The organism is Cyclobacterium sp. 10D3-21 (assembly GCF_055809755.1).
This window is the reverse complement of sequence record NZ_CM147924.1, coordinates 5,363,444-5,421,114: the sequence shown is the minus strand read 5'-3', so window position 1 is coordinate 5,421,114 and position 57,671 is coordinate 5,363,444. Positions and strand designations below refer to the sequence as shown.

Annotated in this window: 40 protein-coding genes, 2 pseudogenes and 1 riboswitch (2 of these 43 running past the window's edge); all 42 genes and pseudogenes read left to right on the top strand. The window is 37.4% G+C overall.

All coding sequences use genetic code 11. From position 1 onward, the window contains the following. Window positions 1-631, top strand: the 3' portion of a protein-coding gene (locus AC0L7T_RS20890; protein ID WP_473338130.1) for a hypothetical protein. Its footprint begins 677 nt before the window's first position; 631 of the gene's 1,308 nt are visible here — the last part of the coding sequence; the start codon falls outside the window, past its left edge; it ends in the stop codon at window positions 629-631. Between the two features lie 274 nt (window positions 632-905). Next, window positions 906-1,007: riboswitch (SAM riboswitch) on the top strand. A 76-nt stretch (window positions 1,008-1,083) separates the two neighbouring features. Beyond that, a complete protein-coding gene (locus AC0L7T_RS20885) occupies window positions 1,084-2,127 on the top strand; it encodes a homocysteine S-methyltransferase family protein (RefSeq protein ID WP_473338128.1) in 1,044 nt (347 codons plus the stop codon). A 4-nt stretch (window positions 2,128-2,131) separates the two neighbouring features. After that, a complete protein-coding gene (metH, locus tag AC0L7T_RS20880; protein WP_473338127.1) occupies window positions 2,132-4,846 on the top strand; it encodes a methionine synthase in 2,715 nt (904 codons plus the stop codon). Between the two features lie 167 nt (window positions 4,847-5,013). Then, complete coding sequence (metF, locus tag AC0L7T_RS20875; RefSeq protein ID WP_473338125.1) at window positions 5,014-5,967, top strand: methylenetetrahydrofolate reductase [NAD(P)H]; 954 nt, start codon at window positions 5,014-5,016, stop codon at window positions 5,965-5,967. 748 nt (window positions 5,968-6,715) lie between these two features. Continuing rightward, window positions 6,716-7,180, top strand: a complete 465-nt coding sequence (locus AC0L7T_RS20870) for a hypothetical protein (protein ID WP_473338123.1) — start codon at window positions 6,716-6,718, stop codon at window positions 7,178-7,180. Continuing rightward, window positions 7,177-8,595, top strand: a complete 1,419-nt coding sequence (locus AC0L7T_RS20865) for a CCA tRNA nucleotidyltransferase (RefSeq protein WP_473338121.1) — start codon at window positions 7,177-7,179, stop codon at window positions 8,593-8,595. Before AC0L7T_RS20870 ends, AC0L7T_RS20865 begins: the two co-directional genes overlap by 4 nt. Before the next feature lie 5 nt (window positions 8,596-8,600). Further along, window positions 8,601-9,329 (top strand): tetratricopeptide repeat protein, encoded by a 729-nt coding sequence (locus AC0L7T_RS20860; RefSeq protein WP_473338119.1) that lies wholly within the window; start codon window positions 8,601-8,603, stop codon window positions 9,327-9,329. A 1,825-nt stretch (window positions 9,330-11,154) separates the two neighbouring features. After that, a complete protein-coding gene (locus AC0L7T_RS20855; RefSeq protein ID WP_473338118.1) occupies window positions 11,155-12,423 on the top strand; it encodes a dihydroorotase in 1,269 nt (422 codons plus the stop codon). Continuing rightward, window positions 12,416-12,931 carry a DUF4199 domain-containing protein gene (locus AC0L7T_RS20850; RefSeq protein WP_473338116.1) on the top strand — a complete coding sequence of 172 codons (516 nt, stop codon included), beginning with the start codon at window positions 12,416-12,418 and terminating at the stop codon, window positions 12,929-12,931. Before AC0L7T_RS20855 ends, AC0L7T_RS20850 begins: the two co-directional genes overlap by 8 nt. 11 nt (window positions 12,932-12,942) lie before the next feature. Beyond that, entirely contained in the window at window positions 12,943-13,491 is a 549-nt protein-coding gene (locus AC0L7T_RS20845) for a DUF4199 domain-containing protein (RefSeq protein WP_473338114.1), read from the top strand. Between the two features lie 7 nt (window positions 13,492-13,498). After that, the gene (locus tag AC0L7T_RS20840) at window positions 13,499-14,461 is read left to right on the top strand and encodes a glycosyltransferase family 2 protein (protein ID WP_473338112.1); all 963 of its coding nucleotides are present in this window, start codon (window positions 13,499-13,501) and stop codon (window positions 14,459-14,461) included. Then, on the top strand, window positions 14,461-15,405 hold the full coding sequence (locus AC0L7T_RS20835; protein WP_473338111.1) for a glycosyltransferase family 2 protein: 945 nt from the start codon (window positions 14,461-14,463) through the stop codon (window positions 15,403-15,405). The genes AC0L7T_RS20840 and AC0L7T_RS20835 overlap by 1 nt, the downstream gene beginning before the upstream one ends. Window positions 15,406-17,807: 2,402 nt before the next feature. Next, window positions 17,808-18,542, top strand: a complete 735-nt coding sequence (locus tag AC0L7T_RS20830; protein ID WP_473343388.1) for a polysaccharide biosynthesis/export family protein — start codon at window positions 17,808-17,810, stop codon at window positions 18,540-18,542. Between the two features lie 7 nt (window positions 18,543-18,549). Further along, complete coding sequence (locus tag AC0L7T_RS20825) at window positions 18,550-20,985, top strand: GumC family protein (protein ID WP_473338109.1); 2,436 nt, start codon at window positions 18,550-18,552, stop codon at window positions 20,983-20,985. Window positions 20,986-21,899: 914 nt separating this feature from the next. Continuing rightward, window positions 21,900-23,198, top strand: a complete 1,299-nt coding sequence (locus tag AC0L7T_RS20820; protein ID WP_473338107.1) for a nucleotide sugar dehydrogenase — start codon at window positions 21,900-21,902, stop codon at window positions 23,196-23,198. 350 nt (window positions 23,199-23,548) lie between these two features. After that, entirely contained in the window at window positions 23,549-24,988 is a 1,440-nt protein-coding gene (locus AC0L7T_RS20815) for a lipopolysaccharide biosynthesis protein (protein ID WP_473338105.1), read from the top strand. Between the two features lie 482 nt (window positions 24,989-25,470). Then, complete coding sequence (locus tag AC0L7T_RS20810; RefSeq protein WP_473338104.1) at window positions 25,471-26,547, top strand: nitroreductase family protein; 1,077 nt, start codon at window positions 25,471-25,473, stop codon at window positions 26,545-26,547. 14 nt (window positions 26,548-26,561) lie between these two features. After that, window positions 26,562-27,683 (top strand): polysaccharide pyruvyl transferase family protein, encoded by a 1,122-nt coding sequence (locus AC0L7T_RS20805; RefSeq protein WP_473338103.1) that lies wholly within the window; start codon window positions 26,562-26,564, stop codon window positions 27,681-27,683. A 56-nt stretch (window positions 27,684-27,739) separates the two neighbouring features. Then, window positions 27,740-28,792 carry an SDR family oxidoreductase gene (locus AC0L7T_RS20800; RefSeq protein WP_473338102.1) on the top strand — a complete coding sequence of 351 codons (1,053 nt, stop codon included), beginning with the start codon at window positions 27,740-27,742 and terminating at the stop codon, window positions 28,790-28,792. A 544-nt stretch (window positions 28,793-29,336) separates the two neighbouring features. After that, a complete protein-coding gene (locus AC0L7T_RS20795; RefSeq protein ID WP_473338100.1) occupies window positions 29,337-30,539 on the top strand; it encodes a UDP-N-acetylglucosamine 4,6-dehydratase in 1,203 nt (400 codons plus the stop codon). An 11-nt stretch (window positions 30,540-30,550) separates the two neighbouring features. Next, the gene (locus AC0L7T_RS20790) at window positions 30,551-31,708 is read left to right on the top strand and encodes a LegC family aminotransferase (protein ID WP_473338098.1); all 1,158 of its coding nucleotides are present in this window, start codon (window positions 30,551-30,553) and stop codon (window positions 31,706-31,708) included. Next, the gene (locus tag AC0L7T_RS20785) at window positions 31,708-32,436 is read left to right on the top strand and encodes a sulfotransferase domain-containing protein (RefSeq protein WP_473338097.1); all 729 of its coding nucleotides are present in this window, start codon (window positions 31,708-31,710) and stop codon (window positions 32,434-32,436) included. The genes AC0L7T_RS20790 and AC0L7T_RS20785 overlap by 1 nt, the downstream gene beginning before the upstream one ends. A gap of 4 nt (window positions 32,437-32,440) precedes the next feature. After that, window positions 32,441-33,526: a nucleotidyltransferase family protein gene (locus AC0L7T_RS20780; protein WP_473338096.1), complete on the top strand. Its 1,086-nt coding sequence runs from the start codon at window positions 32,441-32,443 to the stop codon at window positions 33,524-33,526. A 243-nt stretch (window positions 33,527-33,769) separates the two neighbouring features. After that, window positions 33,770-34,081, top strand: a pseudogene (locus tag AC0L7T_RS20775) (DapH/DapD/GlmU-related protein); the annotation flags it as partial. Next, entirely contained in the window at window positions 34,078-35,352 is a 1,275-nt protein-coding gene (locus AC0L7T_RS20770) for an oligosaccharide flippase family protein (RefSeq protein WP_473338095.1), read from the top strand. The pseudogene AC0L7T_RS20775 and the gene AC0L7T_RS20770, both read left to right, overlap by 4 nt. Then, the gene (locus AC0L7T_RS20765) at window positions 35,349-36,515 is read left to right on the top strand and encodes a glycosyltransferase family protein (protein WP_473338094.1); all 1,167 of its coding nucleotides are present in this window, start codon (window positions 35,349-35,351) and stop codon (window positions 36,513-36,515) included. The genes AC0L7T_RS20770 and AC0L7T_RS20765 overlap by 4 nt, the downstream gene beginning before the upstream one ends. A gap of 39 nt (window positions 36,516-36,554) precedes the next feature. Further along, a complete protein-coding gene (locus AC0L7T_RS20760; RefSeq protein ID WP_473338093.1) occupies window positions 36,555-37,466 on the top strand; it encodes a sulfotransferase family protein in 912 nt (303 codons plus the stop codon). Between the two features lie 353 nt (window positions 37,467-37,819). Then, window positions 37,820-38,962 (top strand): hypothetical protein, encoded by a 1,143-nt coding sequence (locus AC0L7T_RS20755; protein ID WP_473338091.1) that lies wholly within the window; start codon window positions 37,820-37,822, stop codon window positions 38,960-38,962. Continuing rightward, on the top strand, window positions 38,963-40,192 hold the full coding sequence (locus AC0L7T_RS20750; RefSeq protein ID WP_473338090.1) for an O-antigen ligase family protein: 1,230 nt from the start codon (window positions 38,963-38,965) through the stop codon (window positions 40,190-40,192). Beyond that, window positions 40,189-41,076 carry a glycosyltransferase family 2 protein gene (locus tag AC0L7T_RS20745; protein ID WP_473338089.1) on the top strand — a complete coding sequence of 296 codons (888 nt, stop codon included), beginning with the start codon at window positions 40,189-40,191 and terminating at the stop codon, window positions 41,074-41,076. The genes AC0L7T_RS20750 and AC0L7T_RS20745 overlap by 4 nt, the downstream gene beginning before the upstream one ends. Further along, window positions 41,069-42,145 carry a glycosyltransferase gene (locus tag AC0L7T_RS20740; protein ID WP_473338088.1) on the top strand — a complete coding sequence of 359 codons (1,077 nt, stop codon included), beginning with the start codon at window positions 41,069-41,071 and terminating at the stop codon, window positions 42,143-42,145. Before AC0L7T_RS20745 ends, AC0L7T_RS20740 begins: the two co-directional genes overlap by 8 nt. Before the next feature lie 289 nt (window positions 42,146-42,434). Continuing rightward, a pseudogene (locus tag AC0L7T_RS20735) lies at window positions 42,435-42,650 on the top strand (DapH/DapD/GlmU-related protein); the annotation flags it as partial. Between the two features lie 398 nt (window positions 42,651-43,048). Next, window positions 43,049-45,172 carry a bi-domain-containing oxidoreductase gene (locus AC0L7T_RS20730; protein ID WP_473338087.1) on the top strand — a complete coding sequence of 708 codons (2,124 nt, stop codon included), beginning with the start codon at window positions 43,049-43,051 and terminating at the stop codon, window positions 45,170-45,172. Window positions 45,173-45,223: 51 nt separating this feature from the next. After that, window positions 45,224-46,795: a heparinase II/III domain-containing protein gene (locus tag AC0L7T_RS20725; protein ID WP_473338085.1), complete on the top strand. Its 1,572-nt coding sequence runs from the start codon at window positions 45,224-45,226 to the stop codon at window positions 46,793-46,795. Further along, window positions 46,795-47,985 (top strand): glycosyltransferase family 4 protein, encoded by a 1,191-nt coding sequence (locus tag AC0L7T_RS20720; RefSeq protein WP_473338084.1) that lies wholly within the window; start codon window positions 46,795-46,797, stop codon window positions 47,983-47,985. The genes AC0L7T_RS20725 and AC0L7T_RS20720 overlap by 1 nt, the downstream gene beginning before the upstream one ends. Next, a complete protein-coding gene (locus tag AC0L7T_RS20715) occupies window positions 47,985-48,914 on the top strand; it encodes an NAD-dependent epimerase/dehydratase family protein (protein WP_473338082.1) in 930 nt (309 codons plus the stop codon). The genes AC0L7T_RS20720 and AC0L7T_RS20715 overlap by 1 nt, the downstream gene beginning before the upstream one ends. Before the next feature lie 133 nt (window positions 48,915-49,047). Then, window positions 49,048-50,004: an MraY family glycosyltransferase gene (locus tag AC0L7T_RS20710; protein ID WP_473338080.1), complete on the top strand. Its 957-nt coding sequence runs from the start codon at window positions 49,048-49,050 to the stop codon at window positions 50,002-50,004. A gap of 206 nt (window positions 50,005-50,210) precedes the next feature. Continuing rightward, window positions 50,211-51,377 (top strand): aminotransferase class I/II-fold pyridoxal phosphate-dependent enzyme, encoded by a 1,167-nt coding sequence (locus AC0L7T_RS20705; protein ID WP_473338079.1) that lies wholly within the window; start codon window positions 50,211-50,213, stop codon window positions 51,375-51,377. 10 nt (window positions 51,378-51,387) lie between these two features. Continuing rightward, on the top strand, window positions 51,388-51,984 hold the full coding sequence (locus tag AC0L7T_RS20700) for a sugar transferase (RefSeq protein WP_473338077.1): 597 nt from the start codon (window positions 51,388-51,390) through the stop codon (window positions 51,982-51,984). Between the two features lie 18 nt (window positions 51,985-52,002). Continuing rightward, entirely contained in the window at window positions 52,003-52,581 is a 579-nt protein-coding gene (locus tag AC0L7T_RS20695) for an acetyltransferase (protein ID WP_473338075.1), read from the top strand. A 1,114-nt stretch (window positions 52,582-53,695) separates the two neighbouring features. Continuing rightward, complete coding sequence (locus tag AC0L7T_RS20690) at window positions 53,696-55,621, top strand: polysaccharide biosynthesis protein (RefSeq protein WP_473343387.1); 1,926 nt, start codon at window positions 53,696-53,698, stop codon at window positions 55,619-55,621. Between the two features lie 913 nt (window positions 55,622-56,534). After that, on the top strand, window positions 56,535-57,671 hold the 5' portion of the coding sequence (locus tag AC0L7T_RS20685; protein WP_473338073.1) for a polysaccharide biosynthesis protein. It continues 801 nt past the right edge of the window; only the first 1,137 of its 1,938 coding nucleotides appear in the window; the start codon lies at window positions 56,535-56,537; its stop codon lies beyond the right edge, outside the window.

The window sequence follows — 57,671 nt, the reverse complement described above, 5'->3', positions numbered from 1 at the left end:
AGGAGCAGGTATTGCTATGCCAGATGAAAATCTTTTCTTTCCTGATGCTGGTATTGGTGTACACTTTTTTTACGGTGTGAACTTCACCAACCCCGATAAGCTAAATGACTATTTAATTAACAATGATTTGGCACCTTTTAAAGACACCCCGAACAATATAGGGATGAAAATAATAGGGGAAAACCGAAGATGGATCTATTCTTTTGATGTCTTTAATATAGCCAATTCAGGTAGAGCTGATGAAGACCATGAACATACCTTGAACAGTGTGAGGTTATATGGAAACTATGGATACCAGCTTTACAAAATGAGAAACCTGGAATTAGGTGTGCTTGGTGGCCTGGGATATGGAAGTATTCGGTATACCTTATCAAACGATAAAAAACCAGAATTCCCTGCTTTATTTGAAGAACCTGATTATGATGGTTATTTAAAAAGTAAAGGGATCATGGGAAAATCAGAAGTGATGGTTGCCTATGCCATACCAGTATTCAATAAGATGTTTAGGTTTGTCACCTCCGCACACGCTGGCTATGAGCTACCCTTAAGCACTTATAAGTTAGGGGAATTAAATATGTCAAGTTATATGGCTGGACCTTACTTACAATTTGGTATTGGTTTAAGACCCTAATCGATTATTGTTTTTTCAAAACCTTTCTAAGTAAACTGTCATTGTGTACCAGAACCCTTGATAGGGTAAATTGATAGATGACTTTAAGGCTTCCAATGATTATTGGTGACCGCCTACTAACTAGCAATTTTTATTTTGAAAATGACTTTACTTATGATTGCGAATGACTTGTGCCTTTTGGTCAACAGTATTTTATAAATGAGATTTACCAGAGCGATTTCAAAGTTTTTCGCAAAAAGAGAATTTTTTTCCTGAATTCATGTTACTTTTGAATTGCTTATCGAGAAAGACGGAGGGTAGGGCCCTATGATGTCTTAGCAACCTGAGTTGACAAGGTGCTAATTCCCATTCCGGAAATGCCGGATAAAGATGAGCCGCAAAAGTTAGAAAATACCCTCTAGTTTTACATCGGTTCATGCTCGTATAAGTTTTTTAATAAATATACGATTCACATGGCAAGAAGAACTAACTTATTACTCCAACAATTACAAAAACGAATTTTGATATTGGATGGTGCTATGGGTACCATGATACAAAGATATGGCTTAAAGGAAGAAGATTTTAGAAATCAGGACCTTGCAGCTGTCAAGAAATCGTTAAAAGGAAACAACGATTTACTTTCTTTGACCCGACCGGGTATAATCAAAGACATACATAAAGCCTATTTTGAAGCGGGTGCCGATATTATCGAAACCAATACTTTTAGCAGTACCTCTATAGCCCAGGAAGATTATGGGCTGTCTGAGATAGCTTATCAACTTAATTTTGAGTCCGCAAAAATTGCGCGTGAGGTAGCGGATGATTTCTCTTCCCGAGAACCGGATAAACCCAGGTTTGTAGCTGGAGCAATTGGACCTACAAATAGAACTGCTTCACTTTCACCGGATGTCAATGACCCTGGATTTAGAGCGGTTAGTTTTGATCAACTGGTGGCTGCCTATTCTGAGCAGATAGAAGGTTTGTTGGATGGTGGAGTAGACCTGCTTTTGGTCGAAACGGTGTTTGATACTTTAAACGCAAAAGCAGCTATTTTTGCTATTCAGGAAGTGTATGAAAAGCGAGATATCCCATTAGAACCATCGGAAGGTGGTATTCCTATTATGGTCTCAGGCACCATTACTGATGCTTCTGGTAGGACACTTTCCGGCCAGACAACTGAGGCATTCCTGATCTCGATTTCACATGTTCCTTTACTTAGTATTGGATTAAATTGTGCATTAGGAGCGGCAGAATTGAGACCTTACCTAAAGGTGCTTTCGGATAAATCACCATTTAATGTGAGCGTATACCCCAATGCAGGTCTTCCCAATGAGTTTGGTGAATACGATCAGGGACCAGAAGAAATGAGTGAGGAAGTAAGCCTGTTTTTGAAACAAGGTTGGGTGAACATTGTCGGGGGATGTTGTGGGACTACACCTGAGCATATAGCAGCCTTGGCAAAATCAGCCAGTAATTTTCCACCTAGAATTAAGCAGGTATTAACCGAAGAAGATTAATTTCATGAGCAATTCTACAAAAGTGCCCAATTTACAGTTATCAGGATTAGAACCTTTGGTTTTTAATGAGACCCTAAATTTTGTAAATATAGGGGAGCGTACCAATGTGACTGGGTCTAAGAAATTTGCAAGGCTTGTACTTAACGACAATTATGATGAAGCCCTTGAGGTGGCCTTGGATCAGGTTAGGGGAGGAGCTCAGATTCTTGACGTCTGTATGGATGAAGCCATGCTGGACGGGGAAGCTGCCATGGTGAAATTTCTAAACCTAGTAGCCTCTGAACCGGAAATTAGCCGGATTCCAGTGATGGTCGATAGCTCCAAATGGAAAATTATTTTAGCAGGACTAAAATGTATCCAAGGCAAAGGAATCGTCAATTCAATTAGTTTGAAGAATGGTGAGGAGGAATTTTTATACCAGGCTAAAACGATCAAAAAGTTTGGAGCGGCTGTGGTTGTCATGGCTTTTGATGAAAAGGGACAAGCAGATTCCTATGATCGACGCATTGAAATATGTAAAAAATCCTATGACTTCCTTACCCAAAAGATAAAATTCAAACCCCAGGACATTATTTTTGATCCCAATGTTTTTCCAGTGGCTACTGGTATGGATGAACATAAAAACAATGCTGTAGATTATTTTCGTGCCACCAAATGGATCAAGGAAAACCTCCCTGGGGCAAAAGTAAGTGGAGGGGTGAGTAATGTGTCTTTCTCTTTTAGAGGAAATAATCCTGTAAGGGAAGCCATGCACGCTGTTTTTTTGTACCATGCAATTCAGCATGGTATGGATATGGGAATCGTCAATCCAGCAATGCTGGAAATATATGATGATATTCCAAAGGAATTGTTGGATCGTGTAGAGGATGTAATGTGGAACAAAAGAGAGGATGCAACCGAAAGATTGCTCGATTTCGCTGATTCTGTAAAATCCAAGGGGAAAAAGGGCAAGGAAGACGAGGCTTGGAGAAGTTTTACGGTAGAAAAGCGGATGCAACATGCCTTGGTTAAAGGAGTTCTGGATTATATTCTAGAGGATACGGAAGAGGCTAGGCTCAAATTAAAAGATGCGCTGAAGGTAATAGAAGGCCCGCTTATGGATGGGATGAATGTAGTTGGGGACCTATTTGGGGAAGGGAAAATGTTCTTGCCACAAGTAGTGAAAAGCGCAAGAGTAATGAAAAAAGCAGTGGCCTACCTTGAACCATATATGCCTTTACCAGGCACCAATGAGACCACAGGTGAGCAAGAAGACAATGTGAAGCGGATTCTACTAGCAACAGTCAAAGGGGATGTGCATGATATTGGTAAAAATATTGTAGGCGTAGTATTGGCCTGTAACTCCTATAAGATCATTGACTTGGGGGTAATGGTAGAAACAGATCGAATTATCCAGGAAGCACTAGCTAATAATGTTCATATTATAGGTCTAAGTGGTTTGATTACCCCATCTTTAGATGAAATGGTAAACGTGGCTGCTGAAATGGAAAGAAGAGGTTTGGATATTCCTCTTCTAATAGGAGGGGCAACTACTTCTAGAATTCACACAGCAGTTAAAATTGACCCGGTATACAGTGGCATAGTTGTTCATGTGGCAGATGCTTCCAAATCAGTTCCTGTAGCAGGGGACGCCATAAATAAAGAAACAAGAGACCAGTATAAAAAGGAAATAAAGGCTACCTATCAGAAACTTCGTGAGGTACACGCTGCCAAACAGGAAGTAAAGCAGATGGCTACTTATAAAGAAGCGAAATCAAATCCTGTAGCTATCGATTGGTCTACTTATGTACCTGCAAAACCAAAAAAATTAGGGGTGACGGTTTTAAAAGACATGGACCTCTCTATTATTAGGAATTATATTGATTGGACGCCATTTTTCAGTACCTGGATGCTTTCAGGTAGATTTCCAAAGATCCTCAAAGATCCAGTGGTGGGGACTGAGGCCCTCAAATTGTACAATGACGCCAATAAGATGCTAGACCGAATCGTAAACGAGGGTTGGTTAAAAGCCAATGCCGTTTTCGGCCTCTTTCCTGTACAAAGATCAGGAGACGATTTATTGGTTGATCCACAATTCACTGAAGGGAAACCCTTCTCGTTTCATTTTCTAAGGCAGCAAGGGCGAAAAGGAAAAGGTGTGCCTAACCGCTCTTTGACAGATTATATCCATCCTGATGCTACGGATTATATGGGAGGCTTTGCCGTTACAGCAGGTCTGAACATTGAGGCGAAGCTCAAGGACTTTAAGGAGCAGGGGGATGACTACAATGATATCATGCTTAAAGCCATGGCCGATCGCTTGGCCGAGGCAACTGCAGAATACTTGCATTTAAGAGTTAGAAAAGATTTCTGGGGCTATTCACCAGCGGAGTCTTTGGAAAATGAAGAATTAATTAAGGAGAATTACACAGGTATTCGTCCAGCACCAGGGTACCCTGCTTGTCCCGAACATTCAGAAAAGAGGACACTCTTTGACTTGTTGGAGGTGGAGAAAAATGCCAATATGACGCTAACAGATAGCTTTGCAATGTATCCAACTTCTTCTGTGAGTGGGTTTTATTTTGGTCATCCAGAAAGTAAATATTTTGGATTAGGCAAAATTGGAGAAGACCAAGTGGCAGACTATGCTCGTAGAAAAGGAGTCTCCTTGGCCCAAGCAGAAAAATGGCTTTCACCTAATCTTGCTTACACGCCTAAATTGACTTCAGCATCACAATAAGGGCATAGCACCAATTTGAATAATTGACACAAATGCTGTCAGTTCGCTGGTTTAATCAAGTTAAAGTAGGGCTATTGCCTATTTCGGATTAAAATAAGATTAGGGTAAATAAAATAAATTCAGGCATTTTTAAAAGCACTTTTCAGATTGCTTATCCATATACTATCATGAAGGTTACCGAATACTTAAAAAATACAGATAAAACACATTTTTCTTTTGAAATTCTTCCTCCCTTAAAAGGACAGAGTTTGTCCAACCTATTAGAAGGAATTACTCCTCTAATGGAATTTAACCCACCTTTTATAGATGTAACCTACCACAGAGAGGAGTACATGTATAAAAAACACGCGAATGGCCTCCTGGAAAAGATAAGTACCAGGAAAAGACCAGGGACTGTCGGTATTTGTGCGGCAATAATGAATAAGTTTAAGGTAGACGCTGTGCCTCATTTGTTATGTGGAGGTTTTTCCAAGGAAGAAACCGAAAATGCGCTTATTGACTTGTATTTTATAGGAGTAGAAAATGTATTGGCCTTAAGAGGAGATGCACCCAAATTGGAAGCAAATTTCATCCCCAATAAAGATGGGCACCGGTTTGCCTCTGAACTTGTAGCGCAAATCACAGGAATGAATCAGGGTAAATACCTTCATGACGAGACTGAGATTGGTTATCAAACTGACTTTTGTATAGGAGTTGCGGGATATCCCGAAAAGCATTTTGAAGCCCCTAGTTTAAATTTCGATTTGAAAAAGTTGAAAGCAAAAATTGATGCAGGAGCAACCTATATTGTAACCCAAATGTTTTTCGACAATCAAAAGTACTTTGATTTCGTAGAGAAAGTGAGGGCTGTAGGCATTAATGTACCGATCATTCCAGGGTTGAAACCCATCACTACCCTTTCTCAGATGGTTAACCTTCCGAAAATGTTTTTTCTGGATTTGCCTGATGATTTAATGGTGGAATTGGAAAAATGTAAAAGCAATGCTGATGTAAAAGAAGTAGGGATTGAGTGGGCTATTCAGCAAAGTAAAGAATTGGTGAAATTTGGAGTGCCTACCTTGCATTATTATACCATGAGCAAGGCAGATACTACCTATAAGGTAGCCAAAGAGGTCTTTTAATCTCAAATCGATACACAAAATGTCTCAATTTGAGTCAGTAATAATATTGGCGGATTGACAATGAAACGATTTCATGTTGGAAAAAGTAGTAATCACCTGTTTTGGGTATAAGCAGATTTGAAGCCAAAATCTTGTCCTGATTATTTCTCTTTTCGATGGTTAACGAAGGTAGCATTGTTTTTACAAAACACTAGATGGAGAATGCATTAGGAGATTTAAAGCCTGACTTTCTTTTTACGGGAAGAGTTGAAATCACAAAATAAATCGGGCTATTTGGAGACTTATGCATAGCTTTGCTACTGTGATACGAAAATAGCAGGGTAGCGATTGATTGTGAACTGACTAGATCTAGTAATACAATATCTATTGCCTATTTCGGGTTTTAACCCGGATTATGCAATAGATTTCGTGATGAGGGATTTAATCATAAAAAAATCAAGCTATTTGGAGACTGAATCATAGCCATGCTATGTTGAGGTCGAAAATAGCAACGAAGTGATTGATTTTAAAGTGATTACATCCCGTAATAGAATATCTATTGCTTATTTCGGGTTTTAACCCGGATTATGCAATAGATTTCGTGATGAGGGATTTAATCATAAAAAAATCAAGCTATTTGGAGACTGAATCATAGCCATGCTATGTTGAGGTCGAAAATAGCAACGAAGTGATTGATTTTAAAGTGATTACATCCCGTAATAGAATATCTATTGCTTATTTCGGGTTTTAACCCATAAAAAAAAACAATGTGGACTATAAGGAAGTAAGTGGCCAATTCGCCAATACAGGTCAATTAAGTTTTAAGGATTCTGCAGGAGGAAGCTTTGATTGGATAAAAATAGACCAATGGAAACCAGAAATGGAAGGTGTGTTTTTGGTGCATGAAATCTATCAGTTAAAATCCTTGGTAGGTAACTTTTCTGATGTTGCCTTGGATATTGTAGAATATGCTGCAGATCAGACGATTTTCCTAAGCCCCCAACCTTCATGGAATATAAATAAGGGTAAATCCGGTGGATTAATTAAGTTTGCATTGGTAAGCTCACCTTATTGGAAGCAGTTACTCCACCAAATTCGGGAAATTGTATTTCTGAAATGGCAGGATGAAGGGCTGCCTTCAGCTATCAAAGGGGCTCAAACTTTTCCTTTTAACAGGAAATCAAGAGTAATGGAGCTACATGAAGACGGTAAAGTGAAAATAATAAATGGATGAATCTGACAAGTTCTTTAGGAAATATTCAAACCTTTGAAAAGGTTGGTGAGATAGCGGATAAATTAAAATTGGAATCCTATGTAGTAGGTGGCTATGTTCGGGATATTCTATTAAAAAGGCCCAGCAAGGACATCGACTTTGTATGTATAGGTGATGGTATAAAGTTGGCAAAAGCAGTTGCTGAATCTCTGGACAACAAGCCTCCTGTTTCGGTTTTTAAAAATTTTGGCACAGCCATGATTAAAATAGGTGACTGGGAGCTGGAATTTGTTGGCGCCAGAAAAGAATCTTATCAGACCGATTCGCGAAAACCTAAAGTAGAGGCAGGGACGCTTCAGGAAGACCAGGAACGAAGAGATTTCACCATCAACACCTTAGGTGTTTCCTTGAACGCTAATAATTTTGGAGAACTTTTGGATCCTTTTGATGGTGTCAAAGACCTTAAAAGAAAAATCATTCGCACTCCTACAGATTCCAATATTACTTTTTCAGATGATCCTTTGCGGATGATGCGTGCCGTTCGATTTGCGGCCCAATTAAAATTTGATATTGAAGCCAGTACCTTTGATGGGATCATCAACAATGCCCACAGAATGTCCATAATTTCTGGTGAAAGGACCATTGTTGAACTCAATAAAATCATCATGACCGATAAGCCATCTTATGGGTTTAAGTTGTTATTTGTCAGTGGATTATTAAAAGAATTCTTTCCTGAGATGGTCGCACTTCAGGGAGTAGATTCAGTGGGTGACAAGTCGCACAAAGATAATTTTTACCATACATTACAAGTACTGGACAATGTAGCTGCCAGGTCGAATAGCCTTTGGTTACGGTGGGCAGCCATTATGCATGACATTGCCAAGCCACCTACCAAGCGATTTAATCAAAAAGTGGGCTGGACTTTTCATGGACATGAAGACAAAGGAGCCAGAATGGTCCCTGGAATTTTCAGAAGATTAAAGCTTCCGATGGATGAAAGGATGAAATATGTGCAAAAATTAGTAAAATTGCACCTGAGACCCATCGCTTTGGTGAATGAGAAGGTGACGGATGCAGCTGTAAGAAGGCTTCTTTTTGAAGCTGGTGACGATGTTGATGACCTAATGCAGCTTTGTAGAGCTGATGTTACTTCGAAAAACAACAATAAAGTCAAAAAATTCTTAGCAAATTTTGACAGGGTAGAACTCAAACTTCAAGAGGTAGAAGCAAAAGATCAGGTAAGAAATTTTCAGCCTCCTGTATCTGGTGACGAAATCATGGCTATATTTGGTTTGAAACCATCACGGGTGGTGGGAGATTTAAAAGAAGAAATCAAAGAAGCCATCCTGGAAGGACAAATACAAAACAATAAAATTGAAGCCTTGGAGTTAATGTACAAGTTAGCTGCAAAAAAAGGAATAGTGAAAACAACTTAATATAGATGATGAAAATGAAATTTGCCGTATTGATTTTGTTGCTGTCCATCAGCGCCCATAATATTTCCCTTGCCCAGGAAGAAACAAAAACCACACCTGTTCCAAAGGAGTCAAGTGAAAGCATTAAAGCTAAAAATGAGTCTGATAACAGAATTTATTCGCTTGCCATGAGATACAATGATGCCTCTGTGGCCAAATTGAAACTCTATGAGCTGATGGAAAGAAACCCTGGAAATCTTGCTTATGCTGAAACCCTTTCTTCCATGTATTTCGAAATGGAACAGTATGGTTCTGCAGCACTTGTTGCTTTGGATTTATTGGAAAGAAATGACAAAAGTTTGACAGCCTTAGAAGTGGCCGCATTCTCTCTCGAGCAATTGGGTGCATTGGAACGTGCATTGCCACATTTCGAGTCCCTTCACTTATTATCGGGAGACTTGTTCAGCTTGTATAAAGCTGGATACCTTCAATATACTTTAAAGAAATATGATGAAGGCCTTAATTCAGTCAACATGTTGATTAAGGACAGCAAAGCTGCAGAGCAAAAATTAAACTTCCCGAAAGGAGAGAACAATGAGATGCAGGAAGTAAGTATGGTAGCGGCAGCCGAAAACCTTAAAGGGTTGATTTATAAAGATCAAGGTAGTAATGCTGAGGCCAAAACGGCTTTCGAAGCAGCGTTGGCCATTAATCCTGATTTTGAACTTGCCAAAGAGAACTTGGCTGGATTGTAAATTAACCAACAGTCCTATTTAGTAGTGCGTATTGGATACCTGGAGGCAATGGATTTTGCTTTGGGGTATCCAATACGCATTTGTGGATTTCGGAGATGGTTGAACCTGGATTCGAAGAGATGAAAATGTAGCGTTGGGCAGCTGGCTTAGGTGGAGATTTTGTCAGCATTGTTGCAAAAAAACAGCAACAATACCGCCAAAATCGTGTTATGCTCATTGTTTTTACCAAGGGCTTTCGCCCTTGGCTACAAAAATATCACTCCTTTGGAGTTTTAGAATTCCTAAAATTTCACAGTCATCATCTACATGGAAAGTAAAGTTAAGCTGTAAAGCGGTAGATGCATTCAAAGATCATGGTATAAGTATTAGAAGGGAATGGCTTAGGTGGAGATTTTGGCGGTATTGTTGCAAAAAACAGCAACAATACCGCCAAAATCGTGTTATGCTCATTGTTTTTACCAAGGGCTTTCGCCCTTGGCTACAAAAATATCACTCCTTTGGAGTTTTAGAATTCCTAAAATTTCACAGTCATCATCTACATGGAAAGTAAAGTTAAGCTGTAAAGCGGTAGATGCATTCAAAGATCATGGTATAAGTATTAGAAGGGAATGGCTTAGGTGGAGATTTTGGCGGTATTGTTGCAAAAAACAGCAACAATACCGCCAAAATCGTGTTATGCTCATTGTTTTTACCAAGGGCTTTCGCCCTTGGCTACAAAAATATCACTCCTTTGGAGTTTCAGAATTCCTAAAATTTCACAGTCATCATCTACATGGAAAGTAAAGTTAAGCTGTAAAGCGGTAGATGCATTCAAAGATCATGGTATAAGTATTAGAAGGGAATGGCTTAGGTGGAGATTTTGTCAGCATTGTTGCAGAAAAGACAGCAACAGTACCACCCAAATCCTGTTATGCTCATTGTTTTTACCAAGGGCTTTCGCCCTTGGCTACAAAAATATCACTCCTTTGGAGTTTCAGAATTCCTAAAATTTCACGGTCATCATCTATATGGAAAGTAAAGTTAAGGTATAAAGCGATAGATGCATTCAAAGATCTTGGTATAAGTATTAGAAGGGCATGGATTAGGTGGAGGTTTGTCAGCATTGTTGCAGAAAAGACAGCAACAGTACCACCCAAATCCTGTTATGTTCATTGTTTTTACCAAGGGCTTTCGCCCTTGGCTACAAAAATATCACTCCTTTGGAGTTTTAGAATTCCTAAAATTTCACGGTCATCATCTATATGGAAAGTAAAGTTAAGGTATAAAGCGATAGATGCATTCAAAGATCTTGGTATAAGTATTAGAAGGGCATGGCTTAGGTGGAGGTTTGTCAGCATTGTTGCAGAAAAGACAGCAACAGTACCACCCAAATCCTGTTATGTTCATTGTTTTTACCAAGGGCTGTCGCCCCTGTCTACAAAAATATCACTCCTTTGGAGTTTTAGAATTCCTAAAATTTCACAGTCATCATCTACATGGAAAGTAAAGTTAAGCTGTAAAGCGCTAAGACCTTAGCAGCATAAATTAAGACCAATTAATTTGGATTAAATCCCAAGGCCATTGATTTTATCTTTTTATTTTAAAATAGTTGCTGGAATAATCAGACCTGGAAAAAGTAACCTCGGATAATTAGCTGAGGTAATGGCTGGGTTAGCTTTAAATTGTCATGTGTTCAACTTGTGGTAGAATGATTTTTTCTCAGAAGTGATTCCCTCACCTAAAAAGCTTGGTCTTTGTGTGTTTCTGGTTTGAGGGAGGGTTAAAATCACAAATGCTGAAGGCTTTCCTCCGTTTTATTTCCATTTTAGGGAATAAAATTGCAGTTTTGCAGAAATATAAACAGCTCATGACCGTACGCTTCCAGTCACTGAAAATCATCACAGAAAAAGAAATTCTACCTGCCGCTGATTATGTTTTTGATGGGAAAACCATAAAAGCAGCAAGCAGCGATAACCCTACCGAAGACCAAATAATGGTTGATTGCAAGGGCTTATTGGGCTCTAAGGGATGGACTGATTTAAGGTGTTTTTCTGGCGAACCGGGGCAGGAATATCGCGAAACCCTTGAAACTCTTGCCAAAGCACTTATGCAAGGGGGTATGACTGAGGCTGTTTTGCTGCCCAATAGTAATCCCCCTATTCAGTCCAAAAGTGAGGTGGCCTATTTAAAAAACCACAGCAATTTTTTGTTTCCGACTTTTCATGTTCAGGCGGCTGTTACCAAAAATTTTGAAGGCAAAGAACTTACAGAAATGTTGGACTTGAACCATTATGGTGTAAAGCTGTTTGGTGAAGGCTTGATATCGCTGTCTCATTCAGATCGCATGATGAAGGCCTTACAATACCTTCAAAAATTCAATGGCGTGTTATTCGAACAGAGTCAAGATCCAATGCTGGCACTTTTTGGTCAGATGCATGAAGGCATTCCTTCCACCATGCTGGGATTAAAAGGTATCCCGGATCTAGCTGAAGAAGTAGCCGTACAAAAAAACCTGGAAATACTTCGATATACTGGAGGTAAGCTGCATTTTCAGACGGTCAGCACCCGTGGTGCAATTGAGCATATTCGAAAAGCCAAGAAGGAAGGTTTAGCAGTGACGGCGGATGTATCCATCTATCAATTGCTTTTCACTGACGATGACTTATTGGATTTTGATACCCATCTTAAGGTACTGCCTCCTTTTCGAGGAAGAGCACAACAAGAAGCACTAATAGAAGGATTACAGGATGGGACCATAGATGCTTTGGTATCAAACCATATCCCTCATGAGCTGGATGCTAAAAACATGGAATTTGACCTTTCACCATTTGGGATGGCAGGTTTGCCTACCTTTGTGCCTGCAGTGGTCAAATTATCGAAAGAATTGGGGTATCCATTATTGATTGAAAAGTTAACAAAAGGACCTCAAAGCATTTTAGGGAACAAGTCCAATGTATGGGATAGTCTCACTGTTTTTGATCCAAGTGAAGAATGGTTGTTTGACGAAAAAAGCAATGCTTCTTTGGCCGCCAACAATCCCTACTTCAATCAATCATTAAAGGGAAAAGTAAAATACCTGATTAACAAGGGCAAAATAGAAGGGTTAAATGAATAGGTATTTAAAAGCAGCATTACCGTTTGGCTTGTATGGTGGTGGACTGTGTTTTTTGGGATATTTGACCATTTATTGGTTGGATATTGAGCCCATTAGTATGAATCTCATTTTAGGATACCTGGTTATTCCCATATTTGTTTTTTTTAGTGTAAAAAATTTCCGGGACAATTATAACGAGGGGAATTTATATTTTGGGCAGGGAATGACAGTAGGGTTTTTTACTTACACAATTATCGCAATGATTTCAGCCTTTTATATTTTTGGGAGTATCCAGTTGGATCAGGAATTATTTTCCACATTTAGAGAAATCAACCTGGAGTTGATGAGTGCCAACAAAGAAGTTTTAGAGGAGAAATTAAATGCAGCCGCTTATGAAGAAACATATGCGAATATTTCTAAAATGACAGTATTTGATGTTGCATTAAACGATTTTTTGAGAAAAATATTCCCCGGATTGTTCTTTACCATCATAATTTCCATAATTTTAAAGAGAAACGTTGAATTTTAATCATCTTTATTATGGAACAACAAACAATATCCCCTGCAAAAGCCGCACTTAAACCTGGGTTGGTCACCGGTTTAGTCATGTTGACGATCACCTATCTAATTTATTTTATAGACTATAGTTATTTAGTATCTGCCTGGTATGGTTTGGCTGCTCTCATTTTTTTCTTTGGGCTTGTGATCTATTTTGGCATGCAATACCGCAAGGAATTAGGTGGTTTTATGTCCTTTGGCTCAGCCTTTCAGTTTGCATTTGTCACTTTAATCATCGCTGGATTAATTTCCTTGGTAGGAAATATCCTTTTGTATCAAGTTATCCATCCCGGTCTGCCTGAGCTGCTGGTGAAGGTTCAACTTGAAAACATGATGGAAATGCTAGATAACTTCGGTGCTGGCGAAAGTCTTTCTAGTGACCAAATCAATGATATGCGTAGGGATATGGGAGATTCGTATACCTTTGTAGGACAAATCAAAAATTTTGGAATTGCTTTAATTATCTATGCCGTTCTTTCATTAATTCTAGGAGCAATTATCAAAAAAAGAGATAAATCAACTGACTTTTAATTGAATTATGCCCCAAATTTCTATCATTATACCTGTTTACGACGAAGAAGAATCATTGCCTGAGCTGCAGGCATGGATTGTAAAGGTAATGGAAACAAAGGGCCTCAGTTATGAAGTTATATACGTGGATGATGGCTCCAAAGATGATTCCTGGCAGGTAATAAGAGACCTGTCCACTCGGGATGTAAATGTAAAAGCCATCAGATTTATTCGAAATTATGGTAAATCCGCTGCTTTAAATGTTGGCTTTTTCAAGGCCTCGGGTGAAGTGGTGGTTACCATGGATGCTGATTTGCAAGACAGCCCGGAAGAGATTCCGGAGCTTTACCGCATGATCACAGAAGAGGGCTTCGATTTGGTCAGTGGCTGGAAACGTAAACGCCACGATCCAATGTCTAAAACCATCCCTTCCCGATTGTTTAATGGGGTGACCAGGTTTATCTCTGGAATTAAGCTTCATGATTTCAATTGTGGATTGAAGGCCTATTCCAAAAAGGTAGTAAAAAACATAGACATTTACGGGGAAATGCACAGGTACATCCCCCTTATTGCCAAGTGGAATGGCTTCGGCAAAATTGGAGAAAAGGAAGTTGCCCACAGTCCCAGAAAATATGGTACAACCAAATTTGGAATTGAACGCTTTGTGAATGGCTTTCTGGATTTGATTTCCGTTTCATTTGTCAACCGATACCGCAAGAATCCCATGCATTTTTTTGGAAGTATGGGTTCGCTTTCCTTTATAACAGGTTTTGTAATCACAGTATGGTTGATTTATGAAAAAATTGCTGGCCTTAGAAATGGTTTGCACGTTAGAGAAATTACCGATCAACCTTTATTTTTTCTTGCGCTTGTAGCATTAATTGTTGGTGTACAGCTATTTCTTACCGGATTTATGGCAGAGATGATGACCTCTAACAGTGCGCATAAAAGTGATTATAATATTTCCGACGAAATAAATGGTGAAGAATAATGCGTTTTTCGGTGATCATTCCAGTGTACAATCGCCCCGAAGAACTACAAGATTTACTTGAAAGCCTAACGAATCAGACTTTTAGCGATTTTGAAGTAGTGGTAATAGAGGATGGTTCGGAGCACTCTTCACAAGCCATTCTCAGGGGTTTTCATGATAGAATCAGCATTAACTACCACTTCCAGGAAAATACCGGACAGGGTTTCGCCCGCAACAAGGGAATTGAACTGTCAAAAGGGGATTATTTTGTTTTTTTCGATTCTGATTGTGTCATTCCTTCAGACTATTTGGAAATTCTTAATGCTGCCCTAGAGCAGCGCAATCTGGATGCGCACGGCGGTCCTGATGATGCAGGAGAAGGGTTTTCCCCTTGGCAACAAGCCATGAACTTTAGCATGACTTCTTTCTTGACTACAGGTGGTATACGGGGTAAAATGAAAAACCCTGCAAAATACCAGGCTCGTGGGTACAATATGGGCTTTTCCAGAGAAGTGCACCAAAGGGTAGGGGGATTTATTCATCCCAATATGGCAGAGGACATTGAACTGAGCATTCGGATTAAAAAAGCAGGTTTTAAGTTAGAATTGGTGAGTGAAGCCTTTGTATACCACCATCGAAAAAATGATTTTCTATCCTTTATCCGTCAAAGTCATCAATTTGGCAGGAATCGGGTTTTCATTACAAGGTTTCATAAAGATGCACTCAAACTGGTGCATTTGCTTCCGGTGTTTTTTTTAATAGGGCTACTGCTCCTTCCTTTGGCTTTCCTGATTTATGCACCCATAGGCTATGCGATTGGAGCAGTGTATTTTCTTTGGACGATCGCAGTGTTTTTCAGTTCTGGGCCGGGTTTAAGAGTTAGGTTTATAGCGCTGCTGACCTCTTATGGACAATTGATTGGATATGGCACAGGGGTACTCAGGGAAGCCTTGAAGCCAGGATAAAAAAAATCATTAAACCCGACCAGACCGTCATTGCGAACCCTTTTTGTTGGCCTTAGTGCTGGGAAAGGGTGCGGCAATCATGACCAATCGTCACTGCGAAGCCTTTTGGAGGGGGAAAGGGAGGGAAGGCTGCGGCAGTCCCTGCACGTTTATCATTTACGAAACTTTATCAACAGGAAGGACAAAACCAGGGCATACTGCGGCAGTATCTACCTGTGAGGGATTCCTTCGGCTTTCTCCCCGCAAAGCCCTTGCTAAGCCTCGGAATGACGACTTTAATTGTTAACGTTCATTCAATCGTCATTGCGAACCCTTTTTGTTGGCCTTAGCGCTGGGAAAGGGTGCGGCAATCTCGACCAATCGTCACTGCGAAGCCTTTTTGGCAGGCAGGCAGGTGCGGCGGGAAAGGCTGCGGCAGTCCCTGCACGTTAATCATTTACGAAACTTTATCAACAGGAAGGAAATAACCAGGACATTCTTCGGCAGTATCTACCCGCGAGGGATTCCTTCGGCTTTCTCCCCGCAAATCCCTCACAAGTACATAATTTTGTCAGCATTGTTGCGAAAAAAAAGCAACAATACCGCCAAAATCCGGTAACTAACCATATACCGTCCATAGGTTGACACCTATGGCTATTATTGTTTCAGCCCTTCAGGCTGCCATCATTCGGTCTTAGTATCAATTTTTTTTTATATGGATTTGGTCCTGGTCCCGAAAGTTTGGCTATGCCAGGCCAGTTAATCAGAGCTCGGAGAAAATCCGCAACGAACCCTACTAATCCGTCATTGCGAACCCTTTTTGTTGGCCTTAGCGCTGGGAAAGGGTGCGGCAATCTCGGCCTATCGTCACTGCGAAGCCTTTTGGAGGGGAAAAGGGAGGGGAGGCTGCGGCAGTCCCTGCACGTTAATCATTTACGAAACTTTATCAACAGGAAGGACAAAACCAGCACATTCTTCGGCAGTCTCTACCCGTGGGGATTCCTTCGGCTTTCCCCACACATCTCCCCCACGAGTTCAGGATTTTGTCAGTATTGTTGCAAAAAAATAAGCAACAATACCGCCAAAATCGGGTAACTAACCATATATCGTCCATAGGTTGACACCTATGGCTATTATTGTTGCAGCCCTTCAGGCTGCCATCGTTCGGTCTTAGTATCATTTTTTTTTATATGGATTTGGTCCTGGTCCCGAAAGCTTGGCTATGCCAGGCCAGTTAATCAGAGCTCGAAGAAAATCCGCAACGAACCCTGCTAATCCGTCATAGCGAACCCTTTTTGTTGGCCTTAGCGCTGGGAAAGGGTGTGGCAATCTCGACCTATCGTCACTGGGAAGCCTTTTGGAGGGTAAAAGGGAGGGGAGGCTGCGGCAATCCCTGCACGTTAATCATTTACGAAACTTTATCAACAGGAAGGACAAAACCAGGACATTCTTCGGCAGTATCTACCTGTGAGAGATTCCTTCGGCTTTCTCCACACATCTCCCCCACGAGTTCAGGTTTTTGTCAGTATTGTTGCAAAAAAATAAGCAACAATACCGCCAAAATCGGGTAACTAACCATATATCGTCCATAGGTTGACACCTATGGCTATTATTGTTGCAGCCCTTCAGGCTGCCATCGTTCGGTCTTAGTATCAATTTTTTTTATATGGATTTGGTCCTGGTCCCGAAAGTTTGGCTATGCCAGGCCAGTTAATCAGAGCTCGAAGAAAATCCGCAACGAACCCTGCTAATCCGTCATTGCGACCCCTTTTTGTTGGCCTTAGCGCTGGGAAAGGGTGCGGCAATCTCAACCTATCGTCACTACGAAGCCTTTTAGGATGGGCTATTGCGGTGGGCAAGGGTGTGGCAGTCCGGCCTATCGTCACTGCGAAGCCTTTCTGGTGGCATTGGCGGCGGGAAAGGGTGCGACAGCCCCACCGTGATAGGGATTCCTTCGGCTTTCTCCACACATCTCCCACGAAGCCTCGGAATGACGCTTGCTTAATGAACATTAGGTAAAACCTCGAAAATTAGGTTTAGGTTTTCGCTGAATGAGTGTCCATGATTAAAAACATTTGTATTTCGAAATTTGGGTAAATTAATCACAATGCTTTTTGTCATATATGCTTGTATATAAAAAAGGCGAATTTTGGGCCTATTTTTTTTCAAAAACATTAATATAACACAAATGACACATTTCACATATCCTTTAATGTATTTTGACATATCATTACCGTGGTTTGGCCTTTAGGATGAAAAAAAGGTATTAAACAGTTTTTTACTGACTGACTTTTAAATATCTTTGCTAAGAATTATAAAGTTCATTTTATATACTATAAATGAAGTCACACAACAGATTATTTTTTACCTTTTTGATTTTAGTTGCTACCAGCTCTTGCGTTTCCAATAAAAAAATCATCTACATGCAGGACATGTCTGAAGAAGATGTTCCCTTGTTTACAGAAAGCGAGCTTGTTGCCAACAATAATGCTGAATACTACCTTCAATACAATGACGTAGTGGACATTAATGTAAGCACCACTTCTCCAGAACTTAACGAGATCTTTGGTATAGCAGCAGGAGATCAATCCATGCGTATGAATGCTCAGAGTACTCAGAATGGAGGCGATATCTTTTTCATCAATGGCTATACCCTTGATGAAAATGGGATGGTGGAGTTACCTTTGCTAGGAGGCATTAAATTATTAGGGCTAACGACTAAACAAGCACAAAATTTGGTAGAGTCAAAAATGAAAACCTATGTGAATAAGGAAGATTTTTTCGTTAGAGTACGATTAGGAGGTATCCGGTTTTCTGCTTTGGGTGAGTTTAAGAACAATGGTAATTTCACAATTCTTCAGAACCGTATCAGCATTTTTCAGGCCATAGCACATGCCGGAGACTTGACTACCACAGCAAGGAGAGATCAACTGGTTTTGATGCGCCAATACCCAGAAGGCACCAAGACCTTTCGGATCAACCTGAATGACGAAAGATTGATTGCCTCTGAATTCTATTTCATTCGTCCCAATGACATGCTTTATGCTGAACCCATGAAAATCCGTGAATTAGGTACAGGAGTTAATTTTGTGCAAACTTTCCAATTGGCTGTTACTACCCTTTCTGCAGTTTTACTCGTGCTGAACGCCATAAAATAATTACTTAATGAATCAATCTGACACCAACAGAACTCCGTTTTTAGGACAGGAAGAAGAAGTAATCGATATCAAGGATATTGTATTGAGGATTTGGCGCATTTGGCCATATATTGCTCTCTCCGTCATCTTTGCATTGAGTCTGGCATATGTTTATATTCGATATTCGGTACCAGAATACCAGGTTTCCAGTAAGTTTTTTGTAAAGGAAAAGGAGAATCCATTCAATTTATTTGAATCTGCGGGATTAAATATGGGAGGTTCGGGGGAAATGGAATTGGGCAACCAGGTAATCATCCTTAAATCTCGACCAATTGCCAATGCTACTTTGGAACGTTTGAGTTTTGATGTGGAGTACCATGTCCAGGGACAATTTATAAAGAGTGAATTGTACCAAAATACTCCAATTTCCGTAACCGTTGATTGGAGCCATCCTCAATTGGCCAATGGTGATTTGTTGATTAAGTGGTCTGACCGGAAAAACTTTACTGTCACCTATTTAGGAGATAGTTACAATCAAGTTTTTCCAGATTCGAATACTGGAGGGAGATTGCAGGGCCCTGTTTCTCCAGAACAGACCTTTCGCTTTAATGAATGGGTAGAATTGCCCATGAACCGCTTTAAGGTGGGATTAACAACGGCCGAATCCAAAGGGCAGATAATCATCCGTTTAAGAGAAAGACAGGATTTAATAAACCATTATACCGGAGAAAAATTACAAATATCCACAATGGACAAGCAGTCAACGATTCTCCAGTTGACGATTAAAACAGAAACACCTAAAAAGGGAAGGGATTACTTGAATACTTTGCAGGAGGTTTATCTGGAAACTGAATTACAAGAAAAAAACTCCATGGCCACCAATACCATTGATTTTATCGATGCGCAGTTGGTGGTATTGTCAGATTCATTGATGTTTATTGAAAACAGACTTGAGAGTTTCCGCTCGAATAATTCCATCTATGATTTGAGTTCAGAAGGCACTGCGATTTTCAAACAACTAAAAGCCTTGGAAACGGAATTAGCGAAAGAAAAATTCAAAAGAACATATTACCAGCAACTCACCCATTATCTAGAAAGGGAAGATTACAACGAAATAGTGGTGCCATCAGGATTGGGCATAGAAGATCCCATTTTAAATACACTGATTCAAAATTTGTTGGAATTACAGGCGGAAAAGTCCATGCATGCCTCCAAGCTAACAGAAATTTCCCCCCCATTGCGCGAAGTGAATAGAAAAATTAAGGACATGAATCTTTCTATACTGGAATTGTTACAAAATGTGGACAACAATGCCCAATTGTTAACCAGGGATCTTCAGGAGCGTATCAAAAAAATCACAAGTACTTTTAGTAGTTTGCCTCAAACGGAACAGAATTTATTACGAATTCAAAGAGAATTTTCCTTAAATGAAGAATTGTATACGTTCCTATTGGAGAAGAGAGCAGAGGCAGCCATTACAAGGGCCTCGAATACCCCTAGTAATAAAATCATAGAAACGGCGCTTATCAATTCAAATCCAATAAGTCCAAAACCTGCTCTTACCTACCTAATTGCAATCGTCTTCGGATTGGCAATACCAATAGGCTATGGTTTTGTTCGTACATTCTTTAGCAATAAAATTAAAGATGGAAAAGAATTGGAAAGAAAAGCGGATCTCAATCTGATATCCACGATTGGTCTGAATGAAGATCCTGACAATTTGGTGGTTTTAAAGAAGCATAGGTCGGGTGTCACAGAAGCTTTTCGCTCCCTTAGGGCCAATATGAATTTTATACTTCCGAAAGAGCAATCCTCAGTGATTTTGATTACTTCCAGTATATCAGGGGAAGGAAAGACTTTTTGTAGTATTAATTTGGCATCAGTCTATGCCCTAAGCAATAAAAAAACGCTGTTAATTGGCTGTGACATGCGAAAACCCAAAATTTTTGAAGATTTTGGTCTAAACAATATCCAAGGTTTGTCTACTTATCTCAGTCACAACCAAGAGGATGTCAATAAAGTCATTCAAAAAACAGCCTATGAAAACCTGGATGTCATTGTTTCCGGTCCTATCCCTCCAAACCCTGCAGAGTTGCTGATCACCAATCGATTTGGAGAATTATTGGAGGAAATGAAAGGCCGATATGATATAGTAGTATTGGATACCCCCCCAATAGGTTTGGTTTCTGAGACTTTGGACCTGGTTAGACGCGCCGATATTTCCCTCTTTGTAGTCCGTTACAATTACAGTGACAAGCAATTTATAGAACATATCAACAGTCTAAAAAAACAGGATATTCTTAACAAAGCCTATATCGTTTTCAATGGTGTGGAAAAAGGTGCCCATCATTATGGCTATGGAACTGGTTATGGCTATGGCTATGGCTATGGTTACGGCTATGGTTATTACGAAGAAGATCATGACAATAGAAGCTTTATGAAAAAGTTATTCAGCAGAAAATAATTTATAATTAAACCCGAATTATAGAATTAGTTTCTGAGTAGTTATACCTAATAAAGAAGGGTATCAACCTTCTTGGATTTGCAATATTTTTATTGGGCATTTGGCTCGTTTCAATTTTAAATTGGGACTGAGGAGGCGAAGCTGTGTAAAGTTGTAAGCCCTTAAAACCCCAATTGGTTTAAAGGGTTCGGATTGGTTTACTACAATTTGGGAATGTAGTAAAGGATAAATGTGCTATTTGGACTTAATACTGAAATCATGTCACCCTTTCTGGCCTTACAATTTAGATTTTACACATATAGACACAGGGCTATCACCCTGTGCTGAAATATATCGCCCTTTCAGGGCTAAGGAAATAAAGTAATTGCATCAAGGCAATCACTTTATAGCTATCACCTGTTCAGGCTTATGAATTTACAAAAGGTCGCCCATAAAAGCCATTTTCCTCAAATCCTCCTTGACAAGGGGGTAGAGCCTGTCCCGACCAAAGTCGGGAGGGATTTCAACGAGAATAACAATTTAACAAGTCAGTTCTAATTTCGAAATAACCAAGCCCTGAAGGGGCAGCATATCAAAGGGATGGGTGCAGCCCATTTATGTGATACCAGCATCCGAAAGTTAATAGCCCTGTAGCGGCGTAATACCAAATCCATTAGACTGCCCTGACCTTTCCTGAAAGTGTCAAAATCAAGTGAGGATAAATCAAGAATTACTGATTGGACAGGCTTCTATTGGTAAATAATTATAAGTAAAAACCCATTATTAACAATAATAAACCCATTCTTTCATTGAATCTGTGAATTTTGTGAAATAATATTTTGTTCGGATTGAAATCTAAATAGAAAATATTATTTAATTTAGCTTATATTTGCACTTTATTTATTTTAATCTTTACAACTAATATTTTTATCCACATGAGCGTTCCTTTAAAAGATGTGAAAATTGCCGTAATTGGGCTGGGTTATGTTGGACTTCCCTTGGCAGCAGAATTTGCCAAAAAATTCCCTGTTGTTGGTTTTGACATTTCCTCTAAAAGGGTAAATGAATTGAATAGTGGTCATGATTTCACCCTGGAAGTGGAAGACCATGATTTACAAGCAGTTTTGGCTACCAAAAGCCCAAAAGACAAAGGACTTTTTAATTCTAATAATCCTGCTGACCTTGCAGATTGTCAAGTATACATTGTTACTGTACCTACTCCTACGGATAGACACAATAGACCTGTATTGACTCCAATGTTGAAAGCCTCTGAAACCATAGGCCAATATTTGAAAAAAGGAGATGTAGTAATTTATGAATCCACGGTTTATCCTGGGGTTACCGAAGAGGAATGTGTTCCGTTATTGGAGAAAATCAGTGGATTGACCTACAATGTCGACTTCTTTGCAGGCTATTCACCGGAAAGAATTAATCCTGGAGACAAGGAACATACTGTTTCTAAAATCTTAAAAGTAACTTCTGGCTCTACCCCTGAAATAGCGGAGTATGTAGACAGCCTTTATAGAGAAGTAATCGTAGCTGGTACGTTCAAAGCCAGTAGTATAAAGGTGGCAGAAGCTGCCAAAGTAATTGAAAACTCCCAACGGGATATAAATATTGCTTTTGTAAATGAATTGTCTAAGATATTTAATCTCCTAAATATCGACACTCAGGAAGTATTGGAAGCTGCTGGCACCAAATGGAATTTTCTTCCTTTTAAACCGGGTTTGGTTGGTGGACACTGTATCAGTGTAGATCCATTTTACCTGGCACAGAAGGCACAGGAAGTTGGCTACCATCCAGAGATTATACTTGCTGGAAGAAGGTTGAATGATTCCATGGGCAAGCATGTGGCTACAGAGGTGATCAAGCACATGATGCGCAAGGACCTAAAGGTGATTGATAGCAAAGTGTTGATCCTTGGGTTTACTTTCAAAGAAGATTGTCCGGATGTCCGAAATACGCGTGTAATCGACATCTATACCGAATTGAGAAATTTCGATGTTGAAGTGGATGTATATGACCCATGGGCAAATCCTGAAGAGGTTGCACATGAGTATGGTGTAGACATTATAGGTGGGAAAAACTGTCCCCCTCTAGAGGACTATTCTGCTGTTATTTTGGCCGTAGCACACAAAGAATTTAAAACGCTACCCATTCAAAAAAGCAACAAATTAGTGGTATTCGATGTCAAAGCCGTATTGGAAAAGGACAAGGTCGATGCCAGACTTTAATTAAAATATAAGGGGCAGTTTTGGGCCTAAGAATAAAGCGGGAAAAGGACAAAAAAGGTAAGAAAACAATGCTTTTGACTTATTAAGAAGCGGTCATTATATTGTTTTCTTTTTTCCTTATTTCTCTTAACATTTTGGAATAAGTGCAACAAAAATAAGTTATGATTTCCTATAAGAGACAATGTTCTATTTTCCCTAGAAATCTACTTTCAACTCAATATCATAAAATTAGATACCTCTCGCATTACCACCATTTGCTATTCTATTAACAAGAATAGGGTGAATATTAATATGCATTTTATTTTTGAAGCTAAACTTGACAATTCCTACCCTTTAATGCGATCCATTTAATGACTAAAGTCAAGAAGTTAGCGCTTTCTGGGATTATTTGGAACATCATCCAGTTGGTAGTCAATCAAGGGGCATCCTTTATTGTCAAACTAGTGCTTGCCAGGGTGCTCTTTCCAGATCAGTTTGGTTTGGTGGGCATGGCCGTTGTTTTTATAGGTTTTGTTCAGGTATTTAATGATTTGGGGATCGGAGCGGCTTTAATCCAAAGGAAAGAAGCCGACCTTAAGGAAGCCCATTATCATACCGCTTTTTGGACCGGTGTAACATGGTCCATTTTAATGTATTTGATTATTTGTTTTGTCATTGCACCATTTGCGGCCAATTTTTACAATGAACCTTTATTGAAAGACCTTGTCCCTGTTTTAGGGCTGGGTATATTGGCAAATCCTTTCAATATGATTCATAAGGCACAATTGACCAAACGAATGAATTTTAAAAGAATGGCGCTTATCAACAATACCGCAAATATTAGTTCGGGGGTATTGTCGATAATTTTGGCCCTTTCAGGTGCAGGTGTTTGGTCTTTGGCTTTTAATTCAGTCGCCACTTTCGTAATTGCCATTCCCTTGTATTTTAGTGCTACAAAATGGTTTCCAAAATTTATATTTGAAGAGCAGGCTTTTAAAGATGTTTTTGGCTTTGGTATCTATACCACAGGAACCAGCATTACCAATTACCTGATAAGTAATGTTGATTATTTGCTGATAGGAAAGTTAGCGACTGCTCAGGCATTGGGAGCCTACACTTTTGCCTTTATATTGACTGATATATTTAGAAGCAGGTTAATGAGTGTGATGAATACGGTGTTTTATCCACTTTACAGTAGGATGCAAGACAATCCCGCTTCGCTAAAAAAGTACTACCTAAAAGTGGTAGAGTACAACAGTGTGGCAATATTCCCAATCATGACCTTCTTTATATTGATGGCAGATCCTGTTATTTTGATCGTATTTGGGGACAAGTGGCAAGATTCTTTAGACCCCTTGAGAATCCTGGCCCTTGCGGTGATGGTACATATGGTGGTCAATAGCAACACGGCTTTAATTCGTGGTTTGGGCCTGCCGGATTTGGAAATGAAATTACAGATATTTAAAGCCATACTTTACCTGCCAATTGTCTATTTTGCGATTGTTAATTACGGTATAATTGGTGCAGCCACAGCTGTCCTTATCAATAAAATCATTGCGGTGATTATCGCCCAATTCACTTTTAATAAGTTTTTATCCGTGAAAATATCCACCATGGATTTTTTCAGAGCGATAAGAGTGCCTTTATTGGCAACTGTTTTTACCGCCCTTGTAATTCTTTTTTGTAACAATGTTTTAAATTTTCACTATATCCTTTCTTCTGTCCTTCTATTCTTAATCTATGGTACAATTATCTGGTTGGTAATGGGCAAGGAAGCTTTGGCAGAGTTTAAAGAAATAAAAGCTTTATAGTACTGCAGTGTTTGATTATTAGAAAAATTAATGTTTAGTTAAACGGAAAAAAATCCCCCTTTCCCCCTTTTAAAGGGGGATTTGGTGAAATGGAATAGTTAGGTTGATTTGGTTTCATTTAAACGGGCTTACCAAATGGAAAAGGCAAAAACGTTTCTTCAAACTCTAAAAAGTCAGACATCCCTTTAAAAGGGGGATTAACCTGAACTGTTTTATTGTAAATGGAGGATGCAACTTGGACAAATAAACGCGATCAATCTTCAGAAAAATATACGTTTGCTTATATGATTGCCAAATCCCCCTTAATAAGGGGGTTAGGGGGATTTTAACAGGAATAAAGAACTTATAATGTCTTAAAAATGGAGGATGTGGTCTAACCAAATAAAAGCCCTCTACCGGTAGAAATATAAATAAGCATCAGCGATGCGCTAAAAAAATTAAATAAAATACCCGTTTAAAACAAAAGTTACTGCCTACTCTTAATGATAAAAAAAATATTAAAATATCCCTTTAATAAATTCTCAAGGCTTAAAAACAGCCTTTATAAAGAAAAACTACCCCTTTATTTTCACAATAGCGGCTTTCTGTCTTCGCTCTATTATTTTTTATTCAGCCCAACCTTCAGAAGGGAACATCGGGCTGTGCTGTCAGGTAAAGTCAAACACATTCAGGAAGCAAATAAATCGAAATTCAATTATTTCTTATTGGTGCGGAATACCCACCGTATTGAAAAGGGGCTATTGATGCGTCCTAGAAGAGATTTCTTTGCCGCTAATTTTATTGAAGAAACCGTAGACTCCTATATTGGTGTAATTAATAGTCAAGAGCATGGGAATAATCCCCAATTAAAGTGGTTTAACAATGTATTGACAGAATACTTTAATGTTTGCAAACCCAATAAGGTAATAGATACGCAAAGAGAAAGGTTTTTCAAGATTGATTCACACTTACCTGCCACAGATGCTTTATGTACGCAACAGGAATCGCTTCCTTATAAAAGAGATCCGGAATCCTTTTCTGGAATAAGCTACGAGGAGTATTACAAACTGAGCAGGCAAAGGAAGTCAGTTCGATGGTTTATAGACAAACCAGTAGAAAGGAAGCTTATAGACAAAGCCATATTGGCAGCGATTCAGGCCCCCAGTGCCTGCAACCGCCAACCTTTTGAATACCATATTATTGATGATAAAGCCAATTTGGCTCAGGTAATTGAGCTACCTATGGGGACCAAAGGATATGCGCATTCTATTCAGACCTTTATTGTGGCTGTAGGAAATTTAGATGCTTATTTTGATGAGAGAGACCGTCATTTGATTTATATTGATGCCTCATTAGCGAATATGTCTTTGATGTTGGCTTTAGAAACTTTGGGGCTAGGCAGTTGCCCTATCAATTGGCCCGACATTGAGATGAGAGAACAAAAAATGGCCGAATTCTTACACTTAAAAGCCCATCAAAGACCCATAATGTGTATAGGCGTCGGTTATCCGGATCCTGAAGGAAAAGTGGCCTTTTCGGAAAAGCGTTCGCTTGATGACATTCGGAAATATTTAGCATAGCATAACCAGAAAAAATGATTGTAGAAATTAAAGGGGTAGGGACCACCAATAAAGGAGCACATTTGTTGTTATTGGCCATACTCCAGGAGTTTTCAAGACGTGAAATAAATGCGGAATTTTGTGCCTCCCCAGGATTTGGTATGGATTATTTTTCTGCTGCTAAACATGGATTGAAATTAAAGGTCACCCTCCAATCCAAAATAATTCCCTGGAACAGGGTTTTTACTAAGCTACCACAAAAAACCAGGCGTGCTTATGGTCTTATTTTGGACAGTGAAATTGATCTGGTGTTGGATGCTTCAGGTTTTGCCTATGGAGATTTTTGGGGAGCAAAAAAACCGCTTCTACGATTAAACAATGTAATCAAAGGAAAAACTTCAACGCATACGAAAACCATTCTTTTGCCACAGGCATTGGGACCCTTTAATGAAAAGGAAGTTAAGGATTCGTTTCAAAAAGTGGTGGATAGCGTAGATTTAATATTTGCCAGAGATACGGATTCTCTGAAAAACCTGACGAACAATTACGGGGATCAAAGCAAATTTTTATTGGCACCCGATTTCACCAATTCATTGGAAGTTGATGCCAAGGAAACTTACCCTGAAGGGAATGTTTGCATTGTCCCAAATTATAAAATGAATTCGGAAGGTAAAGAGAATTACACTTCCTTTTTAAAGGATGCAATCAATTTTTTACTAGCGCAAAATGCACGGCCTTATTTTCTGATTCATGAAGGAGAGAAGGACAAGGCCATAGCTGATAAGATCAATGAAGCGCTTAAAATTAACCTTCCTATTGTCATGGAAGAGGATCCTTTAATGATAAAGAAAAGGATCAAAGCCTCCCAATTAATAATTGTTTCCCGTTTTCATGGTTTGGTAAGTGCTTTGTGCCAGGGAGTGCCTGTGATCGCTACTTCGTGGAGTCACAAATACAAAATGTTGTTGCAAGATTACAATCAATCTGAAGCTTTAGTGGACATAAACAATTACAAAAAAGAGGAACTTAAAGCCATGATAAAATCAAGATTGGTTCTTTCAAAGCAAGAATACCAGAACAAACAAAAGGACATCATTAAGGAACAAAAAAACAGAACCAAGGCCATGTGGGACAAAGTTTTTGACCTTATAAAGTGATGGTCTCAAAGCATTAATTTTTAATAGGAATAGAAGAAATAGCGTAAAAAGAATATATGCCCTACGAGATTAAAGAACAAAAAGTGCTGGTAACCGGTGGTGCTGGTTTTATAGGATCAAATCTAATAGACAGCTTATTGGAAAATGGAAATACTGTAGTTTGCCTGGATAATTTTGCTACTGGGAATATTAAGAACCTGGAAGTTGCCCAAAAAAACTCAAATTTTACCCTTATCGAAGGAGATATTCGAAATAGAGACACCTGCATGGAGGCTGTTGCAGGTTGTGATTATGTGTTTCATCAAGCGGCCTTGGGGTCGGTTCCCAGATCCATTGATGATCCCATAACGAGTACAGAAGTCAATATACTAGGCTTTGTGAACATGCTTTTTGCTGCAAAGGAATCAGGAGTAAAACGTTTTATTTATGCTGCCAGTTCTTCCACTTATGGCGATCACAAAGCCTTACCTAAGGTAGAGCATGTCATAGGTAATTCCCTTTCCCCTTATGCCATTACCAAGTATGTAGATGAACTTTTCGCTAAGAATTTTTCAGATATCTATGGCATAGAAACGGTAGGCTTGCGGTATTTTAATGTGTTTGGTCGGAGGCAAGATCCGAAAGGCGCTTATGCGGCGGTCATACCCAAATTTGTTTCCAATCTATTGCAACACAAAAGCCCACAGATCTATGGGGATGGAAGTTATTCCAGAGACTTTACCTATATAGACAATGTTATTCAAGCCAATCAATTGGCGGCGGCAGTACCTACAGCCGTTTTTAAAGATAAGCTAAAGCAATATCAGGAGAATTCTCCAGGGGTACCGGAGGTAAGTGAAGATGCTACCATTTCTGAAGTTTTTAATGTGGCTTATGGAGAACGGGCTTCTTTAAATGAATTGGCTGAAGCATTGAAAAAAGGGCTTTCCCATTACGATAGTGCCATTTATGATGTGAAATTTCAGTACGGCGTTAACAGAGCAGGGGATGTACCCCATTCTCAAGCATCAATTCAAAAAAGTCAAATGATTTTAGGCTATTCCCCACAATTCTCTCTTGAAAGAGGATTGGAAGAAGCTTGTGCTTGGTATTGGGAGTATTTGAAATAAGGTTGTTTTTGGATTAAAGAAAATTGCTGATTTTTATTAAAAGTTGAAAAACAAAACTTGATTTTAACAAGATTTGTTATACTTTTGTGGTGTTCTCATTTACTGTGACTGACGGGGTGAAACTGCATATCAACCATTAATTTTTTGCGCATATACAGATGTTTTAGTTTGAAATTTTCCCAATAACCAAATCTTATTACAATAATTTTTAATATACGAATATTTAGATTTCCCATCGTTAAAAACGTATGTTATCACAAAAATGATATATTTTCTATGTTTTTTCACTTCTCAACAGTAATCGCTTAAATGAATTAAGGGAATTGTTCTGGATTTGGAAATTTAATCTTCAGGTCAAATTAAGTAGAAGTTATAGTAAATAATAAAAATTAAATTTTGGATAAATAGTATTGAAAAGGATTACAGCGTAATATTTATACTTGGTATAAAACCCAAGAAATTTTTAACCTTAGACTTGGTTAAGTTTATGAACAGAAATGAGCTTTTTTATAACACTAAACAGGTTTTAATAAAAAATTGATACATGGCAAGCAATAGGCAAAATAGTATTCTTGATTTAATCGGGCGAAAAAAACAACTGTTTGAGCATGACCTTGAAAACAAAGAATCTATTCTAAAGGAGATCATTTCATCATCCAAGTTTTTGGTAATAGGGGGAGCCGGTTCAATTGGTCAGGCGGTAGTTAAAGAGATTTTTAAACGAAACCCTTTAAAATTATTTGTAGTTGATATTTCAGAAAACAATTTAGTAGAACTTGTTCGTGATCTAAGAAGTTCATACGGTTATATTGATGGAGATTTTCAAACTTTTGCCTTAGACATTGGATCTTGGCAATACGATGCATTTGTTGATAAAAGTGGGGATTTCGATTATGTTTTGAATCTATCTGCATTGAAGCACGTGCGTAGTGAAAAAGATGCATTTACTTTAATGCGAATGATTGAAGTAAATATTTTTAACACTGTAAAAACAATACAGCAAAGTATTGAACAAAAAGCTAAAAAATATTTCTGCGTTTCTACTGATAAAGCAGCTAATCCAGTGAACATGATGGGCGGCTCAAAGAAAATTATGGAAATGTTTGCAATGCGAGATAATAAGGAGATTGCCATTTCAATGGCACGCTTTGCCAATGTCGCTTTTTCTGATGGATCACTTTTACACGGGTTTAATCAACGTATTCAAAAAAGGCAACCTATAGTAGCACCAAATGATGTTCGGAGGTATTTTGTTACCCCTCAAGAATCAGGTGAGTTGTGTTTGTTGTCATGCATTTTTGGTGAGAATAGAGATATATTCTTCCCAAAGATGAGTGAAGATTTACACCTAATAACCTTTTCAGAAATAGCAATTCGATTTCTGAAAGACTTGGGTTATACTCCTTACTTGTGTGAGAGTGAAGATGAGGCAAGAAGACTCATGGAAACTTTACCACAGAAGGGTGAATGGCCGTGTTTGTTTACTGCAAGCGATACCACAGGTGAAAAGGATTTTGAAGAATTTTTTACGGATAAAGAAACCTTAGATTTAAATTCCTTCGAAAATCTAGGCATAATAAAAAATAGTTTTACGGATAACGAAAAGCAACTAAAGCATTTTGAAAATTCCATTAACGCTATGAAGAAAGAATCCTTTGACAAAGAAGATGTGGTGAAGTTATTTCATGAAATGATTCCAGGGTTTGGACATCAGGAAAAAGGGAAATATCTAGACAGTAAAATGTAACAAAGCACCCAATGACAAATCAACTTAAAGATATAGTAGATTCTATCAGAAAGCAGTTCAACACTGCTGATTTTATTCCTTTGCACGTTCCGCAGTTTTGGGGAAAGGAGAAGGAATACCTTTTGGATACCATTGACAGCACTTTTGTTTCCTCGGTTGGTGCTTATGTAGATCGGGTGGAGGAGCAAATGGCTCAGCTTACCAAGGCGTCAAAGGCAACAGCAGTAGTAAATGGCACAGCAGGACTTCAGGTAGGCTTGCGCGTGGCAGGGGTTCGTCCTGGTGAGGAGGTGCTTACCCAAGCACTTACTTTTGTGGCTACAGCCAACGCTATTGCCTACAATCATGCTATCCCTGTATTTCTTGATGTAGACAGAGATACTATGGGACTTTCTCCACAAGCTCTGCGTATTTTTTTAGAGGAATTTGGCGAGTTGCGTGAAGGTGGCTGCTACAATAAGAAAACCAACAAACGAATAGCGGCCTGTATGCCCATGCATACTTTTGGGTTTATGTGTCGCATAGATGAAATCGTTTCCATCTGCAACGCATGGGAAATTCCAGTAGTGGAAGATGCCGCTGAAGCGTTGGGAAGTAAATACAAACAACAATCCGCCGGCACCTTTGGTCAATCAGGAGTATTTTCTTTTAACGGTAATAAAATCATAACCTCTGGAGGTGGTGGAATAATTGTGTCGGCCGATCCTCAGTATGCCGAAAAAGCAAAATATTTAACCACTACAGCCAAGGTTCCTCACAAATGGGAATATGTGCACGATGAGCTGGGGTATAATTTTAGAATGCCTAATTTGAATGCTGCTTTGCTTAGTGCTCAATTGGAAATGTTTGAGCAATATATAGAAGCCAAGAAGGGTTTATACGTCGAATATCAAGAGATATTTGATAAATCTGGTATAGACTTAGTGTCCATACCAGATGGTACTGACTGGAATTATTGGTTGATGAGTGTTTCTTTGGCAGATAAAGAAGCGCGTGACGCCTTTCTCAAGGAAACGAATGAAAATGGTGTCATGACACGTCCAATTTGGCAATTGATGTATCGATTGCCCATGTATGCAGCTTGTCAACGTGATGCCCAGACAAATGCGGAATTTTTAGAAGAACGAATAGTAAACATACCTAGTAGTGCAAGAAACCCCAAATTTTAATGAATTTACCTGACTTTATCCTCATTGGAGAAACAAAAAGTGGAAGTACCTCATTATTCAACTATCTGATCCAACATCCAAAAATTAAAGATACGTTAGGAAATGGTGATGATGTTGATGGTAGCTATGCTACTAAGGAAATAAGATATTTTGATCGCTACTACGATAGGGGATTGGAATGGTATAAATCATGTTTCCCGGAAACAGCGCCTGGGGAGTTGACAGGTGAAGCCACTCCTATGTACATGTATAGGTCAATGGTCCCATTCAGAATAAAAAAAGAAGTGCCAGAGGCTAAGTTTATTGTGATTTTACGTAATCCGGTAGATAGACTCTATTCTAATTTCCAGCATTATTTCAAATGGGTCCCAAATTTCTCAACACAGTACCCAACTTTTGAGCAATACTTACAATCGTGTAATGACCGAGATTATTTTATGATTGATAAGGGTTTGTACTACCAGACCCTTGTAAAATGGTTTAAATATTTTGAGAGAGATCAATTCTATATTCAAACTACAGAGAACTTACACAAGTCTCCCCAAACCATATTTTCTGAACTACTACAATTTTTAGGACTTGATAACTTTGAGTTGAATTCATTTGAAGTTTTTCGTGAAAATAAGTATGAGGAAATGAAGCCCGAAACCAGAGTTATGCTGGAAGAGTTTTATAAACCCTATAATAAGGAATTAAAGGATTTTCTTAAAATCGACCTTAACTGGTAAGAATATGAGAGCACAAGTAAAATTAGAGGAACTACTTGATAAGTATGCCATTGACTTTGGTGAAACAATTCATGATGCATTAAAGCAAATGGATAATAGCAAGGCAAAGTTACTGATAGTACTAAAGGATAGAAAGTTTTACAGTATTGTTAGTGTGGGTGATATCCAAAGAGCTATCATTTCGGATGTATCGCTTGACACAAAGTTAGATAAGGTGCTTCGGCCAAAAGATAAAATCAAGATAGCAAGAGAGGGGGATTCACTTGAATCAATAAAGGCTGTGATGCTTGCTCTTCGGATTGAGTTTATGCCACAAGTTGATGATTATGGCAATATCGTTGAAATTCTTTTTTGGGATCAATTATTCGATCATGAGTCGGAGCTTAAGCAAAGGTTAATCGACGTACCGGTAGTAGTAATGGCCGGAGGGAAAGGAACAAGACTAAGACCGCTGACTGCTGTTTTGCCAAAACCACTTTTGCCAATTGGTGATGAGCCAATCCTTACCAAAATCATGGCCACCTTTAAAAAAGTAGGTTCAACGTCTTTTTTTATTTCGGTAAACTATATGCACGAAATAATTAGAGCGTACTACAACTTAATGAGGGATGAAAGTATTACCCTGGATTATGTAATGGAGGATAAACCGCTTGGCACAGCTGGTAGCCTTACCCTTTTGAAGAATAAAATCAAATCTACCTTTTTTGTTTCCAACTGCGATATTTTGATTGATCAGGATTATGGCGAAGTGCTGGAGTATCATAGGGAAAACGAAAATATGATTACCATTGTAGGAGCCCTTAAACAATACTCTATTCCGTATGGTACTCTTAATGTTTCTGAAGGTGGCCTTTTAGAAAGTTTGTCGGAAAAGCCGAATTTGAATTATATTATTAATACAGGCGTATATGTAATTGAGCCAAAGGTTTTGGAACTTATACCAGAAAATGAGTTCTTCCATATTACCCACTTAATTGAAAAAGCCAGGGCTACAGGAAATAGAGTTGGTGTATTTCCTGTAAGTGAAAAATCATGGACAGATATAGGTGAATGGGAATCCTACTCTAAATTTTTAGAAAATTCAATGTAACCAATGATGATTAAAAAGTTATTGAGAAAACTGGTAAAGTGGGGTTTAAGTACTTTAAAGGAAGATAAAGAGGTATTGTACAAAATCGGTAACACCAAGCATCACAATGCCTTTGTAGATGGGCTTACTCCACAGTTTGTTGAAATAGGTGATTTATTTGTTTCAGCTCCGGGGTCTTATATTGTTTCACATGATTCTAGCACTTTTAGGCATACGGGTAAATATAGAATAGAGAAAGTAACCATAGGAAACAGGGTGTATTTAGGAGCTAATTCAGTAGTTTTACCAGGGGTAACTATTGGTGACAATGCTATTATAGGCGCTGGTTCCGTAGTTTCAAAAGATGTAGCGGCCAATACAGTTGTTGCGGGGGTTCCTGCAAAGTACATGTGCACTGTAGAGGAGTACATAAAAAAATGTGAGGCTAAAGATTGTCTTTATGAAGCCCCTGAGTCTTTTCAAAAATTATTGAGGAATGAACGCCCAAACAGAGCTGATTTTAAGGAGTTTCAAAATAAAGTAGTCGCTGAGGCCAAGGAGCGCGGTAAGCTATGAAGGCCTACTTCAAAAGAGTAACCGCATTTATTCAGGAATACCGATCAAGAAAAGGGGGGTATGTATTTGTTGCAAATATTTTAGTGAAGTTTAATGCTTTGCTTTTATCTTTTTTTATTGTCCGCATAATTTCTAAAGAGGAGTACGGTGATATATCTTATGCCTTGTCAATAATATTTCCACTTACTGCATTTATTGGGCTTGGAGCAAATCACTCATTGCTGAGATTTGGAGCCATTCAAAACACCTTTCTGGAAAAATGGAGTGTATTTAAGTATGCCCAAAGGGTAGGGTTTTACGGGTCTTTAATTTTGGTGGCCTTGGTAATTGCTTTAAGTTCTTTACTTACCCATAACTTGCCCGGAGCACATATTTTCCTGATTATTTTAAGTTTTCAACTTTTGTTTAATCACTGGAACCTTACGCAAAAGAATTTATTCCGAATCTTAAGGTTAAATAACCTTTATGGTTATTCTGGTATTTTTCAGAGTGTCACACTATTAGTAATGAGTATTGGTCTTGCCTTTTTGTTTGGTGGTTTTGGATATGTACTGGCCATGGTTTTGGCACCATTAGTCGCTTTCATATATTACCTGAAGTATTTTAAAAATTTCCCTAAACCAATTAATGTTTCAAATTTGGTAGAGAAACCAGCTTTCTGGAAATATGGTATCTATGTTGGTTTTGGTGCCATAGCTTCTCAGATGCTTTTTAACGTAGGGATTATAATGTTAGGTAATATGTTGCCTGAATCAGAAGAGATTGCGTCTTATAAAGTGGCCAGTCTCGTTCCCTTTAACTTATTGTTTATACCTGCGAGTTTTCTGAAAGGGGATTATGTCTATTTAACCGAAAACTCGAGATCTAAGGAGGTGCTGACAGGTTATGTGAAAAAGTATTTGGGCATGATGTCTCTGGTATCTGTAGGAGTTTTTATAGTTTTTTTTATTTTTTCGGAACCAGTAACGACCCTTTTATTTGGGCAGAAATATGCCAGTTCCCATGTAATTCTAAAGGTTCTTACAGTGGGGGTAATTGGGGCAATGATGTTTAGAAGCCTTTTTGGCAGTATGCTTTTAGCCGTAGGAAAAGCCAATTGGAATGTAACAAATGCATTTACAATTTTAGGCTTGAGTATAATTTTAGGATACTTTTTAATTGGTAGTTATGGTGCAATTGGGGCCGCTTATGCATTATCCATTTCTCTGTGGATAGGCGCATTGTTTTCGGGACTAATGCTATTGATGTATTTAAAACGATATACAAAATGAAATTAGGTGTAATTGGACAGTGCCAGGGAGGTAATGCTGTATTGTGGTTTGAGTTATTTAACAACCACCTGCACGAATACAAAGAGATTGAAGGACTCACTTATATTTGCCGAAATGAAAATGAGCTCAATGCTAATTTTAAAATCATTGAGCTATATGGGAAAAAACCGAAATCAAGCAGCCGGTATGTGAAAAAATTGAAACAAGTTTTTTGCTCAAAGGTTACCAATCCGATATACTTTTCACTTGTTTTGCCCAAAAAGGATTTCGATGTTATTCATATTCAGGGGAATTATGCGCCTGCATTTAACCTTCAAATAATTGAAAACACGCGTGCCAAAGTCGTCTTACAGATTCTGGGAAGCGATTTTTATCAGAACTATGCCAATGAGCGATCAAGCCCCGCTGTGAGAGCTCAGTTTGTGGACGTACTTAATAAAGTTGATCAAATTGTTTGTTCAAGAGAATCTTCAAAACAAGATTTATTGCGCTTGTTTCCATTTATTGAAAACAAACTATCCGTAATCAGGTTAGGCACAAGTAGAAAGTGGCTGAATGTTAAGTTAAAAGATCCAGCTATTAAGGGAGAAGGTAGGAAAGCCGTGACTTTTTTGTCTACCAGAGGCCTGTATAAATACAATAATGTGGATGTATTGGTTGAGGCCTTTTGCAAGGTGTATCAGCATAGGAAGGAAGATGCAGTTCTAAACATTATAAATGGTTATGGGAATGATGAGACTACCATTAAGAAGGTCAGGAATTTGGTTGAGCAATACTCCTGCCAGGACATTGTTAATTTGGTAATAAATAAATGGGTCTCCGAAGAGGAGTTGATGGAATATTATCGTCAAGCGGATTATAACTTCTGCATTGGTTCAACAGATCAGCTTAGTGTGAGTATCACTTATGGCTTAATAACCGGGGCAACAAATGTGTTGTCACCACTCGATACTTATTTTGAATTAAGAGATTCAGGCTACAGATCATTGAAAATTTTAAAAGAGGTTACAGTTCAAGAGCTTTCGGCATTTTTTGAAAATGCTGAGGTTACTGATTTTCCCCTATTATTAGCCGATCGAGAAAAGGCTAATAAGGAGCACATTGCTACAGAAAATTTCAAGAAATTCATTAATGTATATCAAAAGGCTCTTGCCTCCGTTTAATTATTGCCATTTAATTCCAAGATCAAAATAAAATAAATTATGTCACAAGTACTTTTTGTCATCGGATTTCCCAGAAGTGGTACCAAGCTTTTATTACAATTGTTGCGTACGCATCCTGAAATTTCGGGTGCTGGTGTAGAGGTTAACCTGGCCCACCAATTGAATGCTGGAACCACTGACGAGCAATTTATTAAGATGATGGAAGGCTCTACCTTTTGGGATAATGTGAGTAAAGAAAGCCGGAAACGAATAAATAAGTTTCTTCAAGAAAACAGCATCAGCAGCTCTGGTTCACTTGAAAACTTTTATGCTGAATTTGTGAGGGCCTGCGATGATGGCAAAGAGGATGTTAACTATGTGGTAGACAAAAGTCCTCGTTATATCACTCGTGCTCAACATCTGCTTCAAACCTTCCCCAACGCTCGGTTTATCCATATTATCAGAGATGTGCGTGCAGTGTCCAAATCACATAATCAGGTTTGGGGAAAAAATATATTCCGGGTGGCAGATCAATGGAATAAATGTGTAACAAGCTTTTTAAAGAGTGGAAAAAATGAAAGTAGGGTATTAGAGCTTCGTTATGAGGATTTAGTAGAAAAGCCTGAAGAGAACCTAGGCGATATTTCAGCATTCTTAGGCCTGACTAATGAGTTCGACTTTAAAAATGTTTCTTCTAATGAAGTGCATGGCAAAGCCGTAACCAAGGGAGTTGTTAGAAATACCGATCGCGAAAAGTTTGATGAAAAGCAACAAAGACAGATTGAAGGCATTGCTTTTAAAGGACTTACTGAATATTCATACCCAATAGAATTTGCGAAAGAATCAATTTCATTACCGTTTCGCAAACGGCTGCTATTGTTTACAAAAGACCAATTGAATCTTTTGCAATTTCACGTAAAAGAGAAAGGAATGTTGAAAGGTACCCGCTACTATATAAGATTGATACGTTAATTTAACTGATGAAAAAAGTCTTTTATTAAATTTTTAGCAATTGCAAACTGAATTTGTGGTTATGAATGGCAGTAGTATAAATCTTACATATTGCCCACAATTGGATTTAAGTGGTTTAGAACAAATGAAATACGTATCTAATTATATATTAGGGATAAATTCCCAATTCCAGAGAAATCAAATTCCAGATAGTTTTAAGACGCTGTTAATTAATTTTTCTCCAAGAGCATACAACCTTTATCAATTTTTAGCCAAATAATTTGACAATTGCGAAGAATGCTGAAACGGGCATACCATTTCAATTGTCCTATGAAAATTTTTAAAGGATATATTTATTATTAAAAGTTAAAATTTTGACAGATCAATTATTGCTTAAGTTTATTAATTCCTCACAAAAGTTATTGTGTAATCTCTATTTGGAGAATGGTCTTCCAGAAGCGAAAAATGGACCCTATAATGATACTGAAACGAAAGCAAGAGGATTGGCGCATATGCTTGTTTTAATATCTAACAATATTCAAATACCTAATTCAAAATCAACCGAAATAAGAGAATTACAAAGCAAAATATTCCATGAAATACTGGATTTCCAAAACAAAAAAAATCCTGCCTATTTTAAATTAAGAGTAAAAGAAGGTAAAGATGAAGTGAATGGCGTGATAGGAATTGCCTGGATAATTGAAGGCTTGTGTGCCTATTATGAATCTACTCAAGATATTGATGTTTTGGACAAAATTAAGAGCATTGTATCTGCTATAAAATTCTCGGAAGAACATAAATTGTGGTTTGTCCCTTCCCTAAAAGAGGAATATAAATTGGATTATACTTTTAATCACCAGCTTTGGTTGGCATATGCACTATATTATTTTTCGAGTATATCTGATATTGATATTCCAGAAGTTAAGCTATTTTTTAATGGTCTAGATAAAAAATTTAAAACGAACAGGTCAGGTAGAATTGCTCATTCCATTCCAAGAGTATCCAATATAAAATCAAAATCAAAATTCCTAATTAAAAAGTTGTATCTTAGTTACTTAGAAAAAATTAAAAATAAAACTGTAGATTATAAGGAATCTGGTTACCATATTTTCAATTTATTCGCCTTTGCAAGATTAAAACAGTTAAACTTTGTACATCCATTTTTTAATTCAGCACCATTCAAAAAATCGGTTAATTATGGGCTTTCTAAAAACTTATTTGAAAAGTTAAAAGATGACAATCATTCTGTAGATATTTTCAACGTAAATGATAATTACCTACCCTTTAATAAGTATGGATTTCCTTATAATGTATCCGGATTTGAGTTTATGCTAGTCAATAAAGTATTTAATAAGCAAGATAGAAACACTGTAAATCTAAAAGATGAATATTTAATTTTTCAATTGGATCAAGTTTATAGATGGGATGAAGGTGAGTTGAATTTAAATGACTTCAATACTCAAGATAATATTAATGCTCTTTTCCGTGCTTATGAACTTACTTGGTACCTAAGATAAATGAAGGTTTCCAATATATTTATTTTTGCAGCCTGTTTAGTGGTTTTTAATCAATACAGTTTTCCTATAGGAGGAGTTAATATTACACTCGATCGTTTATTACTTCTTTTAGGATTACCCTTTTTATTGTTTACCATAGATTGGACTAAAGTCAATAAGACGATATTGTTTTTTATTAGTGCCCTAATTATTACTACTTTTCTTACAATTATGATTGGTAAAAGTAATGAGACTTCTAGCCTCAATTATTACTTGCCTGTATATATTTATTGTCTAATTCTTTTTTTCCTTAGTGCTGTATACATCACTCAATATATAGGAGATGCTGAAATTATTAAAATCCTAAAGTTTCATATATTGGTTATCGCGTTTTTTTCAGCGTATACTTATTATTTCTTATTATTTAAGGGAACTTTTGAGTTTAATTATCCTTTGAGTAATTTTCTTCCCGACTTTGCAAATGATGCGCATAAATTTTCAATGTTAAGGTCCAATAGGTTATGGTTTCCAGAATCTTCTGCCCCAAGACTTGGCTTTCTTACTGGGTTTATAGGTTTATATTTTTTACTTCATTATATAAATAAAAAAAATGACAAAAGCTATTTATTTTATTTTATTCTAGCGACATTAGTAATGTTTGGAACACTTAGCAGGTCTTCAATGATTTCTTTTTTTTTAGCGATTTTAACCTATGTTTTTTATATTTTAGTTAAAAGGAAAAGCCAATCTTTAAAAATTAAACCTGTAATTAGAATAGCAATATTTAGTTTCTTTGCTTTAACATTATTTCTATCTTTTGGATTGTTTGATGCGTCACGATTATTAGAATTGGATCTTGAAGACGGCTCTAGTGTTGGACATCTTGCTATTCGAATGGAGGTTCTAAATATAATGTCAGGGTCCGATATTTTAACATTAATTTTCGGTAATGGAATTGGCTCCATGTCTTCATTGTTAAACATTTCCAGTGCTCATTCTAGCTACTTCACTATTTTATTTGAAAGGGGACTATTAGGTCTTGCAATATTTTTAGGTCTTTATTTATCTATGTTTAGAAATTCCTTTAAAGTAAGATTTGTTTCTAATAATTTTGATGGTGATTTAATATTATTATGTAGTTTTTTGTTTTATTCTCACTGGTTATACGAAGCTTCTATGGTACCTATGTACTGGCTTTATACTGGAATTTTATTTGGTTTAGTCTCTAGGAAATTTAATATTACTCAATGATTAGCATTATATGTCCCTTTTTTAATGGTAGTAGTTTTATTTCTACTTTTATTAATAGTTACCTGCAATTGGAGTCCAGGAATACGATTGAACATGAATTGATATTTGTCAATAATATGAGCACGGACAACAGTGAGTCCGTACTTCAAGACTTAGTCCAAAAAAACAACTTAGATGATATTGTGAAGATTCTTTATTATAAAGATAAAGCAAGTTCCTATGCTGCTAGAAATTTTGGAGCGAAACATGCAAATGGTGGTATTTTGCTTTTCGTTGATATTGATGTGTGGTTTAAACCAGATTGGTTGGAAATCATGAAAGAAGAATTAAAAATCACTGATTTGGTTGCTGGAAATGTTCTTTTAATTGTAAAGGATGAGAATAATTTAAGTGAACACTATGATAGGGCATTCAGTTTTGATCTTCAAAAATACGCTCAAGAAAATACAGGAATTACAGCAAATTTAGGATGTAATAAAGAAGTATGGAAAAATCTTGATGGGTTCAAAGAATTGACTTCGGGTGGAGATAGAGAGTTTTGTTTAAGATCCTATTCCAAAGGTTTTTCCTTTAAATTTTCTGCTAAAGCAATTTGCTTTCATCCTTGTAGGGATTCTTTTGAAGAAAATTTGAAAAAGGTACGAAGGGTGGCATTAGGTAAGTATGAACAAAACCTCTCTAAAAATGCATTTTTTAAGTTAAAATTAATTTTAAAAACAATTGTATTAAGTGTAATCCAACCCAATACTTTTAGAAGATTAAAACTTTATTTTAAGAATAATCCAAACGTTTCACAAATTGAATTAACCCTATATGCTTATAAGTTAGGATTTTTAAGTCGTATGAAATTTATTGGTTTATATATTTTTAATTCAAATGATTAAAATTAATTTAGTTTATCTTAGTTATCTTCATTATAGAGATTCTCTTTTTAAAGAAATTTCAAAGAAATCTAACTTCGAACTCTGGTGTGGTGATGTTAATCCATATGTAGGTATTGATGGTAGAATTCCAAATAATTTACCTTATAATGTAGTTAAAGCGAAAAACTTTTTTCTGGGTAATGGTCGTCATAGATTAACTTTTCAATTTTTCCCTTTCTTTGATATAATAAAAAACTTTAGTAAAAGAAAAGAGATATGCTTCATATTTTTAGGTGTTGACCCTCATATAATTACTAATTTAATTTACGGTTCTTTATTAAAATTTTGTGGCTTTAAAGTTTCATGGTGGGGACATGGTACTGTTGGTAATGGTCTAGTTCGATTGCTAAGATTATTTCTTTTTAAGAATTGTAATTCTATTTTGGTTTATGGCCATAATGCAGAGGTTTTAAAATTCAAATCTTTAAAAGATAAAGTTCATGTAGTTGGTAATTGTTTGAATTATGAAGATTATAATCATTCTGATGTCGATATTATTAATTCAGATTATAAAAAAATAAACCTTATTTATTCTGGTCGTATTACTTCGAATAAAGAATTGGACTTATTAGTGGATGCAATAATGCAATCCCAAGGTCGGTTTAACTTGTTTGTTTTAGGAAATGGACCGTATCTAGAGAATTTACGTTTAAAAACAAAGGAGTTTACTAATATTCAATATTTGGGAGCACTTTATGGGAATGATGCTCGAAAATACTTTAAAGCCTCCAATTTAATGGTTATTCCAGGTAAAGTTGGCCTTTCTATCGTACATGCTTATAGTCAAAACTTACCTGTTTTAATACATGATTCATTTAAAGATCACAGTCCTGAAAGTGAAATTCATACTGGTAACTCTTATTTTTTATTTCAAAAGGGGAAGGTCAACTCGTTACTTGAGAGATTAAATGAATTATCATTTACATTACTTAATGAGGAAAGTGGGAAATGTAAAAATCGAATAATGGAATTTGGATATACACCGACAATTGTGGCATCCAAAATTGTAAATGCTGTTAATAATGATTAAAAAATTACTTAAATATATAAGAATGAGTTTGCTTTTAACTTTTAAATTTAAGTTAAAACATGGTGAGGGCTTTTATTTAGGATATGGTTGCAGAATTAATCCTTATTCTGTTGAAGTAGGGCGCGATGTTTATATAGGAAATAATTGTCATCTATCTACGGATAAAATCTATATTGGTGATTTTTCTTTGCTTGCCTCTTATGTTTCAATTGTAGGTGGAGATCATAATTTTGATACTATTGGTGTTCCAATTCGGGATACTGGAAGAGCTACACGAATGGGGGTTAAAATAGGTGTTGATTGTTGGATTGGTCATGGAGCTACTATTTTAGATGGTATTGAAATTGGTGATGGAAGTATAATTGCTGCGGGAGCCATAGTGACTAAAAATATCCCCCCTTTTAGTATTGCTGCTGGAATTCCTGCAAAAGTAATTAGAAGTAGATTTTCAGAAAATGATGCAAAAAATCATCTAAGGCAACTTCAAAAATACCGTTGTTCTTGAATAAAATTTTTAGAAAAATCATTTTTGAACTATCAAAAAATATATTGTAATCAATTTTATTCTTATTATTTTATTTATTTTTCTATGTAAATTAGTTAAATATAGATGAGGAAAATTATTAGTGGGCTGTTCCTAATTTCAAGTTCGGTATTGTTATATTAAAGGTTCCATAAAAATTTCCTATTATTGGAAATATAAAAGATTCGTTTAAGGTATTGCAAGTTAAAATATTTGCTTTTATTATCTGTAACTTCTATTTATCATGATATGCGACTTTGGTAGAAATTTAAAATTAGGATTTTGTTTCTCCAAAAAGGGCGACCAAATTGAAAACTTTTTATTGGTTTTCTTGTATTCAGTTTAATGACAATTATTAAAAATTCAATAAATAAATAGTTTTGAAACAAATTATCCAAGACCTGAAAGACGGCAATACGATATTGGAGGAAGTTCCTGCTCCTTTGGTTAAATCAGGGCAAGTGTTGATACAAACTACCCGTACCTTAGTTTCCTTAGGAACAGAAAGGATGCTGGTTGAATTTGGAAAGGCTAATTTTCTTCAAAAAGCCAGGCAGCAACCTGACAAGGTAAAACAAGTCCTTGACAAGGTGAAAACAGATGGTTTAAAGCCAACTGTAGAAGCGGTTTTTAATAAATTGGGACAGCCACTTCCTTTAGGTTATTGCAATGTTGGGAAAGTAATAGCAGTTGGAAAAGGTGTGCAGGAATTCAAAGTAGGAGATAGAGTTGCTTCCAATGGTAACCATGCAGAATATGTTTCTGTACCTCAGAACCTTGTAGCCAAAATACCGAATGAAGTAAGTGATGACGAGGCGGCCTTCACTGTGATTGGGGCCATAGGCTTACAAGGCATTCGATTGGCACAACCTACTTTGGGAGAAACAGTAGTCGTAATTGGCTTAGGTTTGATTGGTTTGATTACCTCTCAATTACTTAGAGCCAATGGCTGTCGTGTGATAGGATTTGATTATGATGGAGCTAAAGTGGCATTGGCGAAGAAACTTGGTATTGATGCCATTAATCCAGCTGAGGGAACTGATCAGGTGCAATATCTTGAGTCCATTACAGGTGGTATTGGAGCAGATGCAGTGATTATTACCGCTTCGAATAAAAGCAATGAAATTATTGCCCAATCGGCCAAAATGTCTCGAAAAAGAGGAAGGATTATTTTGGTTGGAGTAATTGGATTAGATATCAGTAGAGCGGATTTTTATGAAAAAGAACTTTCTTTTCAAGTGAGTTGCTCTTATGGTCCTGGTAGATATGATGAAAATTATGAACAGAAAGGGCAGGATTATCCTATAGGCTTTGTCCGCTGGACGGAAAAAAGGAATTTTGAGGCGGTTTTAAATGCGATTGCCCAAAAGCATATTGATGTAATGCCATTGATTACGGAGCGAGTTCCTTTGAATAACTTTGATCAAATTTATGGTAATATGGCTGGTTCAAAGTCAATTGCTTCCTTGCTTGTTTATGAAGACAAAAAGAAAGAACCTTCAAGATCAATAGTATTGTCATCCAAAACCTTTTCTGGCAGTAAAGGTGTCTTGGGTATAATTGGTGCAGGCAATTTTACCAGCGCCATGATTCTTCCTTCTCTCAAGAAAACCGATGCGGCAATAAAATACATTGCCAGTTCAGGCGGGTTATCCGGAACCACACTTGCAAAGAAATATGGTGTGGCCCAGTCTACCACTGATTATCATACTATGCTCAAAGATGAGGAGGTAGATTTAGTTTTGATTACCACAAGGCACAATTCACATGCCGTGATGGTGAAAGAAACGCTACAAGCAGGAAAGCATGTTTTTGTAGAAAAACCGATGGCTTTAAATGCGCAGGAATTAGAGGAAATCATCGATGTATATCAGGGTCAGGACAAAACGGTCACTGTTGGATTTAATCGACGCTTTGCTCCGTTGGCCAGAAAAATGAAATCGCTTCTTGGAACTGGAAATACCCCAATACATATTGTGGCTACTATGAATGCTGGCGCCATTCCTGCCAATGTGTGGGTTCATGATATGGAAGTGGGCGGTGGTAGGATAATAGGGGAGGCTTGCCATTTTATTGACCTCTGCACCTACCTGTCCGGTTCTCAAGTGAAAGCTGTATGCATGAATGCCTTGGGGACGAATCCCGAAGAGAACACTGACAACGCTTCCATTTTATTAAAATACGAGAATGGCACCAATGCTGTAATCAATTACTTTGCTAATGGAAGTAAAGCTTATTCAAAGGAAAGGGTAGAAGTGTATAGCCAGGAAAGAACTTTAGTGATGGACAACTGGCGGAAATTGAAAGGATATGGATTCAATGGTTTTAATGGAGATTCTTCATCTCAAGATAAAGGTCACGGGGAACAGTTTAAACTTCTGGTTAATTCTGTTAAAGAAGGTGGTAAGGCAATAATTCCAATGGAGGAGTTAGTCAATACCACTCGTGCCAGTTTTGCTGCCATTCAAAGCCTCAAGCAAGGAGAATGGATAGAAGTAGAATAATAAATCAACAATTTTTCTTAAGTCTAATAAGCTGGATTAAATAATTTTAATTTGATTTCAAAATTAAATACCCTAGTGAGGGTTTTACATACTGTAAGCCACCTGAAACCAATTCAGGTGGCTTATCAGTTAAAAAATCGGTTTACTCATCCTGCGTTACTTCCTGTCTATTATAAAAATTTCAGGGATACGCAAAATAAATTGCTTTTTTCCCCTCTACCAAGTGTGAATGCTGTTTTAAAAGTGTTGGGTAATGATTACCAGTTTACTTTTTTAAATCAGAGTAAAATCTTTTCTCATAAAGTAGATTGGAAGGATGAAAGCTACGGTAAACTATGGAATTACAACCTTCAGTATGCAGACTTTTTAAGACAGGAAAATGTACCTGAAGAAACAAGGCTTTTTTTATTATCAGACCTTTATTCTGCTTTAGAGAATGGAACGTTGCCATTGGAACCCTATCCTGTTTCTCTGAGAATCATGAATGTTATTCGTTTTTTGAATCAATCAAAACAAATGGATGACCTGCTTCTCAAAAGAGTTTTTGGAGAAATTGATTATCTTTCTAAAAACCTTGAGTTTCATTTATTGGGTAACCACCTATTGGAAAACGGATTTGCCCTCTTAATGGGCGGATATTTTTTCAACAATACAAGTTGGATTAGTTTTGCTGAAAAGTTACTAGAAAAAGAGCTTGATGAACAAATATTAGATGATGGAGCTCATTTTGAATTGAGCCCCATGTACCATCAAATCATCCTTTTTCGGGTTTTAGAGGTGCTGGATTATCTGCCTGCAGAAAGCCCTTCGTATGTAATGTTCCACTCAGTTGCAGACAGGATGAATAGCTGGTTAAAGTCCATATCTTTTGACAATGGCGATATTCCTCATTTTAACGATTCAATAGATGGCATTGCTTTTACTACAAACCAATTGTCTGAATTGGCCAATAAGTTAAATGTCCCAAGTCCAAAACAAATTCCCTTAAAATCTTCAGGATATCGAAAATTAAAGGATTCTAAATTTGAACTTGTAGCAGATGTACATGGAATTAGTCCTGATTACCAACCTGGTCATGCACATGCTGATTCATTGTCTTTTGTGCTCTATGCATCTAACCTGCCTTTTATTGTAGATTTAGGTATATCTACCTATCAGATTGGTCCCAAAAGAAGTTTGGAGAGAAGTACCTTTGCCCACAATACGGTTACTCTTGATAATCAGAACACAGCTGAAGTTTGGAGTGGTTTTAGGGTTGGGAGACGACCTGATGTAAAGGTTTTGGAATCCAATAGCTATAGTATTAAAGCTTCACTTGCCTTTGGGAAGTTCGATCACAAAAGGAATTTTAGTTTAGATAAAAAAGGGTTTAAAATAGTCGACCACATTAACTCAAATAAGATTGTCATCTCGCGATTATACCTTCATCCGGATATTAAAGTTATCCTAAATAGTGAAGGGAAAATAGAATTGTCAAATGGAGTAATAGCCACTATTTCAAAGGGTAACGAGGTAAAGGTGAAGGATTATTTTTATAATGTAGGCTACAATTATCAAGTTCCAGCGAGGTATCTGGAAATAACATTTAAAGGTGAGTGCTGTATTAAATTTTTAGTAAAATAATGAAAAGAATTCTGTATTTAACATTTTATTTTAAACCTGATTTATGTGCAGGATCGTTTCGTAATTCTCCACTTTTGGAAGAACTTGCCCGCCAGGGAGAAAACAAAAACATTGAGATAGATGTGTTTACGACTTTACCGAATAGGTACAGTTCTTTTTCTCAAGGAGCGAAAGCAGTTGAAATCAATGGAAATGTCAAAATTGAAAGAATAGCTATTCCTCAACACAATAGCGGCATTAAAGATCAATCCATTAGTTTCAAAACTTATTTTGATGAAGTTAAATCCAGAATAAAAGGCCAGCATTATGATTTGGTTTTTGCTTCTTCCAGTCGGTTATTTACAGCCTACCTGGGATATACCATAGCCAAAAAGAGAAATATTCCACTTTACCTGGACATAAGGGATATTTTCGTTGATACCATCAGTGATGTGCTTAAAAACCCAGTGATTAAATTCGGAGCATTACCTGTTTTGAAGATTATTGAAAAAAAGACTTTTGGATACGCAAAGCATATTAATTTGATAAGTGCTGGTTTTAAACCTTATTTTTCAAACTATAACAAAGCTACATATTCCTATTTTAGCAATGGGATAGATCAGGTTTTTATAGATGAAAATAAACGTGTTACCCAATCGGAAGCAAGGACTGGGAAGAAACGAATAGTTTATGCAGGAAATATTGGGGAAGGTCAGGGTTTACATAAAGTTGTGCCTCAGGCAGCCAAACAACTGAGCCAAAGTCATGAATTTCATATTATAGGGGATGGGGGAGCAAAGAAGCTTCTAATTGATCAGATTGAGGTGGAAAAAGTAAGCAATGTTATTTTGAGAGATCCGATGGGAAGGAATGACCTTATTCAAGAATACCATAGGGCTGATTATCTTTTGATACACCTAAACGATTATGAGGCATTTAAAAAAGTGCTACCCTCTAAGATTTTTGAATTGGCCATGTTCAATAAACCTTTACTGGCTGGAGTAAATGGGTTTGCGAGGGAATTTATCCAGGAAAACTTAGGCGATTCCTTGTTGTTCTTTCCGGGAAGAGCCCTGGAGTTGGTAGATAAATTGAAGAAATATGAATCACAGGAACATGATCCTGTGGATAGGGCAGGTTTTATTCAAAAATTCAATAGAGATGCCATTAATGTGAAAATGGCCAATTCCATAATAGACTTATTAAATTAATGTCAGAAAAGATTCTAATTACCGGTGTCTCAGGTTTTGTAGGGCAAAACCTTTATAAATTCCTGAATATGGAAGGACTAGAGAATATCTTGTCGCTCAGCAGAAACCCAGGAGAGGGAGAGAAGGTGTTGACTTATGATCAATTCTTTGCTGACTTATCGGTCACAGCTACTCATTATGTTCACCTGGCAGGGAAGGCGCACGATTTAAAAAAAACAAGTGACGACCAGGCCTATTTCGATGTCAACTATGGCCTGACTAAAAGGTTGTATGATAAATTTTTGGCGGATCCGGGAGCAAAGAATTTTATTTTTATTAGTTCTGTAAAAGCCTGTGCCGATGAAGTAGATGGTTGGTTAACCGAAGAAACTCTTTGTAATCCCATTACCCCCTATGGAAAATCTAAGCATCAAGCAGAAGAATACATCCTGGCAAATCTTCCTGTCGACAAGCAGGTATATATCCTTCGACCATGCATGATACATGGTCCCGGAAATAAGGGTAATCTTAACTTGCTCTTTGCATTTGCAAAAAAAGGTTTGCCATTTCCTTTGGCCGCATTTGACAACCAACGTTCTTTCTTGTCAGTAGACAATCTTTGCTGGGTAATATTGAAATTGCTCTCTAAAGACATTCCATCAGGAATTTATCAGGTGGCAGATGAGGGGACCTTTTCTACAAACGATTTAATTCGATTGATGGCAGTTTCATTAAACAAGAAAGCCAGACTTTGGGCCATACCCTCTTCACTTATTACCGCTTGTGCAAAAGTTGGAGACAAGCTTCATTTACCCCTTACCTCTGAACGGCTCAAAAAGTTGACGGAAAGCTATAGGGTAAGCAATAAGAAATTAATAACTGCTATCGGAGAGGCTTTACCGGTGACAGCAGAAGAGGGCTTAAAAAAGACTTTTAAGGCCTTCAATTAAATATAATTCCTTAAGATTTAATAATTGCCACAGATTTCCTACGGAATAATCTGTGGCTTTTTTATTTGTCGGTATTTCTAATGCTTTGTTTTTTAAAGTTTCCTTATATTTGCCCTTCTAAAACCAAATTTTTATGTACTATTTCGTTGTTTTTCTATTGCTTTTAGTTGCCCAACTTCTTTATTTTTTTATAGCCAAAAAATTCAGCATTATTGACAAACCCAATGAACGTTCATCCCATACCAAACCTACCATACGTGGGGGAGGAGTCGTTTTTGTGTTGGCTGTATTTTTAGCCTGGATACTTGGAGCAGCCACCTGGCCATTGGCACTGGGCGTTTTGTTGGTAGGTATTGTGAGTATGGTGGATGATATTCGCCCATTGCATCAACTGCCCAGGATTTCAGTGCATTTATTGGCTACAGGACTATTGATCTATGATATCAGTCAAGGTACATCTTTAGGCCTTTGGATTCCAGTTTTGTTTTTTTTATTGATAGGCTGGACCAATTTGTTCAATTTCATGGATGGAATCAATGGCATTACAGTTCTGTATGCCCTGGTAACTTTGCTTACCTTCTATCAACTTCCTGCTTTGGCTTCAGACCAAGAACTGATCGTTCTGGTTGGTATGTCTTGCTTGATTTTTGCATGGTTTAATGTGCGCAAAAAGGCAAAGGCCTTTGCTGGTGATGTGGGCAGTATAAGCATGGCAATGGTCCTCGGATACCTGATGATCAAGTTGGTTTTTATTACCCAAAATCCTTTTTATTTGTTTTTATTTAGCCTCTATGGTGTAGATGCTTGCATGACTATTTTCATCAGGCTTTCTAAGAAGGAAAACATTTTTAAGCCCCACCGAACACACCTGTACCAATACCTGGTAAACGAGAAAGGTTTTACTCATTTATCCATTTCATTTTCCTATGCAGTCCTTCAATTATTGATTAATATTATTTGGATATACGGCATAGGATTGGAAGAAATTCACTGGTTACCAGGATTAATTTTTGTAGGCATATTAATCCCATTTTATTTCTTTTTACGTAGATATGCACAAACTGCGAAAATAAATTTTGACCACTCATAATTTTTCCAATTAATGAAATATTGCAAAATCCTATTTTAAATTAGGAAAAATGTAAGTTCAATAATCAAAAGTGTAATTAGATTTTTTCAGCTTATATAAGCATGTTTTTGTCTATTTAGTTGAAAAAAAAACCTTTGGGTATTGTTCGTGAATGCCTTAGATTTGTTTTCTACCAAGGTGTAAATACGGGTAGCAAATTTTTAAAAATGGCTAAAGAAAAAGGGAAAATTTATTTGTCTTCTCCTCAATTTACAGGTGATGAAATTGAGTTTGTACAGCGTGCTTTAGATCAAGGAAAAATTGCTACCAATGGGGTTTTTATCAGACAATTTGAGAGGGCAATTGAAAAGCGGTTCAATTCCTCGCATACTGTAGCCTTGAATTCAGGAACTTCTTCTATCCATCTTTCTCTTCATCTATTGGGAGTGGGTGTGGGCGATGAGGTAATATGCCAAACCTTCACCTATATCGCTACTACCAATCCGATTTTGTATTTAGGGGGTAAACCTGTCTTTGTGGACAGCGAAGAAAGTACCTGGAACATGTGCCCTGTGAAATTAGAACTGACCATAAAGGAGCGTATTGCTAAAGGGAAAAAACCCAAAGCCATCATCGTTGTCAATCTTTTTGGAATGCCAGCGAAGTGGCCTGAATTGATAAAAGTAGCCCAGTTGTATGACATTCCTTTGGTAGAGGATGCCGCAGAATCGTTGGGGGCTAAAATAGGAGATAAATTTACTGGAACTTTTGGTGATCTTGGAATCTATTCATTTAATGGGAACAAAATTATTACCACCGGAGGGGGTGGTGCTTTGCTTACCAATAATAGATTTTGGGAAAAAAGATCACGCTACCTTTCTACGCAGGCAAAATTAGACTTTCCTTATTTCGAGCACATGGAGATGGGCTTTAATTATAAAATGAACAATACTTCTGCGGGCATTGGCTTGGCCCAATTGTCAGTGTTGGAAGATAGAATCCAGAAAAGAAGAAATATTTATGCTTATTACAAGAGAAATTTGGAGAGGCTACCTGGCATTGAATTTTTGAAAGAACCCGAAGGTTATTTTTCTAATAGGTGGTTGACCTCAATTGTAATTTCGCCAGATAAAACAGGCTTTAAGGCGAGCGACTTGAGAGAATTTCTTTTAAAGGATGAAATAGAATCCAGGTTTTTATGGAAGCCCATGCATTTGCAACCAATTTATAAGGCGGCACCATTCACTGGAGGCAATATAGCCGAAAACTTGTTTTTGAATGGGATTTGTTTGCCAAGCGGATCCGGCCTCAATGAAATGGAACTGGATAGGGTAATTGATGCAGTTCATGTATTGCACAAAGAGGTGATTTTGAAATCTGAAAAAACAGTTTAATTGTGAAATCATGGGCAAGCATTTTTTTGATTTAATGGTTTCCTTTGCCTTACTAATCATTTTAATCCCGGTAATATTGGTCATTTCTATATTGCTTTTTTTTGCATATAGAGGTCAGGTATTTTTTATTCAACCAAGAACTGGGAAAAATGGAGTAATTTTTAACTTGCTTAAATTCAAAACCATGTCAGACGGTTGTAAGGCAGATGGTACCCTATTGGCAGATGAATACCGATTGACCCCTATTGGCGCTGTTTTAAGGAAAACTTCCTTGGATGAGTTGCCTCAATTAATCAATGTGCTAAAGGGTGAGATGAGTCTTGTAGGTCCTCGGCCTTTGCTTCCTGAGTACTTGCCTTTATATTCAATGGAGCAAAACAACAGACATAATGTATTGCCTGGAATTACAGGTCTTGCTCAAGTAAAAGGGAGAAACAATATCGATTGGAAAACAAAGTTCAGGTATGATGTTTGGTATGTCAGAAACAAAAGTTTTTACCTGGATCTTAAAATTATGGCTTTAACGGTCAAACCTATTCTTAAGCGAGAGAATATTGGTTTTCAAAATAATGTCAGCATAGAAAAGTTTACCGGACAAGAATTATAATCTTAATCCTAATTTCACATGTATATATTTGGTGCATCAGGCCAAGCAAGAGTTATAATTGACATTTTGGACCCGGGGGTGAAAATAGCTGGTGTTTTTGATGATGATTCTGCAATAAAAAGAATACTTGGCTATCAGGTGAATGGGCCTGTTCCTGAGTCGTTTGTATTTGATCAACCTTTGTTTATCGCCATTGGAGACAACAAATGCAGAGAACTATTGTTTCTTAAATTTCAGGAGCGAACAAACTTTGGGACAATTGTTCATGAATCCGCATTGGTTAGCAAGCGATCTTTTATAGATGAGGGAACCGTAGTTATGGAAGGCGCCATAGTAAAAGTGAATGCTAGGATTGGCAAGCAGGTAATCGTGAATACCAATTCCTCTATTGACCATGATTGTGTTATTGGAGATTTTGTGCACATTGCCCCACAGGCAACTTTGTGTGGTGGCGCACAAATTGGGGAAGGTACCCTGGTTGGAGCAAATAGTACAGTGCTGCCGGGAGTTAAAATTGGGAAATGGTGCACTATAGCTGCTGGAGCAGTGGTGAGTAAAAATCTGGCAGATGGGGCCACTCAGATAGGTTACAGTTAATCCTGTTTTTTCATTTTCTTAATTGCCAATTCTATCCAGGCCATCGTAATTTAATGAACAATCGTTGGCTTGATCTACTACCAAAGATTTCAACCCAGATTCGAAGACCTTGGCCAAAGTAACGAAGGCTAGCAAACTTGGAGTGAGATTTTGTCAGCATTGTTGCAGAAAAAAAAAACAACAATACTGCCAAAATCATTTAATGTGCATTCACTGAACCACGGGCTACACCCGTAGTTGTATTATTACGCCCTGTACAGGACTGTGTAATAGGAACGATGCCTTTATTTTAAATTGATTACACTAAGACTTTAAGGAGTTAGATGGAATCCTGGAATAGGGTTTCCTGACATTGTTCAACCTGTCCTGGTTTTTTTCAGGGGGAGTGATTTCATCAGGTAATAGAAGGGTTATTGTATATTTTGGGTTTAAGGCTATTCAAGGTCATTTTTTTTTAATTCAAATCATTGAATTTACATTCCATAAATTGAAAAACTCTTCAGGTAAATACCGTATATTTGGGGTAATGGTTATAGGTTAAACATAATTTAAAGTTCGATTAATTTCACTTAATATCTGGTAGATTTCATTGAATTATTAGGTGTAGTTCTTGAATTGCCTTTGTTTCTATTTAGCAATTAACCCTGAGAATAGATAACCTTTTATTGAAAATTACAAGCCTTTAATGGAGGTATTTTTGCAAGCCCATGGATTTTCTGCCGGTATTTGAAATGACTCCGGACACCTGTGCATTCGGCTGGTTTGTTTGAGGTTGATAGACCCTAGCCTCTGAAGCTATCCTTACAGATGCAGGTTTGGAGAATAGGACTTAAAATAGCATGCATGGCAGCGTAAGATGATGAAGACAATTCACCTATTGAAGGGATAGGGACAAAGTCAGTTGGTAGCGGGCGTGGTTTCTAGGAATATTGGAATTGGAAGTGGCTTAGCCATGTCTTTTATCCAAATTATTTCTAAAGTCAATGTATTTTCGCTTTAATGATTGTTTAATAAAAGGATGTTTGGCCTGCTTTTATGTTATTTTTACTTAGTTCGTATTTTTGGTATATTTATTACTGATTAATTCGTTTAAATTTTAATTGATTTGGAAAAAGTGCTGAATTCAAAATTAAATCCACTCAAAAATTTCTTAAAGAATGACCGACATATCCACCCTTTGATAATCCTATCGGTGGATATTTTTATTGTTTTTATTTCCTTCACTTTCGCATTCCTTATCATTGGGGGATTTGGATTTGAACAAATGGAGTTTGTACAATACGTTTTAGTGACGGCTTGCTTTTGTGCTATAGCCCTTCCTGTAATCTATTTCTCCAAATTGCATACAGGACTCCTCAGGTATTCCAATTCCACAGATCTTTTCCATATTTTTGTTGCGGCATTAGGCTTTACATTGCTTTTTATAATTTTTTATTATGGCCTGGGACAGCGGTGGATTTCTTTGAATTCCAGGTTCCTGATGCTGGTATTGCTGGTTAATTTCTTTATTGTTTCTACTTTATTGATCGCTTTTAGACTTTTGGCCAAAGCCACTTTTCTGGTACTTATGAGTAAAATGTCCAAAAGGTCTATTCATAAAGTGCTGATTTTTGGATCAGACCAAAATGCTGTACTGGTAAAGCAGGCATTAAAAAATGATCCGGACATCAATTATGTGGTAGAGGGTTTTATCAGTACCGATAGAAGCATGCTTAACAATTATCTGGAGCAGAAGAAGGTTTATCATATAAAGGAACTTTCGAGGCTTGAAAAACAGAAAAATATTCAGGAATTATTAATCACCAACGACAATCTTAATGGCCGGGAAAAACGCGTGGTTATAGAACGTTGTATCCGGCTTGGTATAAAAGTATTTACCATACCACCTGCTAAAAATTGGCTTTCTAACGAACTACCCAGTAAGCAAATCAAAAAGTTGCGTATAGAAGATCTTTTACAGCGTAAGCCCATTGTCATCGACCAAAGAAAGGTGAAAAGTGACCTTGAAGGCAAGAAGGTTTTGGTGACCGGTGCTGCAGGTTCTATTGGTTCAGAAATTGTCCGCCAGGTCCTTTCCTACAAACCTTCTTTGGTAATTCTATGTGACCATGCGGAGTCACCATTGCATGAAATTCAACTGTCCATGGAGGACGAATTCCCTGATGCCAAAATGGAAGTGGTCCTGGCAGATGTCAGTAATTATGAAAGGATGCACAAACTTTTCAATATTTGCCGTCCTCAAATCGTTTATCATGCTGCTGCTTACAAGCATGTACCAATGATAGAAAACAATCCATTTGAAGCCATATCTGTGAATGTAGGGGGCACCAGAAACATTGCTGATCTTTCTGTCCTTTTTGAAGTAGATAAATTTGTGATGGTTTCTACAGATAAAGCGGTAAACCCAACGAATGTAATGGGCGCTTCCAAACGATTGGCAGAAATCTATACCCAATCTTTAAATGGCCTGGATACATGTAAAACACGATTTATAACGACGCGTTTTGGAAATGTATTGGGATCTAATGGTTCAGTGATACCAAGGTTTCGATCCCAGATAAAGAATGGTGGACCAATTACGGTGACCCATCCCGAAATCACAAGGTACTTTATGACCATTCCAGAAGCGGTTCAATTGGTTTTAGAAGCGGGAACCATGGGGAAAGGTGGTGAGATTTTCGTATTTGACATGGGCAAGCCTATCAAAATTGTGGATCTTGCAAGGAAAATGATCCAATTGGCAGGTCTCGAGGAAGGAAAGGATGTAGACATAGTATACTCTGGTCTTCGTCCTGGAGAAAAGCTTTATGAAGAGCTGCTTTCGGCTGCTGAACTAACCCAACCTACCCACCACCACAAAATTAGTATTGCAAAGGTACTTGAATACCCTTATGTCGAAGCCAACGTCGCCATCAGTGAATTGTTGGTGATAAACAAACACCATGACAATGTGGCCGTTGTCCAAAAAATGAAGCAAATAATCCCTGAGTTCCTCAGCAAGAATTCAGTCTATGAGGATTTAGACCAGAAGGATGGTTGATTTATTCCCTTTGGATTAAGAGCAAGAGTACAGCACTTTTAGCGATCAGATAGCCGTTTATTTTTAAATCGTAAGACAAGTCTTTTGGCTTTAGAACAAAGGGTTTATTTCGGCCATGGCGTCATGTCTGATTTATTTTACACTCCTTGTGGCCTCACGTTTTAGTTCTAGTTTTAAACTTCGCTTAGTGGCATTAAACTTCAATATATCGGGGGAGATAAACCACAATGGTTGGATGGTACATGCCATTGCTATACCGCAATAACCAAGCCTTGAATGAGCATCATTTTGAAAAATCGGTGTTACCATTTACAAAAAAAATGGGTATTAGGACATTAATTCATACATGTAAGCTATTTTTTTTTAATAAAAATAAGATTTTTTATTGCAACTGTATCCATTAAGAAGTGCAATAAATAATGTGTGAAAGGGATAAATAGGTATTCAAATGAAAATTCTGTTTATTTCGATTATAAAAAATAAAGAATTGCCAGCATTCAGTTAAAACTCCCAATAGTGCTTTTTAAGTAATTTTAGTATATTTGATGACGTTATAAACAGCTAAAAATTAATTAAATTTTGTGTAATGAATATTTTTAAAAATATCCAAAAAAATGAGACCGTTTTTCAACTCATTTTTGGGAATAAAATCTAAAACTTTCTTTTTGAAAAAATAAATAGATTACAGAACAACATTTGATTAAAATTATAATTGTTAAGATAGATCAGTAACCTCAATTAATTTAGGCAATGTTAATTGGTTTAATATTAGTTCTTTATGGCTAATTTAGAAGTATCGACTTTTTGTAGTTTACAATTTGAAAATAAACAATAAAGTGATTTTTAACACAATTGATTCCCCAGAACACCTTTTGGGTCCTCTTAGTAGTGGGATCTGTAACTAACCTTTTTTATGATTAACTTTAGCAAAAAAATCAACATTCTTCCCAGATGGATTATAGCTTTTCTGGATGGTTTTATTATGTTTCATTGCGTTATCTTAGCATTTTGGTTAAGAGCAAATTTTGACTGGGAAGTATTGGCAGATTATCCCGTAGGGAGAGCTTCCGTTGCTTATTTATTGATAGGATTTTTGGTCATGTTTTTCACCAAAAGTTATGTTGGAATAGTCAGGCATACTTCGTTAAGCGATGGATTATTACTAATGCGTACCACAACAGCCACAGGTATTATAGCATTTTTGTTTGATATGGGCTACAGTGTTTATTTAGTACCAGGACAACACTTCCTCCCTTTATCAGTTCTGGTCATTGCCTCAGTCCTTACCTTGTCCCTATTGATGGTCTATCGGATCTTCGTCAAGGAGGTTTTTAGATTTATCAAGAACAATGGGGAGCCTAACTTGCCAGAAAAAGATGTTTTAATCTTTGGTGCTGGGGAGGCTGGTATCCTTATCCACAATGCCATTTTAAAGAACAGTCATTATAAATTTAATGTACACGGGTTTTTGGATGATGACGTTTCCAAAAGAAAGAAAAAAATTGAAGGCATGAGGGTTCATGGTGGACTTGAAATGTTGGATACTCTGGTGAAAGAAAAGGGAGTTAAAGAGTTGATAATATCTGTTCTGGAACTTTCTCCAGCTAGGAAAAGGGAAATTATTGATAGGTGTATTACACTTAATATTCATGCCCTTACCATTACTCCTGTTAATGAGTGGGTAGATGGTGGTGCTAAACAAGGAAGCCTTCGGGAAGTAAATATTGAAGATTTGCTTAGCCGGGATGCCATCATGTTAAAAAATAAAAATGTAACAAGCTATCTAAGCGGTAAGACCATACTGGTAACAGGAGCGGCAGGATCTATAGGAAGTGAGATTTGCAAGCAAGTAGCCCGTGCCAATCCAGGTTTTCTGATCATGCTGGATAAAGCAGAGTCTCCTTTACACGATCAAGAGATTCGTCTTGAAAGTGAATTTGGGGATTTGGCCATGCAAACGGTTTTGGCTGATGTGACAGATGAAGATACCCTTGATCATTTGATGAAAACGTATCGTCCGGAAGTGATATTTCACGCAGCTGCCTACAAG

Coding starts and splice junctions, on each gene's coding strand:
- AC0L7T_RS20845 (WP_473338114.1), top strand. CDS start 12,943: ATGGAACAACAAACAATATCCCCTGCAAAAGCCGCACTTAAACCTGGG.
- AC0L7T_RS20745 (WP_473338089.1), top strand. CDS start 40,189: ATGATTAGCATTATATGTCCCTTTTTTAATGGTAGTAGTTTTATTTCT.
- AC0L7T_RS20710 (WP_473338080.1), top strand. CDS start 49,048: ATGTACTATTTCGTTGTTTTTCTATTGCTTTTAGTTGCCCAACTTCTT.
- AC0L7T_RS20830 (WP_473343388.1), top strand. CDS start 17,808: ATGCAGGACATGTCTGAAGAAGATGTTCCCTTGTTTACAGAAAGCGAG.
- AC0L7T_RS20715 (WP_473338082.1), top strand. CDS start 47,985: ATGTCAGAAAAGATTCTAATTACCGGTGTCTCAGGTTTTGTAGGGCAA.
- AC0L7T_RS20705 (WP_473338079.1), top strand. CDS start 50,211: ATGGCTAAAGAAAAAGGGAAAATTTATTTGTCTTCTCCTCAATTTACA.
- metF (WP_473338125.1), top strand. CDS start 5,014: ATGAAGGTTACCGAATACTTAAAAAATACAGATAAAACACATTTTTCT.
- AC0L7T_RS20785 (WP_473338097.1), top strand. CDS start 31,708: ATGAATTTACCTGACTTTATCCTCATTGGAGAAACAAAAAGTGGAAGT.
- AC0L7T_RS20835 (WP_473338111.1), top strand. CDS start 14,461: ATGCGTTTTTCGGTGATCATTCCAGTGTACAATCGCCCCGAAGAACTA.
- AC0L7T_RS20780 (WP_473338096.1), top strand. CDS start 32,441: ATGAGAGCACAAGTAAAATTAGAGGAACTACTTGATAAGTATGCCATT.
- AC0L7T_RS20860 (WP_473338119.1), top strand. CDS start 8,601: ATGATGAAAATGAAATTTGCCGTATTGATTTTGTTGCTGTCCATCAGC.
- AC0L7T_RS20740 (WP_473338088.1), top strand. CDS start 41,069: ATGATTAAAATTAATTTAGTTTATCTTAGTTATCTTCATTATAGAGAT.
- AC0L7T_RS20750 (WP_473338090.1), top strand. CDS start 38,963: ATGAAGGTTTCCAATATATTTATTTTTGCAGCCTGTTTAGTGGTTTTT.
- AC0L7T_RS20815 (WP_473338105.1), top strand. CDS start 23,549: ATGACTAAAGTCAAGAAGTTAGCGCTTTCTGGGATTATTTGGAACATC.
- AC0L7T_RS20795 (WP_473338100.1), top strand. CDS start 29,337: ATGGCAAGCAATAGGCAAAATAGTATTCTTGATTTAATCGGGCGAAAA.
- AC0L7T_RS20720 (WP_473338084.1), top strand. CDS start 46,795: ATGAAAAGAATTCTGTATTTAACATTTTATTTTAAACCTGATTTATGT.
- AC0L7T_RS20805 (WP_473338103.1), top strand. CDS start 26,562: ATGATTGTAGAAATTAAAGGGGTAGGGACCACCAATAAAGGAGCACAT.
- AC0L7T_RS20885 (WP_473338128.1), top strand. CDS start 1,084: ATGGCAAGAAGAACTAACTTATTACTCCAACAATTACAAAAACGAATT.
- AC0L7T_RS20865 (WP_473338121.1), top strand. CDS start 7,177: ATGAATCTGACAAGTTCTTTAGGAAATATTCAAACCTTTGAAAAGGTT.
- AC0L7T_RS20820 (WP_473338107.1), top strand. CDS start 21,900: ATGAGCGTTCCTTTAAAAGATGTGAAAATTGCCGTAATTGGGCTGGGT.
- AC0L7T_RS20850 (WP_473338116.1), top strand. CDS start 12,416: ATGAATAGGTATTTAAAAGCAGCATTACCGTTTGGCTTGTATGGTGGT.
- AC0L7T_RS20790 (WP_473338098.1), top strand. CDS start 30,551: ATGACAAATCAACTTAAAGATATAGTAGATTCTATCAGAAAGCAGTTC.
- AC0L7T_RS20810 (WP_473338104.1), top strand. CDS start 25,471: ATGATAAAAAAAATATTAAAATATCCCTTTAATAAATTCTCAAGGCTT.
- AC0L7T_RS20770 (WP_473338095.1), top strand. CDS start 34,078: ATGAAGGCCTACTTCAAAAGAGTAACCGCATTTATTCAGGAATACCGA.
- AC0L7T_RS20760 (WP_473338093.1), top strand. CDS start 36,555: ATGTCACAAGTACTTTTTGTCATCGGATTTCCCAGAAGTGGTACCAAG.
- AC0L7T_RS20695 (WP_473338075.1), top strand. CDS start 52,003: ATGTATATATTTGGTGCATCAGGCCAAGCAAGAGTTATAATTGACATT.
- AC0L7T_RS20700 (WP_473338077.1), top strand. CDS start 51,388: ATGGGCAAGCATTTTTTTGATTTAATGGTTTCCTTTGCCTTACTAATC.
- AC0L7T_RS20800 (WP_473338102.1), top strand. CDS start 27,740: ATGCCCTACGAGATTAAAGAACAAAAAGTGCTGGTAACCGGTGGTGCT.
- AC0L7T_RS20765 (WP_473338094.1), top strand. CDS start 35,349: ATGAAATTAGGTGTAATTGGACAGTGCCAGGGAGGTAATGCTGTATTG.
- AC0L7T_RS20840 (WP_473338112.1), top strand. CDS start 13,499: ATGCCCCAAATTTCTATCATTATACCTGTTTACGACGAAGAAGAATCA.
- AC0L7T_RS20825 (WP_473338109.1), top strand. CDS start 18,550: ATGAATCAATCTGACACCAACAGAACTCCGTTTTTAGGACAGGAAGAA.
- metH (WP_473338127.1), top strand. CDS start 2,132: ATGAGCAATTCTACAAAAGTGCCCAATTTACAGTTATCAGGATTAGAA.